The following is a 57,671-nucleotide window of genomic DNA, read 5'->3' as shown; positions in this document are numbered from 1 at the left end:
CGTGTGGGTGGTGCACCACGCGCTCGAAGTGCTGCGTGCGCGCGGCGTGCGCTCGGGCTTCGACTTCCTGACCGAGCCGGCGGGCTTCTCGATCAGCGAAGGCTGGCTCGACTTCGACGCCAGCCAGCCGTTCTGGCGCGCCTTTCTCGCGGGCCTGATCAACACGGTGCGTGCGGCGGTGCCGGCGGCCATATTCGCAGTGGTGCTCGGCACGCTGATCGGCATCGGCCGCCTCGCGCCGCACGTGCTGCTGCGCGGCATCTGCACCGCGTATGTCGAGTTGCTGCGCAACGTGCCGCTGCTGGTGCAATTGCTCATGCTGGCCTTTGCCATGGCCAACCTGCTGCCCGACCCGACGGAGCCCGTGCGCTTGCTGCCGGGCGTGTGGCTCAGCAAGGGCGGGCTCAGCGTGCCCTGGCCGGTGGCGGGCGAGGGCGGTGGCTGGTGGCCGACGCATTTCGAGTGGCCCGAGCGCGGCGCCTTTGGCGTGAGCGGTGGCGCCGCGCTGAGCCCCGAATACGTGACCATCGTGGCGGGCCTGTCTTTCTATTCGGCCGCTTTCGTGGCGGAAATCGTGCGCGCCGGCATCCTGTCGGTCTCGCAGGGACAGGTGCTGGCAGGGCAGGCGCTGGGCCTGTCTTCGGTGCAACAGTTGCGCATCGTCATCCTGCCGCAGGCGCTGCGCGTGATCGTGCCGTCGCTCACCAACCAGCTGCTGAGCCTCGTCAAGAATTCGTCGCTGGCGGTGGCGGTGGGCTATCCCGAACTGGTGTCGGTGGCCAACACCACCATCGGCTCGAATGGCCGCGCCTTCGAGTGCATCGCGATCATCATGGCGGTCTACCTGCTGCTGTCGCTGCTGATTTCCTTCGGCATGAACCGCTACAACGTGCGCGTCGCACTGCGGGGCTGGCGATGAGAAACGTGGCGCAGGGTCCCATCGCGTGGCGCAGCGAACTCTGGGGTTCACCGCTGCGCGCGCTGGCCACCGTGCTGTTGCTCGCGTTGCTGGCGTGGGGCGGGTTCCACGTCGTCGAGTGGGGCGTGGTGCATGCCGTGTTCCGTCCCGATGCCGAAGCCTGCCGCGCGGTTCAGCATGGCGCCTGCTGGGGCGTGGTGGCCGAGAAGTGGCGGCCGATGCTGTTCGGCCGCTTTCCGTACGAAGAGCAATGGCGCCCGGCCATCGCGGTGGTCGTGCTGTCGGCCATCACGATGCTCAGCGCGTGGCCGCGCAGCTGGCGCTGGTGGCTGGTGCCGCTGTGGATCGCGGCGCTGCTGCTGTTCGTCGGGCTGATGCGCGGCGGCGTGCTCGGCCTGAGCCACGTGCCGACCAGCCGCTGGGGTGGCCTGCCGCTCACCATCGGGCTGGCGGTGGTCGGGCTGGCACTGGCCTTTCCGCTGGCGCTGTTGCTGGCACTGGGGCGCCGCTCGGGCTGGCCCGTGGTGCGCACGCTCAGCGCGAGCTACATCGAACTGGTGCGCGGCGTGCCGCTGATCTCGGTGCTGTTCATGGCTTCGTTCCTGTTGCCGCTGTTGTGGCCCGCGGGCTGGCAGCCCGATGTGCTGGTGCGCGTGCTTGGGGGGCTGACGCTGTTCGTGGCGGCGTACCTGGCCGAGATCATCCGGGGCGGCCTGCAGGCGGTGCCGCGCGAGCAGACCGAGGTGGCGATGGCGCTGGGCTTCGGCCGCTGGCCGGTGCAGCGCGACATCGTGCTGCCGCAGGCCCTGCGCCTCGTGGTGCCGGCGCTGACCAACAGCGTGGTCGGCACGTTGAAAGACACCTCGCTGGTCACCGTGGTCGGCCTGTTCGAGCTGACCGGCGCGCTGGGCCTGGCGCTCGGTGGCGATCCGACCTGGCGGCCGTTCTACCTCGAAGGCTACCTGTTCATCGCGGCCGTGTACTGGGTGCTGTGCTTCGGGCTCTCGCGCTACAGCGTGTGGCTCGAAAAACGGCTGTCGGCCGCGCCTTGAGCCTGCCGGTCAAAAGCCTGTTGTACACTCCGGCCCTCATGACGAGCCACAACTTCAACCCCGCATCCGCCGCAGCCTCGATGGCTCGCATGATGCCGCCTGCCTCCGCGCAGGCGATGGTTGTTGCTCGAATGATTACCACCATTACCACCGCGGTCACCTGACACGCGCAGGTGGCCGTTCCGGCAGCCACCTGGTGTATCGCTCTCTCCCCGAACGAATGAACCCAGCTCTGGCAGCTGGGTTTTGTCTTTTTGTCCGGAGAAGTCCATGTACCGCGAACCCGTCGAATCCCTCGAGCCCCTGCACAGCCTGAACACCGATCGGGCGGCCATTCGTCCCCTGCGCGTGGGAATGATCGGCATCGGCACCGTGGGCTCGGGCACCTTCCGCGTGTTGGCCCGCAACCGGGCCGACATCGCGGCCCGTGCAGGCCGTTCCATCGAACTGGTGCTGGTGGCCGCCCGCAACCTGGTGCGTGCCGCCACCATCGTCGGCGACAGCGTGCCGCTGACCGACGACCCATTTCACGTGGCCACGCACCCCGACGTCGACGTGGTGGTCGAAGTGGCTGGCGGCACCGGCCCCGCGCGCGACTGGGTGCTGGCCGCCATTGCGCATGGCAAGCACGTGGTCACGGCCAACAAGGCGCTGCTGGCCGTGCACGGCACCGAAATTTTTGCCGCCGCGCGAGAGAAGGGCGTCGCCGTGGCCTACGAAGGCGCCGTGGCCGTGAGCATTCCCATCATCAAGGCGCTGCGCGAGGGCCTGGCTGCCAACCGCATCGAATGGGTGGCGGGCATCATCAACGGCACCACCAACTTCATTCTCAGCAAGATGCGCGACGAGGGGCTGGACTTCGCAAGCGCGCTCGCGCAGGCCCAGTCGCTCGGCTACGCGGAAGCCGACCCGAGCTTCGACATCGAAGGCATCGACGCCGCTCACAAGCTGACGCTGCTGGCCGCCAATGCCTTCGGCATGCCGCTGCGCTTTGTCGATGCGCAGGTGGAAGGCATCACCGCCCTGCAAGGGCTGGACGTGGCCTGCGCCGAGCAACTGGGCTACCGCATCAAGCTGCTGGGCGTGGCACGCCGCCAGGCCGATGGCGTGGAGCTGCGCGTGCAGCCCGCGCTGGTGCCAGCCGACCACCTCATGGCCCATGTGAACGGCTCGATGAATGCGGTCATGGTCAAGAGCGATGCAGCCGGCCTGACGATGTACTACGGCGCCGGCGCGGGCTCGGAGCAGACGGCCTCGGCGGTCATTGCCGACCTGGTCGACGTGGCGCGGCTCGATGGCGTCCAGGCGGCACAGCACGTGCCGCACCTCGGCGTGCATGCCCACGCGACGAACGCGCTGGCGGTGCTGCCTCGTGCGGCCGTGCACACCTCGCACTACCTGCGCGTGCCGGTCGCAGCCGTCAGCCAGATCCAGGCCGTGACTGCCTGCCTTGCGGAACAGAAGGTGCCCGTACGACAGGTCGCTCTGGCGGCCGATCGGCCCGGAGTGGCGCCTCAAGTGCTGGTGCTGACGGGTCCGGTGCTGCAGGGCACGCTGGACCTGGCGGTGCATGCGTTGCAGTCACGCGCCGAAGTGGCGGGCGCCGTGGTGACACTGCGCGTGGAAGCGCTCGAAGGCTGAGCCTCGGGGCCTGGCGAGTCATGTACATCACCGGTGTGAGCGTGTTCAGAGCACGGGTTGATCGGCCGCACACCAGCCGCGTGCCCAGGTGCGCAGGGCACTGGGTGCTCCCCGCAGCGAAATAAAGGAGGAGCGAAGCGGGGGACATTCGCGGAGGGNNGAGGGGAGCACCCGGTGTCCTGTGCACGCGCCCCGAATGTTCAGAGCCGCCTGCGCGGCATCAGTTCGGCGTAGCCGGTCAGCGGGTCGTGCGTGCGCGTGAACTGCCAGTCGGGCAGCACGGCAATGAGTATCTCGGCCGTGGTGCGCACCGTGCATCCCGGCGCCGCATGCCCGCCGAAGACGCGGCCTTCGGCGTCCGACACGCTCATGTGAATGTGCGAGCCATCGGGTGACAGGCTGCCCGCCAGCGTGAGGATTTCGAGCGCGCCTTCGATGCGCGTCGGCACCTCCGCACCCGCAAACCGCACGCTCGCTCCACTCAGGCTGCCGATGCCCGAGACCACGAACGCGGCCTGCGCACCGGCTTGCTTCAGTGCCGCATCTAGCGACGCGCGCAAATCGTCGCCGGGGTTCAGGCGCAGCACCAGCGTCTGCACGGCCTCAGCTTCCCGACAGCGCCCCGTCCACCACCTGCTGCGCCTCTTCGAGGATGCGCGCCAGGTGGTCCTTGCCCTTGAAGCTCTCGCCGTAGACCTTGTAGATGTTCTCCGTGCCCGAGGGCCGGGCCGCGAACCAGCCGTTCTCGGTCATCACCTTGACACCGCCGATGGCCGCGCCGTTGCCCGGCGCATGGCTCAGCACGTTGACGATCTTTTCGCCCGCGAGTTCGGTCGAGCGGATCTGCTCCGGCGACAGGCTGGACAGCCGCTTTTTCTGCTCGACCGTGGCAGCCGCGTCCACGCGGTCCGACACGGGCTTGCCCAGCGCCTGTGTCAGCTCGGCATAGCGCTCGCCCGGGTCGCGCCCGGTGCGCGCGGCAATCTCGGCCGAGAGCAGGGCGGGCACGATGCCGTCCTTGTCGGTGGTCCAGGCCGTGCCATCCTTGCGCAGGAAGGTCGCGCCCGCGCTTTCCTCGCCGCCGAAGCCCAGCGAGCCGTCGACCAGACCGTCGACGAACCACTTGAAGCCGACCGGCACTTCGTACAGCTTGCGGCCCAGCCGCGCGGTCACGCGGTCGATCATCTGGCTGCTCACCACCGTCTTGCCGACGGCCGCCTGCACTGGCCAATTGGGCCGGTGCGTGTAGAGGTAGTCGACCATCACGGCGAGGTAGCTGTTGGGCTGCATCAGCCCCGCGCTGCGCGTGACGATGCCGTGGCGGTCGTGGTCGGTGTCGCAGGCAAAGGCAATGCCGAAGCGGTCTTTCAGTTCGATCAGCTTGTGCATCGCGTCGGGCGACGACGGGTCCATGCGGATGCGGCCGTCCCAGTCGAGCGACATGAAGCGGAAGGTCGGGTCGACCTCCTGGTTGAGCACGGTGAGGCGCTTGAGCTTGTAGCGCTCGGCAATGGCCGGCCAGTAGTGCACGCCGGCGCCGCCCAGCGGGTCGACGCCCAAGTCGATGTCCACGCCGCGGATCGCGTCCATGTCGAGCACCTGCGCCAGGTCTTCGACGTAGGTGTTCAGGTAGTCGTGCCGGTGTGTCGTCGCGGCCTTGAGCGCCTGCGCGAGCGGCATGCGCTTCACGCCCTCGAGCTTGTTCGCCAGCATCTTGTTGGCGGCGGCCTCGACGGCGGACGTGATGTCGGTGCCGGCCGGTCCCCCGTTCGGCGGGTTGTACTTGAAGCCGCCGCTCTCGGGCGGGTTGTGCGAAGGCGTGATGACGATGCCGTCGGCCAGGCCGGTGGTGCGTCCGCGGTTGTAGACCAGGATCGCGTGCGACACGGCGGGCGTCGGTGTGTACTCGTCGTCCTTCGAGAGCATCAACTGCACGCCGTTGGAGGCCAGCACTTCGACCGCACTGCTGAAGGCCGGTGTGGACAGCGCATGCGTGTCGATGCCCAGGAACAGCGGGCCGTCGATGCCTTGCTGCTTGCGGTAATCGCAAATGGCCTGGCTGATCGCCAACACGTGCCATTCGTTGAAGGCGTCGTCGAACGACGAGCCGCGGTGGCCCGACGTGCCGAAGGCCACGCGCTGGCTCGGCACGGCGGGGTCGGGCCGGCCCGTGTAGTAGGCCGAAATGAGGCGCGGCACATTGACCAGCAGTTCGAGCGGAGCGGGCTGGCCCGCGAGAGGATTGTTTGCTTGGCTCATGTCGAAGGATTCGAAAAGGACGAGAGAGACGAAGGGGAATAAGGGGAAGAAGGAGAAGAAGAAAAATCCAGGTGGGCCAGGTCGCCGATGCGTTCGACGGTGACGTCCGCGGGCGCGTAGGCGGCATTGGCCTGCGCGTCGAGCGCATAGTGCCCTTGCCGCACGAAGACGGTCGTCAGACGGGGCCCCCAGATGGCCTTCATGGCCGCCAGGATGCGCAGCTTGTCGTCGATCATCACGTAGTGCGCGGCGGGGTGGCACTGGGCAATGGTGTCGAGCATCTGCTCCTTGTGCACGTAGATCAGCACGCGGCCCTCGGTGGCGTCCCACAGGCCCGAGCGCTGCACCTTGCGCGGCTGGAACACCACGTCGCCGTCCGACAGGATGACCGTGGGCCCGTGGCGGCGCAGGTGCGCAAGCGCCGCCAGCGCGCCGGGGTACAGCCGGTCGGCAAAGGGGTAGTCGATCAGGAAGCCCGACATCAGCAGCAGCCGCGAATCGCTCATGCCGCGCTGGCTTTCCTCGGCGCGGTAGCGTTGCAGGGCGCCCAGGTAATCGACATAGCCGAGTTCGCCGCGCATTGCCTCCAGGGCCACCCAGTAGCGGCTGGCACTTTCCGCGCCGAAGGCCTGTTCGAGGTGGGCGCGCAGGTCGTCCACGACGCGGTCGTTGTCGAGCAGGGTGTTGTCGACGTCGATCAGGAAAACGGTGTCTGCGGGTTGTGTCATGGTCGGTGGGGGCGCTTCGCATTCAGCATACCCCTCGGATAAGCTTCGTCCCAGTTTCAAGGAGGAAGAAAAGATGCACATGACGATGATGAACGGCCGGGGCCGGCTTTGCCTTGTCGCTCCTGGCTTTGCCCTTGCCCTCGTGTTGGCAGGCTGCCAGGCGCCGCCCAAGGACCGGCCACTGACATCCGAAGTGCCGGAGCCGCCCAGCTTTGCGCCGCCGCCCGAGAGCTGCCAGGCCGCCGCCGTGCGCTTCGGGCTGGGCCTGCGCGTCACGCCGCAGTTGCTGGAGGAAATGCGCCAGCGCGCCGGCGCGAAGGTGGGCCGCACCGTGGCCGCGACAGACACGGCCGACCCGGCGCAAGACACGACGCGGCTCAATGTGCAGGTCGAGCCCAGCGGCCGCATCGTGGGGGCGTATTGCGGCTAGTCGTCCCATTGTTGACGCCATTCAACAATCGCATGCATGCATGAGTGTTGTGTGTAAACCGCGTCTGTAACAAATCCACGTTGCAAGACGCAGAAAACCCAGAATTGGGAGAACAATAGTCCGCGCCGTTTCGGAGCCATTCTTTTTTGTCGACCAAGCAACCTATCGTCTCACTCCCGTCGCACTACGACGGTTCGGCACGTCTTCCGCCGGATGAAGTGCTGCGCCCGTTGATGGCCGACTGGGCCCGCTCGGGCAAGCGCCTGGCGGCCGTCTGCTACCTCGACATCGACCGTTTCCGCGACCTGAACGACCGCCACGGCATGGTGGCCGGCAACGCGGCGCTCGAAGAGGTGGCCCGTCGCATCCAGGCCAACCTGCCGCGCGAAAGCGTGATGGCCCGTGTCGGCGGCGATGAATTCGCGGCCGTGTTCGCCGGCCTTGGCACCTCGCAGTGCGCGCAGGTGCTCGAAAGCATCCAGAACGCGCTGGCCGTGCCCTGGACCTGGCGCGACCAGGTCGTCAGCCTCGATGCAAGCGTGGGCGCCATGCTGCTCGACAGCAACGGCCCGCCGCCCGAAACCGCCTTGCGCCAGGCGCAGCACGCGGCCTTCTTTGCCAAGCGCGCGTCCGACGGCAAAGTGCATTACTTCGACGCTCCGCAAGCGCGTGCCGACGAGCAGGTGGTGCGCGAGCGCCAGCGCATCCAGGAAGGGCTGGTGCAAGACGAGTTTTTCCTGGTCTACCAGCCCAAGGTCGACATGCAGCGCGGCGTGGTGGTCGGCGTCGAGGCGCTGATCCGCTGGCAGCACCCCGAGCGCGGCCTGCTGCCGCCGGTGCAGTTCGTGCCGCTGATCGAAGACGACGCGCTGGTCGAGCAGGTGGGCGACTGGGCCATCGGCACCGCGCTCTGGCAGGCGCACCAGTGGCGCCTGGCCGGCCTGCAGATTTCGGTCAGCGTGAACGTGGCGCCGCGCCACATGATGCGCTGGGACTTCGTCGACCGGCTGGCCAGGCACCTCTCGCAGTTTCCGAAACTGGGCGCGGGCATGCTGGAGCTCGAGCTTCTCGAAACCACGGCCATCAGCCAGTTCGCCAATGTGGCGCTGTTCGTCGAGGCCTGCAAGGCGCTCGGCGTGGGCGTGACCATCGATGACTTCGGCACGGGCTATTCGTCGCTGACCTACCTGCGGCAACTGCCGGTGTCGGCGGTCAAGATCGACCAGTCTTTCGTGCGCGGCATGCTGGACAACGCCCAGGACCGCGCCATCGTGCAGGGCATCCTGGCGCTGCTGCAGGCGCTCGGGCTCACGGCCGTGGCCGAGGGCGTGGAAACGCTGGGCCAGGGCGAGGCGCTGCTCGCCATGGGCTGCACGCTGGCGCAGGGCTACGGCATCGCGATGCCGATGGCCGCCAAGGACGTGCTGAAGTGGGTGGGCGAATTCGAGAAGGCGCCGCTGTGGGGCAACGGCACCGCCGTGGTTCCCGCCGTGGCGACGCCGCCAGCGCCACTGCCGCCGGCGGCATAGGCCAGGACTTCCTTCGAAGGCCTCGCCGCCTGCCGCTACAGCGAGAGCGGCGTCAAGGCAGCAGCATCACAGCAGCGGCGTGTACGGCGACACCATCGGGTTCAGCGTCGTGCCGCTCGGCACGCCCAGGCTGCTCGAGCCACCGAACACATAGCGCAGGTACAGGCTGCCCGTGAACTGGCGGTAGTTCTGCGCGTTGTTCAGCGCGAGCGCGCCGCCCAGGAACATGCGGGGTGCCAGTTGGTACTCGATCACCGCGCCCAGGTTGTAGGCCAGGCCAGTCTTCGAAGTGCGCGGGTACATGTTGTTGTAGACCGCGTTGGTCAGGCCCAGTTGTGCCGCCGTGCTCGCCGCGCCCGATGCCGCGCCGTTGCGCGTCGGGTCGGTCGGGAAGTAGGGCGACTCTTTCTGGGTGAACGACTGCACGCCGAGCGACGCATTCAGGCGCCACGCGAGCCGGTCGGCGCGGCCGGTCCAGTCGACCGGGAACGCCACGCTCACGAAGCTCTGCGGGCTGAAGTAGCCGCCCTGGCCAAAGGTGTAGTAGCTCAGGTTCTTCTCGTAGCCCATCAACCCGATGTTCATGCCCAGCGTGAGCTTGGAACTGGCGCTGTTCACCAGGTGCAGGTAGGCGCCGCCGCCGGTCTCGATGCGCGAGTTGCTGCGCACGTTCTTGCCCGTGATGCCATGCGCCGCAAGGTAGCTGTACACGCCATAGGTGCCGTCGTCGTAGCCGATGTCGCCGCGCGCGCCGGTGGCGACCACGCCGCCCCAGCGTTCGTTGGTGCGCTCGTCCTTCGCGCCCGCGAACGACAGCAGGCTGTCGGTCACCGCGCGGCGCGAGAAATCGGCCTTGTAGTTCCAGCTGTCGCCGAAGCTGCCCTTGAAGGTCGCGTTGCCGACCACGTTGGTGGTGGGAAAGCCCAGCGGGGTTGTACCCAGGCTGGCATCGAAATTCCGGCCTTCGTAGCCCACGCTCAGGCCCACGCCGGAAGCGTTCTGCTGGCCCGGCAGCACACCGTTGCGCAGGCCGTTGATGGCAGCGGCCGGGCCACCGCCGAAGCGGGCGCCCGTCGGGTAGTCGCCGGCGGGCGTGCCGGCGTCGAGCACGGTCGGCGTGACGCCGACGACGATCTTGCCTTCGCCGACCGGAAAGCGCGCCTGGATCGGCAACTGGAAGTCCGTCAACTGGCTCAGCCCGGCCTCGCCCGCGCGGTTGCGGAACACCGTGCCGGCCGTCAGGCTGATGGCGCGCTGCGCTTCCAGCTCCTGCAGCTCCGACACCAGCGGATTGGCCGGCGCGTTGCGCGGGGCCGTGTTCCAGCTCGGCTCGGCGCCGGGGCGCGGCAGCGGTGTGTTGGCCTGGGCATAGGCGGCATTCGCCTGCGGATAGCCCGGTGGCGGGTAGCCAGCTTGCTGCGGATAGCCGGCGGGCTGCGCCTGCGGGATGTACACCGGTGCGGCCTGCTGGCCGCCGGCCACGGGGTACGGCTGCATCGACGGCGCCATGTAGGCCGCGGCCTGGGGCGCGTTGTTGTTGCTGTTGCGTGCCGTGCGCGACGCATTGGCGGCCGTCGCCTTGCGGCCCTTCGCGTTCGACCCAGCGGCCGGCGCGTTCGAGGCCCAGGGCAGGGCGCCCGGCGGATAGGCGACCGGTGCGGCCCCGGCCACAGGGTAGGCCGGATATGCGGGGTTCGCCGGATAAGCCTGGTTCGCCGGGTATGCGGCTGCGGGGTACGCAGGCGCGGCCGGGTAGCTCACCGGCTGCATGCGTGCCTGCGCAAAAGGATTGCCATTGGCCGGCGGGTAGCCCGTGGGAACCGCCGCGCTGGGCGCACCGCCCGTCATGCCGGCAAAGGGGTTGGCGGCGGGCATCTGCTGCGGCATGCCACTCGGCACGGCATTGCCGCCCGTGGCCACCTGCCGGTCGGCTTCCACCGCGGCGCGCAGGTACTGCTCCGCCTTGCGGCTCTCGCCCGCGTTGCGGTACACGCGGCCCGCGGCAGCCAGCACGCGCGACTGGTCGGGCGCCTGCTTCAGCGCGGCCATCACGTAGTTCTCGGCCTCGCCGTGTTCGCGCTGCGCGCTGGCACTGGCGGCGGCGGCCAGCAGGGTGTCGAGGTCGGTCGGGTTGCGCTGCAGGATGCGCTGGTACAGCGCCAGCGCCTGGGCTTCGTCGCGTGCCGCCGAGTACAGGCGGGCCAGCGCGGCCATCGCCTGCGGATCGTTCGGCCGCTCGGCCAGCACCGGCGCCATCGCGTTGTAGGCGGCCTCGAGGTTGCCGGCCTCGCGCAGCGCATCGGTCTGGCGCAGCGCGAAGGCAATGCGCAGGTTGTCGAAGTCGTTGCGCTGGCTGGCGGTCATGTTGACGCCGGCCAGCTGGCGCAGCACGGCCGACAGCTCGATGTCCTGCTTGGTCTTGAGCAGCACCGACGCGTACAGCAGCCGGTCGCCGATGCCCGGGTTGGGCGTGCGTGCCAGCAGTTGGCGGCTCATGGCGAGCGCGCGCGGTGCATCGCCGATCTCGGCATAGGCGCCCGCCAGCTGGCCCCACAGCTCGGCCGGCATGTCGGTGCTCAGCGAAGCCTCGGCCTGCGCCAGCACGCCGCGCGCGGCATCGACCTGGCCTTGCCGCGCGAGCGCCAGCGCGCGTGCGGCCTGCGACTGCGCCCACAGGCGGCGTTGCAGTGCCGCCATGTCGCGCGTGCGCGATCCGGCGGGAATGCGTTCCAGGTACTGGATGCCGCTGGCCGCGTCGCCCGTTTCGGAGGCGAGCAGGGCGCTGGCGTAGAGCGCGTCGGGCATGTCGGGCTGCGACATGAGCAGCCCTTCCATCACGCCGCGCGCCTCGGACACCATGCCCTGCTTGCGGTAGATGTTGGCCAGATCGAGGCGCACCCACGGGCTGTCGGGCGCCGCGAGCATCGCGTCTTCGAGCGTGCGCTGCGCGCCGGCCGCGTCACCGGCATCGGCCTGCTGGCGGGCACGGTTGCGTGCCTGCTCGACCTGCATGTTGCGCAGGCCGCCGAGTTGGGCGGCCTGTTCGGGCGTGAGGCGCTTGGCAAGCTCGGAGGCTTCGTCGGCGCGGCCGGTCTGGCCGTACACCGAGATCAGCCCGCGCAGTGCCTGCGCATTCGACGGCTTGCCTTCGAGCACGCGCTTGTAGCCTTGCTCGGCCTGCGCGTAGTCGCCGGCGGCGGCACGCAGGTCGGCCAAAGCCACTTGCCCCACGGGCTCGCGCGGATCGATGCGCACGGCGCGTTCGTACAGCGATTGCGCACCGCGCAGGTCGTTCTTGCCTTGCGCGGCCCGTGCCTGCCCGACCAGCACCCAGTAGTTGGCGCTTTGCAGTGCCGAGTTCCACTTGCTGGCACCAGCGCGCACCGCGCGTTCCAGCAGTTCCTGTGCTTCGCCGAAGCGCTCCTGGCGCATCCGCACCAGGCCCAGGCCACCCAGGGCCTCGGTGTCGTCGGCTTTGGTGCGCAGGGCGGCCTGGAAGCGCTGCTCGGCGGTGGCCGAGTCGCCACGGTCCAGCGCCCTGAAGCCTTCGCCCGTCGGCACGTCGGGGCCGGAGGCGGCGGCCGTCTTGCCGGTGGTGAGGGTTTCCAGGCGCGCGGCCACGGCGGTGTCGGCGGCGTTGTTGGCCAGGAAGTCCTGGTACAGCGGAATGTCGGGCGCGCGCGCGTCGAGCCAGATCAGCGCCTGTCGCCATGCGGCCCGCGCGGCAGTGGCCACGGCGGGCTGCTTCGACAGGTCGGCCAGTTCGCGGATGCCCGCGCGGCGCGTGGGTTCGCTGTAGGTCTTCTGCTGCGCCAGCGCCAGTCGGTAGCTGGTGTTGTCGGGGTGGTCTTTCACCAGCTGCTCGAGGCCCTTGCGGCCTTCGTCGCCGCCTTGGGGCGTGCTGGCCAGCACCTGGTAATACTCCAGCGCCAGCGCTTCCGGTGGCGGCTTGTTGTCGAACTGGGCGCGGTACAGCTCGACCGCTTCGGCGGCACGGCCGGCGCGCGCGGCGGCGCGGGCGCGCTGCAGCGTGCTGCCTTGCGATGGCTGTTGCGCCTGCTGCTGCAGGCGGGCCAGCCGGCTGTCGTTGGGGTGCGCGGTGCGCAGCCGCGCCACCCAGCTGCGCGCGGGCTCGGCATTGCCGCGCGACAGCTCGACCTGCGCCATGCCGTACATCGCGTCGGCCGATTGCGGATCGACGCGCAGCAGCTTCTTCCAGCTTTCCTCGGCCAGGTCGGCACGGCCCTGGGCCTGCCAGTAGTTGCCTTGCTCGATCAGCGCCGCGCGGGCGTCGGCCTGCGCATGCACCTGTCCGCTGGTGCACAGGGCGGCGAGCATGCCCATGCACGCGAGCCATTGCCGGGAGTGCGACGCGCGGGGCGAAGAGGGCGGACGCTGCGGCTTCAAGCCGGTCGATTGGGACGGCATAGCGTTCTCCATGAGGGTTGCAGCTGGCCGTTGCGGCCGAATTCATAACGGCCGTCGAGCCACGCCTGGCCGAAGATCAGCAGGCACTGTTCGTAGTAGGGCAACGGCGCGGGCGGCGAGGATGCGGGGGGTGTCGTCGAGGTGTCGCCACCGCCGCCCGGCACGCGCGCCACCTGGGTGGCCAGCGCATCGGTGTCGCCCAGTGCCTTCAGGTAAGGCAACAGCGCGCCCGAAAAGCCCACCGGCCCCATGCCGCGAACGGCACCGCTGGCGGTGTCGACCGACTCGGGCACCGGCTGGCGGTCGGCCAGCAGCTGGCGCGGGCCGCGCAGGTTCAGCAGCAGCATCTTGCGGGCCGGGTCCTTGTCGGACAGCATGCCCGCCCAGAGGTAGACGCGGATCGCGTCGTAGCTGCCCGTGGTGCCCTTGAGCGGATCGGCCACGAAGGCGCGCGTGTCCTGCGACCAGGCACACCAGTCGGGCGCAAAGCCGCGCGGCGCCACGGCGCCGAACATGCGCAGCGTGTTGTCGGTCACCTCCTGCCAGGGCCCGGTGGGGTCGGCCTGCTGGAAGTAGCGCAGCAGCTGCAGCGGCATGTAGCTCGGGTTGAGCCGCCACAGCGGCGCGGTGGCGACAGACTTGGGCCAGGGCAGCAGCATGCGGCCGAGCCCGGGCAGCGACACCACTTCGTCGCGCGTCGCCAACGACAGCACGTTGCGCCCGAGCGTGCGGTAGCGGGCGTCGTTCCACAGGCGGCCGGCTTCCATGAGGGCGTAGGCGATCCACAGGTCGGCGTCCGACGCGGGGTTGGGGTCGAGCACGCCCCAGCCGCCGTCGGGCTTGCGGCCCCACTGCCAGGCCGGCAGTTGCTTGGCCAGGCTGCCGCCCGCCAGGTTGGCTTCGGTCCAGGCCAGGATGCGCGCGAACATGTCGCGCTCGTTGTGGACCAGCGCAAAGAACAGCCCGTACGACTGTCCTTCGGAGGTGGACTGCTGCTGCGGCGTGTTGAAGTCGATGACGCGGCCATCAGGCTGGATGTGGCGCGCCGCGAAGGCGGCCCAATCCGTTGCCGGATGGCACTTGGGTTGCGCGGACGCCGCCGCCGCCGCGGCAGCCAGCGCCGACGGCGAGGCCGATGCGGCCCCCGCGATCCGTGGCATGGCCAGCGCGAGCCCGGCCAGCCCGCCGGCGCCCAGCAAGGCGCGCCGGCCAGCCCGCAGGCCGGTTGAAGAGAAGCTCGAAAAAGAAGGTCGCATGGGCAAGTTACTTGGCCTTGACCGACAGGCGGCGGCGCGCCCGCAGTTGGAGGCCCGCATAGGAAATGGCCGCGCCCAGCAGCGCCAGCACCACGATCAGCCCGGCCAGCATCAGCGGGCTGCGCGACAGGTTCCATTGCAGCCAGGCCATCGGCGGCAGGCGGCCGACGTAGTAGGTGTCGCCGCCCAGCACGCTGTTGACCTGCGTGTCGCGCACGAGGGTCATGCTGCCCTGCACGCGCTTGAGCAGGTCGGGCGTCATCAGCGCATTGAGCAGCGCTTCCTTCGAGGCCGGATTGGTAATGGCGGCCACCACGCTGCGGCCGCTGCGCAGCGGCGATTCGAAGCCGGCCAGCGCGGCGTCCTGCCCGTCGCTGCTTACCGCGATCTGCATCGAGCCCGGCAAGTCTTCGCGCTTGCGCGCGCCGATCACGAAGTCGATGGCGTTGTCGATCCAGCTGTTGAGCTTGATCTCGGGTGCGGCGCCGTTGCGCTTGAGCGGCATCTTGTCGGCCCACTGCGTGAACAGCGGCTGGTTCTGCAGGTTGCCGATCACCAGCAGGTCCTTGTCGGCCCACTGCGCCACTTCGGCCGAACGGCCGACCTTCACGCGCAGCGCCGGGTAGCCGGTGGCGTGGCCGATCTGGCCCAGCAGGCCCAGGTAGGTTTCGGTGTCGGTGCCGTCGGCCTGGTCGGGCAGGATGACGGCCGTCTCGGACAGGTCGGCCATGCGCGAGAACGGGAAGCCGCCGTTGGCATAGGCCGCGAGCTCGGGCATGGCGATGAAGTGCGGAAAGCTCGTCAGGTCGATCTTCGACGTGGGGTCGATCGCGCCGCGCACGTTGTCCAGCTGCGGAATGCAGCGCCCGCCGAAGGGCTCGAAGTAGTAGTGCAGCCGCAGCTGGCTGCGCGGGCCCATGGCCAGCGGCGGCAGGATGATTTCCTTGCGCTCGACCAGCGTGCCGTCGGGCATGAGCTTCACCGCCAGCGGGTTCCACCACTTGTCGCCGGCCGGGTTGGCCGAGCGCAGCGGCAGCGCGCCCACGAAGTTGTCGTTGACGTTGACGTTCAGCGTCGACTGGTCGGGCCGCACGCGCGGCGTGTAGCGGTATTGCAGGTCCAGCGGAATGCCGCGGCTGCGCCAGGTGAACAGGTCGGGCGGCAGCTGCAGGTTGACGCGGACCACGTCGGGGTTGTAGCCCGACACCGAGAGGTCGGTGGCCGTCGTCAGCTCGCCCAGTTGCAGCGGGCGGTCGCTCGGCACCCAGCGCGGCGCGTCGTAGGGCTTGCGCGCCGGCGGCTCCTGGAACGCGGTGACCGACGCCAGCGCGCCGGCAAAGGCCTTGCTGTTCAGCGCCAGCGCGGCGGCCGCGGTGCGCAGCTCGTCCGGCGTGCGGCCCATCACCAGCAGCAGCTTGCCGGACGGGTCTTGCGGGTTGTCGACCACGGCGAGCGACGGCCCCTGGATGGCCGGCAGCTGCAGGTTGGGAAGATTCGATTCGGGCGTGGCGAACACCACCGCGTGGCCGGCCGGCAGCTCGCCGCGCGACACCGGGAAGGTGGCGCCGCGGTAGTCGGCCAGCGCGCCGAACCATGACGACACCACGCCGGCCGCTTCGAGCACCGGCGGCGTCTCGGGGCTGCCGAACACGAAGGGAATGCGCGCGCGCCGCACGTCGCGGCGGTCGAAGAAGGGCTGCGGCAGCGCCGCCAGGTCGTTGGTCAGCTTGAGCGGCGACACCGCCAGCTTCAGCGTGCTCGAAGCATCGATGCGCGCCCACAGGCTGGTGTGCGCCGGGTCTTCGCAGTCGCGCGTGTAGTGGCCGATCAGCTCGATGTTGATGCGGTTGAACTCGGTGATCAGGCGCCGGTCGATCGGAATTTCGGCGGTCTGCGGCTTGCCGGCCTCGGCGCGGTTCACCGCCAGGGTAGCGACCAGCACGTCGTTCACCGTCACCTTCAGGTGCGAGAGCTCGGGAATCAGCGAAGGCGAATAGGCGTAGTTCAGCTTGAGCGAAGCGGCCGTGACCAGCTCGTCGGCGCGCACGTTGAACGGAATGCCCACGGTGCCGCTGATGCCGCGCAGCTGCACCGCGTAGTCGATGCCCAGCTGCGTGAGGTTGAGCTCGCGCACCACGCCGGCGGCGGGGGCTTGCGCGGCAGCGGGGGCGGATGCGGCTGGCGCGGGGCTCGCCGCCGGCGCGGGCAGGGCCACGGGCGGGACTGTGCCGATGCGCTGCCGGCGGCCGCCAGCGCGATCGCCAGCACGGCACACGGAAAGGGCACGGCGCGGCGTTGCGCGCGCAGGGGGATCGTCACGTGGATTCCTTCGCTTTGACCGGGCGCAGCCTGGAGGTCGCTGCGCGGTAGTAATGGCTGAACATGTCGCGGAAGCCGGTGCCGCTGATGCTGATGATGTGGCCGAGCACGCGGTGAATGGGCACGCGCGGGTGGTTGCCCCAGCGGGCCGCCCAGATGTCGGCGCGGGCGGTGGTGCACTGAACCAGCGCGCGCTCCTGCGCGAAGCTCATCGGCGCGAAGCGCAGGCCCAGGCGCTTGCCGGTGCTGAAGCGCACCGTGGAGGCGAAGCGCGACTCCTGGTCGTTGCGGTACAGCGCCACCTCGACCGGGGTTTCCAGGTCGAGCTTCATGTCTTGCGGCAGTTCCACGCCCAGGCCACCGCTGGAGAAGTCGAAGGTGTTGCAACGCAGCGAGCGGCCGTCGGCAAAGTACAGCGTGGCCGGCACCGCCAGTTCCACCCGGTGCGAGCCGCGCAGCTGGCGCGACTCGTTGGCGGCCGCCACGCAGGCGCCCAGGATCATCAGGTTGTAGACGGTCCAGGCCAGGTTCAGCCACACGGTGGCGATGTTCTGCGGGTCGACCCAGGTCAGGCGCCAGATGCCCAGGCACACGCCCAGGAAATTGAGCGCCAGCAGCACCAGGCTGGCCTTGGCGATGGTGGTGTCGAAATACTCCTGCTGGATCAGGCCGCCCTTGGCCGTCACGTTGAAGCTGCCCAGCTTGGGGTTGATCAGCGCCACCAGCGTGGGGCGGAAGATGTACCAGGCCAGCACCGCCTCGTACACCTCGTTCCACAGCAGGTAGCGAAAGCGCCCCTGGATGCGGCTGTTGGTCAGGTTGGCATGCAGGATGTGCGGCAGCGCAAAGGCGAAGATCATCGACGCCGAGGCATGAATCACGCTCGCGCCGAAGTACAGGTAGGCCAGCGGCGCCGTCAGGTAGATGAGGCGCGGCAGGCCGTACAGGAAGTGCAGCATCGCGTTGACGTAGCACAGGCGCTGCGCCCAATGCAGGCCACGCCCGAACAGCGGGTTGTCGATGCGGAAGATCTGCGCCATGCCGCGCGCCCAGCGGATGCGCTGGCCCACGTGGCCCGACAGGCTTTCGGTGGCCAGGCCGGCCGCCTGCGGCAGCGCCAGGTAGGCGGTGCTGTAGCCCAGGCGGTGCATCTTCAGCGCGGTGTGGGCGTCTTCGGTCACCGTCTCGACCGCGATGCCGCCGACTTCTTCCACGATGGTCCGGCGCAGCACCGCGCAGGAGCCGCAGAAGAAGGTGGCGTTCCACAGGTCGTTGCCGTCCTGGATCAGGCCGTAGAACAGCTCGCCTTCGTTGGGCACGGTGCCGAAGGTGTCGAGGTTGCGCTCGAAGGGGTCGGCCGAGAAGAAATAGTGGGGCAACTGCACCATGCCCAGCTTGGGGTCGCGCCCGAACCAGCCCATGGCGATCTGCATGAACGAGCGCGTGGGAATGTGGTCGCAGTCGAAGATGGCGACGAACTCGCCGGTGGTGTTCTTCAGCGCGGCATTGATGTTGCCGGCCTTGGCGTGGCGGTTGTTGTCGCGCGTGACGTGGGTCACGCCGATCTCTTCGCAGAACACGCGGAATTCTTCGCGCCGGCCGTCGTCGAGCACGAAGATCTTGATCTTGTCGCGCGGCCAGTCGATCGACTGCGCGGCCAGCACGGTGGACCGCACCACCGACAGCGCCTCGTTGTACGTCGGGATGAACAGGTCGATGGTCGGCCACTCGGCCGGGTCTTCCGGCAGCGGCACCGGCTTGCGTTCCAGCGGCCACGCCGTCTGCACGTAGCCCAGCAGCAGCACCACGAAGGCGTACAGCTCGGCCATGAGCAGGCCGACGCCCAGGACCAGGTCGACCGGGTTGTCCATGACCATGGTCTCGGTCACGCGCCAGTAGGTGTAGCGCGACGACACCACCACCGACAGGAAGATCAGCACCAGGCTGGCAAAGCGCCCGCGCACGCGGTTGGTGAGCAGCGCGACCACGAAGATGCCGACCGACAGCACCAGCTGCTGCTCGAAGGTCATCGGCGTGATGATGATGGCGGGCAGTATGGCCAGCGCCAGTATCCAGCCGATGAAGCGCACGGGCGCCAGCCGCAGGAAGGCGGGCGCCTGTCGCGGCGCCGGCTGGGCGGCGGGTGGCTTGTGCTGTTGGCCGGGGGAAGCGCTGTTCATCGTGTGGATTCCAGGGAGCGCGGTGACAGTGGTGCCTGGGCCGCCGCGGCAATGCGCCCGAGCATCCGCTCGGTGCAGGAAGAAAAGTCTTGCGTGGCCTGGCTCATCGGCGCGTAGCGCTGCACCGGCTCGGCCGAGGCCAGCGCCTCGGGCACGGCCTGGTCCAGGTGCAGCACGCCGAGCAGGTCGCCGCGCAGCCGCGCGCGCAGCACTTCGAAGACGTCATGGTTCAACCGCTTGCCGGGATCGACCTGGTTCACCACGTAGCCGGTGCCCATGTAGTCGGCGCGCGTGCGGCAGTACTTGTCGACCATGCGCTCGATGATCGGCAGCGTGGCGAACGAGCCGGCGTCGGACAGCACCGAGACCACGCTGAAATGCGCCGCGCGCAACGCCTGCTGCATGTAGACCGAAGGGCCGGGTGGGGTGTCGAGCAGCACCAGCGTGTCGGGCGGCAGCGCAAAGCGCGCCAGCGTGTCGCCGAGCCAGCCGGGGTACTGGGCCAGTTGCTGTTCGAAAGCGATCTGGCGCTCGTCGTCCACCGTGCCGAAGGGCAACAGAATGACGCCGCCGTGCGCGGGTTGCATGGCGCGGGCCCAAGGCATCAGGCCGGTGGCGGCCTCGACCAGCCCGCTTTCGCAGGTGTCCGGGTCGTTGGCCAGGTGAAAGCGCAGCGCGTTCTGCGGATCGAGGTCGATGGCCAGTACTTGCCGGCCACGGCGTACCAGCTCGGCGCACAGGTTGGCGGTGATGGTTGTCTTGCCGACACCGCCCTTGGATGAAACGATGGGAACGACGACCATCGTCACGTCGGCCTTCGCCAGCGCGACATGGGGCCCTGCGCGGCGGCCGGCGGCTGCGGTGCGGCCAGCCGGGCGAACAGCTGTTCGAGCGGGGTGGACGCGGAGTGGCGGGTGTCTGCCTGCGCGGGGGCTTGCGGCGCGGGTGCAAAGGCTGGCGCAGGCGGCACTGGTGGGCGCAGCACGGGCTCGACCCTGGCCGGCGGCACGGCCGCGACGGGAGGCAGCGGTGCCACGGTGGGGGCGGGCGCAGGCGCACGCACAGGCGCCGCTGCCGGGGCGATTGCAGGGGCCACAAAGGGCGCCCGCTCGATCTTCTCGCCCGACAGCAGCGGCCACGCCTTCGGCGCTTCGCCCTCGGCTTCCGGTGGCGCGAATTCCTTGTAGGCGTGCGCGTCGCCGCCGAACTTGCGGAACAGGCCGGCGATGTCTTCCGGGGTGTCGTCGTCCTGGCTCATGACAGCGCCTTCGACAGCCGCAGGTCGATGCGGGGGCCGGCCTGCGTGTCGGGCTGCAGCGCCTGCACGCGCAGCGACGACGGCATGTGCTGGGCGTCGAACCAGGCCTGGTACACGCCCTCGAAGAAGCCGACGCTCCAGTTCGTGGCCTCGGGCCCGAAGGCCGTGGCGATGGGGCTGCAGGCGTGGGTGATGAAGACGCTGTCCACGTCTTCGCTCAGCGTGCTGAAGCCCCAGTCGATGCCGTTCCAGCGCGCGTTGAACTGCGCCTGGAGGTCGGCGAGCGTGTCGCACGGCGGATTGGGCATGGCCTGCGCCAGGCGCTGGCCGATGCGAAAAAAGAGCTGGCGGAGGTCTTCGGGCGGCAGGCCGGCGCTCAGTTCAGCCGCCAGGCCGCGATTGAATTCCAGCCATTGCGCAGAGCATGAATTTCTCTCGTAATACTGAATAAACGTCGCGGCTGTGTCCATGTCGGAGCATTCTCTGGGATCGGTTAACTGTTGACAACAAATGTGAACTTTTCGACGCAGCATCGAACCCGAACTGTCTGAAATCGGGGACGGGTCTGCGTGAGGCGCCCACGATCTGTTATCGGCAAGTGCGCGCCGATTCTTCAGTACGGCGTGCGGCGCACACCGGATTCAGCCGCGCCGCGAAAAAATCGCCGGGCTCAGTCTTCGATGCTGTCGGGTGTTTCGGGCTTGCCTGCACCCAGCACGCGGCCCCCGCGCGGCGCATCGGGCGTGCCACGCGAGAACGGCCCGAGCGGTGGCCGGCCCACGCGCACCACGCCCCGGCCGGCCGCCTTCGCGGCGTAGCAGGCGGCATCGGCCGCATCGACCCAGGCATCGACGGTGTCGATGCCCGGCGTCAGGCTGGCCACGCCGATGCTGGCGCCGATGTGCAGGCTGCCCGACAGCCAGGGCAGCGCAATGGCCGAGATCGAGGCCACGATGTCCTCGGCCACGCGCACCGCCGCTTCGTGGCTGCATTGCTCCAGCAGCAGCGCGAACTCGTCGCCGCCGATGCGCGCGGCCAGGTCGCCGGAACGCACGCGCGACATGATGGCCGCCGCCGCCGCGCGCAGCATGGCGTCGCCCGAGAGATGGCCGGCGGTGTCGTTGACCGCCTTGAAGTGGTCCAGGTCGATGAACACCAGCGCCGCGGGCAGCGAGCCGGGCCGGGCGTCGATCAGCCGCTGCGCCTGCTGGTCGAAGCGCTGGCGGTTGGCCAGCCCGGTCAGGCCGTCATGGGCGGCCGACCATTCGAGCGCGCGGCGCGCGTTGCGTTGCTCTTCGATATTGACCAGCGTCCAGATCGAGCCGAAATCGGTGTGCGCGGGGTCGACCGGCCGGCTGCGCAGCCGGGCCCAGAAGCGGGTGGCGTCGCCGCGCAGCATGCGGCACTCGCCCACGTACGAATTGCTGGTGGCAAAGGCTTCCCGTTCCAGCGCGGCCAGGTCGGGCTGGTCGTTCTCGGGTGGCACCACGATCAGGTCGACCGGCTGGCCCAGCAGGTCGTCGGCCGAATAGGCGAGCATGCGGCACAGCTCGTCGCTCACCAGCTCGAAGCGCCGGTCGCGGATGAAGGCAATGCCGATGGGCGCCGCGCGCATCACCGAGCGCAGCTTGCTGATCATTTCGCTGTTCAGCCGTTCGAGCTCGGCGCGCCGGGTGCCGACGTCGCGCAGCACCTTGCCCAGATTGCCGATTTCGCCGTCGGCGACGGGCCAGCCGTCTTCGGCCTTCATGGCGCCGTCGAACATGTGGCGCGCCCGGCGCTCCAGCAAAGTCAGCGGCTGCAGCAGCCACCAGAGAATGAGGAATAGCCCGGCGGACAGCGCCGCGACCAGGCTGCCGGCCCACACCATGGCTTGCTCGCGCGCGGCCTTCACGGGGGCCAGCACTTCGGCTTCGGAGCGCTCGCGCCAGACCACCCAGTCGGGGCCGGGCACGCCCGCAGCGCTGACAATCTCGCGCGCCTGCGGCAGCAGCACGCCCTGCGGCTCGACCGGGCTGCCGCTGGCCTGCCAGGCCTTGAACGCCTGCGCCAGCCGCGGCTCGTCGGCAATCGACTGCAGCAGCTTCTTGCGATTGGGGTGGGCGAGTATCCGGCCCTCGGTGTCGGTGACGACGTTCAGCGCGCTGGCATCTCCGACCTGCGCCTCGACCAGTCCGTCGAGCAGGTCGCGGCTGGACAGCCTCAGCGTGCCGCCCAGCACGCCGTAGACGCCCCCGGCGTTGCGCGCCGGCTGCGTGAAGGCAATGATGGGCTCGCCGGACAGCGGCCCGCGCAGCGCGGTGGACACCATGGGCCGGCCCTCGGCCACCGTGAGGCCGAAGTAGCGCCGGTCGGCGATGTTCAGCGTGGGCCACGACAGGCCTTTGTCGTCGACCACGATGCGCACCTGCCCATCAGGCGTCGCCACGTAGAGGTTGGCGAAGAAAATGCGCATCACCGGCTTGCTCTGCATGAATTCCTTCAGCGCGGCCGGGTTCTTCAGCGTGGGTTCGTCGAGCACCTCGGTCACCGAGGCGAGCACGCGCTGCAGCTGCAGCACGTTGTGGCCCAGCAGGGCCGCGGTGCGCACCGATTCGCTCAATTCGCGCTGGCGCTGCGACTCCAGCAGGTCGTGCTCGGTGCGGCCCACGAGGATGGTCGTGATGAGGCCGATGCCGAGCACCAGCGCCATGATCCCGCCCATCGTGATCCTCGCCTTGAGCGAACCCAGGGCGCTTTCGAGACGTGCCAGCCGGTTGGTGGAGTTCATTCAGGCAGAGGACATTTCCCTGGCCGCGGCCTGGCGGGCGCGCTTGACTTCGTACATCGCGTCGTCGGCCCGCCGCAGCGCTTCCTCGAGGGAGGTGGTGCGCGGATCGACCGCCACCACGCCGACGCTGGCGCCGCCGTACCGCACGACGGCCCGGTTCAGCCGCAGCTCGCTCACCGTGCTGGTGGCCAGGCGCCGCGCGAGCGCCTTCGCCGCGTCGGCCGGGGTTTCGCCGGCCGCATTGCGGGAGGTTTCGGCCAGTGCGGGGCCGGGGCCGATCACCACGAACTCGTCGCCGCCGAAGCGCGCCAGCATGTCGCTGGCACGCAGCGCGCCCGAGAGGCGGTCGGCCATGGCCGAGAGGAATTCGTCACCGGCGTCGTGGCCGTGCGCGTCGTTGATTTTCTTGAAGTCGTCCAGGTCGATGAAGCCGACCAGCACGCCGTGGCCATCGCGCGCGCCCTGCGCCAGCATGCGGTGCAGCGAGTCGATGAGCGAGCGGCGGTTGGCCAGGCCCGTGAGGGCGTCGGTCGATGCGAAGGCGGCCAGCTCGGTATTGGCCTTCTTGAGCTTGACGAACAGCAGTTCGCGCTCGACCTGCTGGCCGATCAGCCGTGCAAAAAGCTGCAGCACCGATTCAGCATGCGACGGCAGCGCAACCCGGCCCGCGCTGGCCCCGCACAGGGTGCCGAAGAGGCCGCCACTGTCGGTCTTCACGGGCGTGCTCACATAGGTCTGGATGCCCAGTTGCCTGGCGGCGTCGGAGTCGCCCCAGCAGGTCGACACGTCGTCGGTGTAGGCGCGGCCTTCTTCGAGCGCGCGCCGGCACAGGGTGTCGGCCCAGGGCACCGTCAGCCCCTCGGGAATGGTCATCTGCCTGACGTTGCGCGCAAAAAGAATGTGCTGCAGGCCTTTGTCCAGGTCGATGGTCGTGAGGTAGGTCGACTCGAGGCCGGTCACCGCCTCGAGCATTTCGAGCATCGGGCGCGTCAGGTCTTCCAGCGTCCTGGCCGAGGAAACCGAGTCGGAGATCTGTTCGATCAAAGAGTCCATGGTCGACATTCTGACGGCGATGGGTTGCAAGGCCGGGTTTGCCCGCGCGATCGCCTTGATGACCCGCGGACCGACTCGGGAATGAAGGCTAGGAGGCCAGGGCTTCCATCAGGTCGGTCTCGATGGCGAGCTGGGTTTTCTGGCCCTGGAGTTCGGGGCCGCTGATCAAGAAGCTGTCTTCCACGCGCTCGCCCAGCGTCGTGACCTTGGCCAGCTGCAGGTTCAGGTGGTGCCGGGCGAGCACTCGGGCCACCGAATACAGCAGGCCGGCGCGGTCGCTGGCCGAGATGCTGAGCACCCAGCGCTGCGCCTTGTCGTCGGGCACCAGGCTGATGCGCGGCTTGATCGGAAAGCTGCGCACCCGGCGCGACACCCGGCCCATGCTGGGCGCGGGCAGGGCGCCGGCCTCGGTGAGCGTCTGGCCCAGGCCCGACTCGACCATGCTGATCAGGTCGCGGTAGTGGTCGGGCAGGAAGGTGGTCACCACCTGGAAGGTGTCGAGCGCGTAGCCGTTGCTGGTGGTGTGCACCTTGGCATCGAGAATGCTGAACGACGACTGGTCGAAGTAGCCGCAGATGCGCGCGAACAGGTCGGGCTGGTCGGGCGTGTACACCACCACCTGCAGGCCTTCGCCCACGGGCGACAGGTGTGCGCGCACGATGGGCGGCGCCTTCGGGTCGATGGGCACGTTCTTCGGCGGCACGAAGCGCGAGAGCTGCTTGGCGTGCCAGGCGATCTCGGTGGCGTCGTGGCGCATGAAGTAGCCCACGTCGAGCGTGTCCCACAGGGCCTTGTGCGCCTCGAAGCGCTGGGCGTGCAGGGCCAGCTGCACCAGCGCCTCGCGCTTGCGCGACTCCACTTCGGCATCGGGGTCGGGCATGCGCCCGCCGAGCGCGCGCAGGGTAAAGCGGTACAGGTCTTCGAGCAGCTTGCCTTTCCATGCATTCCATACGCGCGGCGAGGTGCCTCGGATGTCGGCGATGGTCAGCAAGTACAGGGCCGTGAGGTAGCGCTCGTTGCCCACGCGCCTGGCGAAGGCGCCGATCACCTCGGGGTCGCTCAGGTCCTGCTTCTGCGCGACCTGGCTCATCACCAGGTGTTCGGCCACCAGGAATTCGATGAGCTTCGAGTCTTCCCGCGCAATGCCGTGCTGCTTGCAGAAGCGCTGCACGTCGCGCGCGCCGAGCGTGGAGTGGTCGCCGCCGCGGCCCTTGGCAATGTCGTGGAACAGCGCCGCCACATAAAGAATCCAGGGCTTGTCCCAGCCGGCCGCGAGCTGCGAGCAGAACGGGTACTCGTGCGCATGCTCCGCAATGAAGAAGCGCCGCACGTTGCGCAGCACCATCAGGATGTGCTGGTCGACCGTGTACACATGGAACAGGTCGTGCTGCATCTGCCCCACGATGCTGCGAAACACGCGCAGGTAGCGCCCCAGCACCGAGGTCTGGTTCATCAGCCTGAAGGCATGTGTGATGCCGTAGGGCTGCTGCAGGATCCGCATGAAGGTCTGGTGGTTGACCGGGTCGTTGCGGAACTTGCTGTCCATGACGTGGCGCGCGTTGTACAGCGCGCGCAGCGTGCGCGCCGACAGGCCCTTCACGCCGATGGTCTTCTGGTACAGCAGGAAGGTCTCGAGCACGGCGTGCGGCTCGCGCTCGTACAGGTCGTCGCTGGCAATCTCGATCAGGCCGGCGCGTTCGTAGAAGCGCTCGTTGATGGTTGTGGGCTGCTCGTCGATGGGCTGCAGCCGTTCCGAAATATTCAGCAGCAGGATCTGGTTGAGCTGCGACACCGCCTTGGCGGCCCAGTAGTAGCGGCGCATCAGCGCTTCGCTCGACTTGCGCTGCGATTCGCTCTCGTAGCCGAAGCTGGCGGCCACGGCGGTCTGCAGGTCGAACACCAGGCGGTCTTCGCGCCGGTTGGCAATCACGTGCAGGCGCGCGCGAATCAGCGAGAGCAGGGCCTCGTTGCGCTTGATCTGCTGGGCCTCGAAGGGCGTGGCCAGGCCGTTCTTGGCCAGGTCGTCCCAGCGGCTGCCGAAGCCGGCGGCCTTGCTCATCCACAGGATGGTCTGCAGGTCGCGCAGGCCGCCCGGCGATTCCTTGCAATTGGGTTCGAGCGCGTAGGGCGTGTTGTCGAACTTCTGGTGGCGGTGCCGCATTTCCTGCGACTTGGCCACGAAGAAAGCCTGCGGGTCGATGGCGCGGGTGAAGCGGCGGCGAAAGCCGGTAAAGAGCTTCTTGTCGCCGGCGATCAGCCGGGCTTCGAGCAGCGAGGTCTGGACGGTGACGTCTTTTTCGGCCTCGGCCAGGCATTCTTCGACCGTGCGCACGCTGGAGCCGATTTCGAGCCCGGCGTCCCAGCATTGGCCGATGAAGGCCTCGACGCGGGCCGGATCGACCGCGTTTTCGGCGCCCTCGGGCGGCAGCAGCAGCAGCACGTCGACGTCGGAATACGGGAACAGCTCGCCGCGGCCGTAGCCGCCGACCGCCGCCAGGGCCAGCGCGTCGCCGAAATCGGCTTCCTGCCACAGGGTGCAGAGCGTCTGGTCGGCCAGGGCCGAGAGCTGGCGCAGCACCGTGTGCACGCTGCGCGTGGGGGCGCGCGCAAAGCGCAGGGTGTCGAACAGCGCGAGCTTCTTCGCGCGATAGGCTTCGCGCAGCGTCGCCACGTCGATCTTGGCTGCTTCGATCACGGCCGGGGCGCGCGCTGCCGCGTCAGGTCTTGGTGGCCGTGACGAACGAGGGCAGCGGCGGGCTGCCTGCCGAGAGCGTCAGCACCTCGTAGCCCGTTTCGGTGACCAGCACCGTGTGCTCCCACTGGGCCGACAGCGAATGGTCGCGCGTGACGATGGTCCAGCCGTCGTACTGGCCGCCCTTGAAGTCTTCCTTCACGTCGCGCTTGCCGGCGTTGATCATCGGCTCGATGGTGAAGATCATGCCGGGCTTGAGCTCTTCCATGGTGCCGGGGCGGCCGTAGTGCAGCACCTGGGGTTCTTCATGGAATCGCTGGCCCACGCCGTGGCCGCAGAACTCGCGCACCACCGAGAAGCCCTGGCCTTCGGCGAACTTCTGGATCGCGTGGCCCACGTCGCCCAGGTGGGCGCCGGGGCGCACCTGCAGGATGCCGTGCCACATGGCCTCGAAGGTGATGGAGCACAGGCGCTTGGCCGCGATGGAGGCGTCGCCGATCACGAACATGCGGCTGTTGTCGCCGAACCAGCCGTCCTTGATGACGGTGACGTCGATGTTCATGATGTCGCCCTTCTTCAAGGGCTTGTCATTGGGGATGCCGTGGCACACCACGTGGTTGACCGAGGTGCAGAGCGACTTCGGGAACGGCACGCTGCTGGCGCCCAGGTAGCCCACCGTGGCCGAGGTGGTGCCCTGCGTGACCATGTATTCCGCGGCCAGCCGGTCGATCTCGTTGGTCGTGATGCCGGGCTTGATGAAGGGCGTGAGGTAGTCCAGCACCTCGGACCCGAGGCGGCAGGCGACCCGCATGGCTTCGATGCCCGCGGCGTCTTTGTAAGTAATGCTCATCCCTGAATTATCCCATTCACCAAGCTAAAATTCCGGGTTAACGCGGATGACCCCAGTCAGCGGCCATCCGCCCAGATTTCTTGATTCCCAACGCGGCCCCAGGCCCCCATCGACCGTGACGCAGCCCGCACCTCAAGCCCTTCCCGTCGTAACCATGTTCGAGGGCGGCAGCGCACTCAGCGATTTCCGCGCGCGGCAACTGCTGCCGAAACTGCAGGCCATCGAGCCGCGCATCGAGGGCATTTCGGCCCGTTTCGTGCACCTGGTGGTGACCGACGCGGCGCTCGGCCAGGCCGACCGCGACCGCTTTGCCGCGCTGCTGACCTACGGCGAGCCCTTCGAGGCACCGGCCAAGGCCGCGACCTCGGTGGTCGTCACGCCGCGCCTGGGCACAGTCTCGCCCTGGGCGTCCAAGGCCACCGACATCGCCCACAACTGCGGCCTGGCGCTGCGCCGGGTCGAGCGCGTCACCCAATACCACCTGAAGCTCAAGGCCCCGCTGATCGGCAAGGCGCCCGTGCTCGAAGGCGACGCGCTGGCCGCCGCGGCCGGTCCGCTGCACGACCGCATGACCGAATCGGTGCTGGCCACCGTCGAGCAGGCGGCCAGCCTGTTCAGCGAGCTGCCGGCCCAGCCGATGGCGCAGGTCGACGTGCAGGCCGGTGGTCGCGCGGCGCTGGAAGCCGCCAACACCGGCTTCGGCCTGGCGCTGGCCGAGGACGAAATCGACTACCTGGTAGAAGCCTTCACCCGCCTGGGCCGCAACCCGAGCGACGTCGAGCTGATGATGTTCGCGCAGGCCAACAGCGAGCACTGCCGCCACAAGATCTTCAACGCCAACTTCACCATCGATGGCGTGGCGCAGCCGCAAAGCCTGTTCTCGATGATCCGCCACACCGAGAAGCAGAACCCGCAGCACACGGTGATCGCCTATGCGGACAACGCCTCGGTGATGGAAGGCAACAACATCGAGCGCTTCGTGGCGCGTGCCGGCGGATCGGGCGAGCAGGGCTATCAAAAAGAGAGCGCCCTGAGCCATGTGCTCATGAAGGTCGAGACGCACAACCACCCGACCGCCATTTCGCCGTTCCCGGGCGCCTCGACAGGCGCGGGCGGCGAAATTCGCGACGAAGGCGCCACCGGCCGCGGCTCCAGGCCCAAGGCCGGCCTGACCGGTTTCACCGTGTCGAGGCTGTGGCCTGAAGACGGCCACTACGGCAAGCCCGAGCACATCGCCAGCCCGCTGCAGATCATGACCGAGGGGCCGCTGGGCGGCGCCGCGTTCAACAACGAATTCGGCCGTCCCAACCTGCTGGGCTACTTCCGCGAATACGAGCAGACCGTGTCGAGCGACCTCGACACCGTGCAGCGCGGCTACCACAAGCCCATCATGATCGCGGGCGGCCTCGGCAGCATCGACGCCGCGCAGACCAAGAAGATTTTGTTCCCGGCCGGCTCGCTGCTGATCCAGCTCGGCGGCCCCGGCATGCGCATCGGCATGGGCGGCAGCGCCGCCAGCTCGATGGCGACCGGCGCCAACGCCGCCGAGCTCGACTTCGACTCGGTGCAGCGCGGCAACCCCGAAATCGAACGCCGCGCGCAGGAGGTCATCAACCACTGCTGGCAGCAGGGCGCGGCCAACCCCATCCTCGCCATTCACGACGTGGGCGCGGGCGGCCTGAGCAACGCCTTCCCGGAACTGACCAACGACGCCGGCCGCGGCGCGCGCTTCGACCTGCGCGCGGTGCCGCTCGAAGAGTCGGGCATGGCGCCCAAGGAAATCTGGTGCAACGAAAGCCAGGAGCGCTACGTGCTGGCCATTGCGCCCGAATCGCTCGAACAGTTCAAGGCCTTCTGCGAGCGCGAGCGCTGCCCGTTCTCGGTGGTCGGCGTGGCGACCGAAGAGCGCCAGCTGCTGGTGGCCGACGAAGGCGCGGCCGTGCAGCCCGTCGACATGCCGATGGACGTGCTGCTGGGCAAGCCGCCCAAGATGCACCGCGACGTGAAGACCGTGGCGCGCACCTTCAAGCCGCTCGACCTGACCGGTGTCGACCTGCAAAAGGCCGCCATCGACGTGCTGGCGCACCCGACCGTGGCGTCCAAGCGCTTCCTCATCACCATCGGCGACCGCACCGTGGGCGGCCTGAGCCACCGCGACCAGATGGTCGGCCCGTGGCAGGTGCCCGTGGCCGATTGCGCCGTGACGCTGGCCGACTACAAGGGCTTTGCCGGCGAGGCGATGAGCATGGGCGAGCGCACGCCGCTGGCCGCACTCGACGCGCCGGCCTCGGGCCGCATGGCCGTGGCCGAGGCCATCACCAACCTGCTGGCCGCCCCCATCGAGCTGTCGCGCGTCAAGCTGTCGGCCAACTGGATGGCCGCTTGCGGCGAGCCCGGCGAAGACGCCGCGCTGTACGAAACCGTCAAGGCCGTGGGCCTGGAGCTGTGCCCGGCGCTGGGCGTGTCGATTCCGGTCGGCAAGGATTCGCTGTCGATGCGCACGCAGTGGAAGGACGAGGGCGAAGCCAAGAAGGTCACCTCGCCCGTGAGCCTGATCGTCACCGCCTTCGCCACGCTGGCCGATGTGCGCGGCACGCTCACGCCGCAGCTCGACGCGCAAGAGCCCGACACCACGCTGGTGCTGGTCGACCTGGGCCGCGGCCAGCACCGCATGGCCGGCAGCATCCTTTCGCAGACGCTCAACCAGAGCGGCGACACCGTGCCCGACCTCGACGACCCCGCGCAACTGGTGGCGCTGGTCAATGCCGTGAACGCGCTGCGCGCCGACGGCAAGATCCTCGCGATGCATGACCGCAGCGACGGCGGCCTGTTCGCCACCGCCTGCGAAATGGCTTTTGCCGGCCATGTCGGCGTGGCGCTCAACGTCGACATGCTGGTCACCGAAGGCGACGGCATTTCCGACAGCCGCATGGAAACGGGCGACGCCAAGAACTGGGCGCAGCAGGTCAGCGCGCGGCGCGAAGAGCTCACGCTCAAGGCGCTGTTCAACGAAGAGCTGGGCATGGTGCTGCAGGTGCGCACGGCCGAGCGCAACGACGTGATGCAGGTGCTGCGCGCCCATGGCCTGAGCGCCCACAGCCATTTCGTCGGCAAGACCCGGCCCGCCAGCTCGCCCATGGATGCGGGCAAGGGCAAGCTCGAAGTCTGGCGCGATGCCAAGTCGGTGTTCAGCGCGAGCCTGCACGACCTGCATCAGGTCTGGGATTCGGTCAGCTGGAAGATCGCCCGCGAGCGCGACAACCCGGCTTGCGCCGATGCAGAGCACGCAGCGGCCGGCGAGCCATCGGACCCCGGCATGCATGTATTTCTCCCTCTCCCTCTGGGAGAGGGCAGGGGTGAGGGCAGCAGCATCAACGCCCCCGCCATCCTTCAGAGCCGCCCCAAGGTCGCCATCCTTCGCGAGCAAGGTGTCAACTCGCATGTCGAGATGGCCTACGCCTTCACCGAAGCCGGCTTCGAGGCCTACGACGTCCACATGACCGATCTGCAGGCGGGCAGGGCGGACCTGGCCAACTTCAAGGGCGTGGTCGCCTGCGGCGGCTTCAGCTACGGCGACACGCTGGGCGCCGGCATCGGCTGGGCCCGCAGCATCACCTTCAACCCCAAGCTGGCAGAGCAGTTCAAGGCCTTCTTCGGCCGCGAAGACACCTTCGGCCTGGGCGTGTGCAACGGCTGCCAGATGTTCGCCGAGCTGGCCGACATCATTCCCGGTGCCGAAGCCTGGCCGCGCTTCACCACCAACCAGAGCGAGCGCTTCGAGGCCCGCCTGTCGATGGTCGAAGTGCTCGAGTCGCCCAGCATCTTCTTCGCGGGCATGGCCGGCAACCGCCTGCCGATCGCGGTGGCGCACGGCGAGGGCTACGCCAACTTCAAGCACCGCGGCGACCCCGCCAAGGCCATCGGCGCCATGCGCTTCGTGGACAACCACGGCAAGCCGACCGAGCAGTACCCGTTCAACCCGAACGGCAGCGCCGGCGGCCTGACCTCCGTCACCACGCCCGACGGCCGCTTCACCGCCGTCATGCCGCACCCGGAGCGCGTGTTCCGCAACATCCAGATGAGCTGGACGCCGGGCGACCGCAGCGAGCTGAGCCCGTGGATGCAGATCTGGCGCAACGCGCGCCGCTGGGTGGGCTGATCCCCGTGCAGCCGCTTCGGCGGCGGCAATGAAAAAGCGGCCCGCAGGCCGCTTTTTTCATGGAAGGCAGAAGCCCGAGAAGCCCGAGGCTTACTCGACCTTCGCCTTCGCGCGCAGTTCTTCCTGGTACTTCTGCAGGCGCTGCTGTTGCAACTGCTGCGTGATCTGCGGCTTCACTTCTTCCAGCTTCGGCAGTTGGGCCTGGCGGATGTCGTCGACGCGGATGATGTGATAGCCGAACTGCGTCTTGATGGGGGCAGGGGTGGTCTCGCCCTTCTTGAGCTTGATCATCGCTTCCGAGAACTCGGGCACGAAGCTGGCGGGGTTGGCCCAGTCGAGGTCGCCGCCGTTGGCGCCCGATCCGGGGTCCTTGCTCTGCTTCTTGGCGATGTCTTCGAACTTGCCGCCCTTCTTCAGGTCGGCCAGGATCTTCTTGGCCTGGTCTTCGGTTTCGACCAGGATGTGGCGGGCCTTGTATTCCTTGCCACCGTTGGCCGCGACGAACTTGTCGTACTCGGCCTTCACGTCGGCGTCGGACACCGCGTTGGTCTTGCGGTAGTTGTCGAACAGCGCGCGGATCAGGATGGCCTGGCGGGCCAGTTCGAGCTGGTTCTTGTAGTCGTCGCTGGCGTCCAGGCCCTGCTTTTGCGCTTCCTGCATGAACACTTCGCGTGCCACGATTTCTTCGCGCAGCTGGCTTTGCATTTCAGGCGTCACCGGGCGGCCGGCAGCGGCGAGCTGCTGGGCCAGGACGTCCATGCGGGCCTTGGGCACCGGCTTGCCGTTGACGATGGCGGCGTTCTGCGCCAGGGCCGCCATGGGGATGGCACCGAGCAGCACTGCGGCCGCAACGGCCTGCAAGATTTGTTTTTTCATGGAATGAATATCAAGCTGGGAAGGAAATGCGCGTGTAGGAAAAGGCGCGTGAAAGAAAGCAGGAATAGGGACGAAATGGGGGGAGGAACAGGGTGGCCGGAGTGCCGTCAGGAACGTGGCATGCGACTCATGAACGACCCATGGACGACTCAGAGCACCTCGATGGCGATGGCGTGCAGACCCTGTGCGATAAAAACTTGGAGGGCATCATACACAAGCCGATGCCGCGCCACGCGGGGCTTTCCGGCGAACAGCGGGGAGGCGATGCGCACCCGGAAATGGGTGCCGCGGCCCTCCGCGTTGGCGCCCGCATGGCCGGCGTGGGCGCCGCTCTCGTCGATGACTTCGAGCTGCGTGGGCGCGAGCGCTTCGCGCAAAGCGGCCTCGAGGTCGGCCGCGGTGGGTAACTGTGCGGTGAGTGCGGTGGTGCTGCTCATGCTCATGCCGCGGGCTTGTCGTCGCTCTTGAGGTGCGGCGCGATGTACAGGCCCTGCGCCACCAGGAAGACGATGGGGAACACGTAGCCCCAGAGCTTGAAGTTGACCCAGGCCTCGGTGGTGAAGTACGCCGCCACGTAACCGTTGATGATGGCCATGAACAGGCAATAGCCGATCCACGCCACGTTCAGCCGGCCCCAGATGCGCTCGGGCAGCTCCAGCTGCTGGCCCAGCAGCATCTTCAGGAAGTTCTTCTTCAGCGCCCACAGCGCCACCGCCAGCGCGATGGCCATGGCGCCATAGAGCACCGTCGGCTTCCACTTGATGAAGCGGTCGTCGTGCAGCGCCAGCGTGAGCGTGCCGAACAGCAGGATCAGCACCAGCGTGGCCTTCTGCATCGCCTGCAGCTTGCGTTCCATGGCGTAGATGACCGCCATCTGCACCACGGTGGCGGCCATCAGCACGCCGGTGGCGGTGTAGATGTCGCCCAGCTTGTAGGCGCCGAAGAACAGCAGGATCGGGAAGAAGTCGAGGAGCAGTTTCATTTTTTCTGGAAGTCGAGCGAGGCCGAGTTCATGCAGTAGCGCAGGCCGGTTTCGGTCGGGCCGTCGGGGAACACGTGGCCCAGGTGGGCGCCGCAGTTTGCGCAGACGTTCTCGGTGCGCACCATGCCGTGCGAACGGTCGACGATGTTGCGGATGGCGCCGGGCACGGCTTCTTCCGAGAAGCTGGGCCAGCCGCAGCCGGCGTCGAACTTGGTGCCCGACTCGAACAGCTTGGCGCCGCAGCACACGCAGTGGTAGGTGCCGTCGTCCCAGTGGGCTTCGTACTTGCCGGTGAAGGGGCGCTCGGTGGCGGCGTGGCGCGTCACTTCGAAGGCGGCGGGTTCGGCGCCCTTTTCAGCGAGCAGGGCTTTCCATTCGGCGTCGGTTTTTTGAACGGGTGTGGTCATGATGAGCAGCTGATTTCAATCGTGGACGCCCAGTCGGGCGGGAAGCCGGCATACGCGTCGTCGGTGCCGGGATGTTCTTCAAATGGGGTCTGCAGCAGTGCCAGCAAGGTTGCCACACCGGCCTGGTCTTTTTGCTGACTTGCTTCGATGGCTTGCTGGCCCAGGTGGTTCCGCAGCACGAACTTGGGGTTCGACCTGAGCATCAGGCCGGCCGCTTCGGCACGTGTGCCGATCGCATGGCGCTCTGAAAATAATAGCATCCAGGCGTCGAAGCCCTCGCGGTCCAGGAACAGGTCGCGCACCGGCTCGACGTTGCCATCGGCCATGCCGTGCGAGAGGCGCCGCCAGAAGATCGTGTAGTCGACCTTGCCCGCGGCCAGCAGCTTGAGAACGCCTTCGACCAGCGCGCGGTCGCCTTCGGCCGAATCGGACAGGCCGAGCTTGGCGCGCATGCGGGCCTCGAACTCGGTGGGAAACACGGTCTTGTACGACTCCAGCGCGGCCACGGCAACTTCCTGGTCGCCGATCAGTGGCAGCAGCGCCTGGGCCAGGCAGAACAGGTTCCAGTACGCCACGTTGGGCTGCTGGTTGAAGGCGTAGCGGCCACTGGTGTCGCTGTGGTTGCAGATGTGGCGCGGATCGAAGCCGTCGAGAAACTGGAATGGCCCGTAGTCGATGGTGAGCCCCAGGATGCTCATGTTGTCGGTGTTCATCACGCCGTGGCAAAAGCCCACGGCCTGCCATTGCGCGAGCAGGCCGGCGGTGCGCTCGCTCACGGCTTCCAGGAAGGCGGCGTAGGCATTGCCGTTGAAGCGATCCGTCGTGCGGCAGGCCGGGTAGTAGCGGTCGATGACGTAGTCGGCCAGCGCGCGCAGTTCGTCTTCGCGCTGGTTGGCCGCAAAGTGCTCGAAGTGGCCGAAGCGGATGAAGCTGGGCGCCACGCGCGTCACGACGGCGGCGCTTTCGAGTTCTTCTCGGCGCACGCGGGCATCGGAGCCGGTCACGCACAGCGCACGCGTGGTCGGGATGCCCAGGCCGTGCATGGCCTCGCTGCACAGGAACTCGCGGATGCTGGAGCGCAGCACGGCGCGGCCGTCGCCGCCACGTGAATAGGGCGTGCGGCCCGCGCCTTTCAGTTGCACTTCGAGGCCACCCTCGGTCTCGCCGATCATGATGGCGCGGCCATCGCCCAGCTGGCCGGCCCACACGCCGAACTGGTGGCCGCTGTACACGGTGGCAAAGGGGCGGGTGCCGGCAACCGGCAGGCTGCCGGTCAGCGCGCGCAGTGTGCTGTCGGAGTGCCAGTCCGCGGGCAGGCCCAGCTCGCGCGCGACGGCCTCGCTGCGGCATACCCAGTACGGATCGGGCAGCGGCGTGGGCCGCAACTCGGTCAAAAAGGCGGGGCCCAGGGTTGAAAAGCCGGGTTTCCAGCGCAATCCCAGGTCGGCGACCTCGGTGTCTTCAGCAAGCAAGCTCATGGCCGGATTGTCCGGCACGGCACGAAACCCCTTGCCGGCCGGGCCTTCAGTTCAGAAGGGCACCCGCGGGAACCCGCGCGCCCACCAGCCCGCCTTGCCAGATTCGCGCCCGGTATTGCGCCGGCGGCAGGCCGAACCAGCGCTTGCAGGCCCGAAAGAAATTGCTGGCGTCGACAAAGCCCAGCAGGTCGGCCACGTCGGTCAGCGTGTGGCGTTGCTCGGCCAGGTATTGCTGCGCCAGTTCGCGGCGCGTGCGGTCGAGCAACGACTGGAACGACACCGACTCTTCCTGCAGCCGGCGCTGCAGGGTGCGCTCGGCAATGCCCAGCCCCGCGGCCACGTCTTGCCGGCGCGGCTCGCCCTGTTGCAGCCGGCGCGCGATCTCGGCGCACACCAGGCTGCTGGTGGTGGTCTGGCCGAGCTGGCTCAGCTGGTCTTCGAGCAGGTGCTCGTGCATTTCGGCCAGCACCGGGTGGTGCGTGGGCAGGTGCATCGTCATGTCGGTGGTCGACAGCAGCATGCGGTTGGCCGCGCAGTTGAAGCGGATGTCGCAGCCGAAGGCCTCGCGGTGCGGGCGGTCGTCGGCCGGGGCGGGGTAGACGAACTCGACCATCAGCGGGCGCAGGTCGCGCCGCGCGGCCCAGCGGGCGAAGGTGAACAGCGTCAGCAGCGCGTATTCGACGCGCTGGCGCGGAATCGGCAGGCTGCCGCCGCTGTGTTCCAGCGACATCCAGTGGCCGCGCGGGTCGTCGTTCATCGAGAAGGTGGTGGCGTCAGAGATCACGGCCATGTAGCGCGTGAGGCTGCCCAGGCTGGTCTTCAGGTCGGGGGCACAGGCCATGGCGTGGCCCACGGTGCCCAGGTTGCTGTAGGTGGAGGCCAGGTCGCGGTTCAGGCCCAGCGTGGGCTTGCCGACGCGCGACACGGCAAGCTGCCACAGCATGGTGATCTCGTCGACCGGAAAGCGCGCGTTCTGCTGGTGCAGCGACTCGGCATCGAAGCCGGCGTCGCGCAGCAGCGCGGGCACGTCCAGCCCTTCGGCCTCGAACATGCCGAGCACCCCCTCCAGCCACGCGGCGGAGCTGGTGCGCAGCTCCGGCTGTGGCATGCAGGCCCCCCGGCGCTGCGGACGGCGCATGTGGCGGGGAATTTGTGCTCCTGAAGTCATTGCTTTGGCTCGTTTGTGATAGCGGGGAATGTGGCGCCGGTTTCTAGAATTTTTGTGGGTTCGGCGGGCCGGAGTATGGGTGCCGGATCGCGATGCAGGAATTCCGATTAACCCGGTGTGGAGACAAAAAAAATGAAGAGCACGCAGACATCAGAAAACCAGGGTACGGCCAGCGCAAAGGCAACGAAAAACTCAAGAACGACGAAGGCGGCCGCCGCGGCCATGGCCATGGCCGTGACCGTGACCGCCTGCATGGCCCTGTCGGCCTGCGGCGGCGGATCATCGGGCCCGGGCTTCATCCCGCTGCCCCCGCCGAGCGCGGGCACGCCCCCGCCACCGGCCGATGGCCCCATGGTGCGCCAGACCTCGGCCGGCAAGATCGAGGGCGTGGACGACAGCGCCAACTCGGGCAGCTATTTCTGGAAGGGCGTGCCCTTCGCGAAAGCGCCCGTGGGCGACCTGCGCTGGCGCGCACCGGTGGAGCCCGAGGCCTGGAGCGGCACCCGCAAGGCCGACAAGTTCGGCAATGCCTGCCTGCAGATCGGCCGCATCTACGGACCCGGCGCCAACAACACCTACGACGCGACCATCGGCAGCACGCTGAACACGCCGGTCGGCAGCGAAGACTGCCTGTCGCTGAACATCTGGCGTCCGGCCAACACCGACAAGAACCTGCCGGTGCTGCTGTTCCTGTATGGCGGCAGCAATGTCTCCGGTTACACCGGCGACCCTGTGTACGACGGCGCGAAGCTCGCCAAGGCCACCAACGCCATCGTCGTCACGGCCAACTACCGCCTCGGCATCCTGGGCTACCTGGCCATGCCGCAACTGCGCACCGGCAGCACGGCCGGCGACGACTCGGGCAACTTCACCATGCTCGACAACATGGCGGCGCTGCGCTACATCCAGAAGAACATCGCGGTGTTCGGCGGCGACCCCGGCAACGTCACGCTGTCGGGCCAGTCGGCCGGCGGCACCAACGTGCTGGCGCTGCTTGCCTCGCCGATGGCCAAGGGCCTGTTCCACAAGGCGCTGCCGATCAGCGCGGGACTGTCGCTACAGACCAACCTGGCGGGCGGGTTTCCCACCCTGAACCCCGAGTCGACCGCGCTCACGCAGGGCCAGAACATCCTTAAGACGCTGGTGGTGGTCGATGGCAAGGCATCGAACGCCACCGCCGCGAACTACATCGCCACGCAGGATGCATCGCAGATTGCCGAGTACCTGCGCGGGCAGGACGCGAAGAAGCTGCTGGCCAACGTGGCCGCCGCGGGGCTCAACAGCGCCGGCCCGATTCCCGACGGCAAGGTGCTGCCGGTCGATCCCATCCGCGAGATCGGCGCCGGCAACTACAACAAGGTGCCCGTGCTGCTGGGCTTCACGCGGGACGAGGGCAAGCTCTTTGCGCCGCTGCTCGCGAACCTCGCGCCGGGTGCAAAGCCGGGCTACATCATCAGCGACGCGGCGCGCTTCTCGATGATGATGAGCTTCAAGCCCGACGAGCCCACGCCGCTGACGTTGGACGACATCATCGATCCGTCGTACCTGCCGATCACCGGACCCGCCGGCTTCAATGCGAAGACCGGGCTCATCACGCAGTTGCTGGGCGACCCCAGCCGCGTGAACCTGCTCGACACGCTGAAGCTGCAGCAGCCGAACAGCACCTGGCACTACCGCTTCGACTGGGCGCAGGAGCCCGCGCCTTGGAACGATGTGTACGGCGCCGCGCACGGCTTCGACCTGGGCTTCATGTTCGGCAACTTCGGGCCTTCGCTGTTCTCCAGCGTGGTCAACAGCACCGCCAACAAGCCTGGCCGCGTTGCGCTGTCGAACGCCATGATGGCCAGCATCGGCGCCTTCATGCGCAAGGGCGACCCGAACACGCCCGAACTCGGCGCCACCTGGGCGCCGTGGCCGGCCACGCTGCGCTACGACGCCACGCTCACCGAAGCAAAGATCACCACGACACCCTGAGCCTCCCGGGGCAAGCCCCCGAGCCCTCCGGGCTCGATGACCCGCGCCTGGGCAGCGCATGACTTCAAAACGACAACAGAGACAGACAGATGACGACTTTCAGACTTCGAACCCGCTGGCGCCTTGCAGCTTCCCTCGTGGCCGTGGCGGCAGGCCTGGCCGCATGCGGTGGCGGCTCGTCCGGCGGCGGATTCGCGTTCCCGCCCATTGCCACGCCGGCGCCAGCGCCCGAGGCCCAGCCCGACAAGGGCCCGGTGCGCAAGTGGGGCTACATCACGCTGCCCGACGGCAACAAGATGCGCTACTCGCTGCTGCTGCCCAGCGGCACGGGCAGCTTTCCGCTGCTGGTGGAATACGACGGCTACTCCGCGGGCTCCAACCCGAACGTCGGCCAACTCTGGGTGGCCGAAGGCTATGCGGTCATGGGCATCAACGTGCCGGGCACCGGCTGCTCGACCGGTGAAGACCAGGTCTTCGACGCCAGCACCGGCGCGGCCGGCGCCTTTGCCCTGGAGTGGGCCGGCAAGCAGCCCTGGTCGAACGGCCGGATCGGCATGATCGGCTACTCGTATGCGGGCTACAACCAGCTGTGGGTGGCGGCGCACCGGCCCAAGGGCCTGCTGGCCATCACGCCCAGCAAGAACGTGACCGACCCGTACCGCGACGTGGGCTACCCGGGCGGCATCAAGAACGTCGGCTTTCCGGCGCAGTGGTGGGGCGGCTTCCCGGGCATCTGGAACAGGGCCGCCACCTTCGCGGCCAAGCTCGACGGCGACACCGGGTGCGCCAGCACGGTGGCCGACAACATCGAGAAGATCAAGCGGCCCGACCTCGACCTGACCAAGTGGCTGGAGAACCCGTACGCCGACGGCCTGTACGTCAAGCGCAGCGCGTTCTACGAGACCGGCAAGATCGATATTCCCGCACTGGGCACCCAGTCGTGGCAGGACGAGCAGATCGGCCCGCGCTCGGGCTACTACGAAGACACCATGGCGCCCGAGAAGATGTGGCTGGTCAGCTCCAACGGCGACCACCACACCAACGTCACCTCGGACTACATCGACGCGACGCTCAAGCGCTTCCTGGCCCACTTCGTGAAGGGCGAGGACAACGGCTTCGAGAAGGAGCCGCGCGTGCGCCTGCTGCAGGAAATGCAGCAGACCGACCAGAAGGCCGTCAACGGCGCGGCGAAGATCAAGCAGACCGCCGTGGCCGAGTTCGACCGCCTGCCGGTCAAGGTCCAGCCGATGCGCCTGTGGCTGCAGCCGGGCGGCGAGCTTGCCGCCGCCAAGCCGGTGGTTCCTTTCGCCTTGTCGACCTACCGCTATCCCGCAAAGAGCCCGGTGGTGAACAACCCCGCCGCCGAAGGCTGGCAGGCCGTGGCCGATGCCGAAAAGGACGGCCAGGTCGTCTTCACCACGGCCGCGCTGCCGGACGACCTGAGCTTCTACGGCGAAGGCTCCGCCGACCTGTGGATCAGAGCCACCGCCGCCGACAACGACACCGACCTGCAGGTCACGCTGTCCGAAGTGCGGCCCGACGGCAAGGAGATGTTCGTGCAACGCGGCTGGCTGCGCGCCTCCAAGCGTGCGCTGGACCCCGCCCGCTCATCGGTGTTGCGTCCCTTCGGCGACTTCACCAAGGCCACCGAAGCGCCGCTCGATGCCGGCCAGCCCAACCAGGTGCGCATCGAGATCCAGAAGTTCGCCCACGTGTTCCGTGCCGGCTCCAGCATCCGCGTGACCGTCGATAGCCCGTCGCAGACCGGCTTCTGGATTTTCGGCAACACCACCACGCCGTCGGCCAACATGGTGTGGCACGACGCCACGCATTCATCGAGCATCGTGCTGGGGTACATCCCGTATGCCCATGCGAAGGAGCTGCCGAACTGCGACAAGACGCTGCGCCAACCCTGCCGGGCGAACGTGATTCCGGTGCCCGCGGGCGTCGGACCGGGCGCGCCCACTTGAGCCGCTTCGTTCAATCATGCAGTGCGGGTTTGTGTCATTGTGCAAGTGGCCGAAGCTTGCGTGAATCTGTTGTTTGCAAGCTTTCAAAAGTCATTTCACAAAGGAGTCCGTAGATGCTGGGTTTGATGCAAGACCAACCGCTTTTGATCTCGTCGCTGATCGAGTTCGTCGAGCGCCACAACGGCGACGGCGAGATCGTCTCGCGCCGTGTCGAAGGCGATATTCACCGCACGACATGGGGCGGTATCGCATCGCGTTCCCGGCAGGTGGCCAATGCGCTGGACTGCGAGCAATTGCTGTTCAGCGACCGCGTGGCCACGCTGGCCTGGAACGGCTATCGCCACCTGGAGCTGTATTACGGCGTGAGCGGCAGCGGCCGCGTGCTGCACACCATCAACCCGCGCCTGCACCCCGACCAGATCGCCTGGATCGCCAACCACGCCGAAGACCAGATCCTGTGCTTCGACCTGAGCTTCCTGCCGCTGGTGCAGGCCGTGCACGCGCGCTGCCCCGGCATCCGCAAGTGGGTGGCGCTGTGCGACGCCGACCGGCTGCCGGTCGACAGCGGCGTGCCCAACCTCGTGAGCTATGAAAGCTGGCTCGGCCAGCAGTCGAGCGACTACGACTGGCCCACCTTCGACGAGAACTCGGCATCGAGCATGTGCTACACGAGCGGCACCACGGGCAACCCCAAGGCCGCGCTGTACAGCCACCGCTCGACCATGCTGCACGCCTACGCCGCGGCGCTGCCCGACGTCATGCGCATCTCCGCGCAAGACTCCGTGCTGCCGGTGGTGCCGATGTTCCACGTCAACGCCTGGGGCATTCCGTACTCGGCCGCGCTGGTGGGTTGCAAGCTGGTGTTCCCGGGCCCGTCGCTCGACGGCAAGTCGGTGTACGAGCTGATCGAGTCCGAAGGCGTGACCTTCGCGGCCGGCGTGCCCACCGTCTGGCAGATGATGCTGGGCCACATGCAGACCAACGGCCTGAAGTTCAGCAAGCTGAACCGCACCGTCATCGGCGGCTCGGCCTGCCCGCCGGCCATGATCACGGCGTTCCAGGAGAACTACAACGTCGAGGTGCTGCACGCCTGGGGCATGACCGAGATGAGCCCGCTGGGCACGCTCTGCACGCTCAAGAACAAGCACCTGGCGCTGCCGGCCGATGCGCAGCTGCAGATCCGCATGAAGCAGGGCCGCGCCATCTTCGGCGTCGACATGAAGATCGTCGACGGCGAGGGCAACGAGCTGCCCTGGGACGGCAAGGCCTACGGCGACCTGCTGGTCAAGGGCCCGTGGGTCGTGAAGGAATACTTCAAGGGCGAGGGCGGCGACCCGCTCGTTCCCGATGCGCAGGGCCGGGGCTGGTTCCCGACCGGCGACGTGGCCACCATCGACGCCGACGGCTACCTGCAGATCACCGACCGCAGCAAGGACGTGATCAAGTCCGGCGGCGAATGGATCAGCTCCATCGACATCGAGAACATCGCGGTCGCGCACCCGGCGGTGGCCATGGCCGCCTGCATCGGCGTGTTCCACCCCAAGTGGGACGAGCGCCCGATCATCGCGGTCGTCAAGAAGCCCGGTGCCGAAGTCACGCGCGAGGAACTGCTGAAGTTCTACGAAGGCAAGACCGCCAAGTGGCAGATCCCCGACGACGTGGTGTTCGTCGAGGCCATTCCGCTGGGCGCCACCGGGAAGATTCTCAAGACCCGCCTTCGCGAACTCCTCAAGGACTACAAGCTGCCCACGCTCTGAAAAAGTACGAGCCAAGCCCACCCGCACTGTCGCGCACGCGATAGGAAAGCCGCCCCGGCGGCTTTCCTTCCGGGCATTCCCTGTGCGGCGAAAAAAAGGGCGCTTGTACGCTGGCATCCCGCCTTTCACTCAGGAGACTCTTCATGCAATTTGCTATCAAGTCAGTAGCTGCCTGTGCAATGTTGGTGAGCGTTACGGCCGCCGTCGCCCAAAAGGGCGAGACGGTCAAGATCGCCTGGCTCGATCCGCTGTCGGGCCTGATGGCCGCGGTGGGCACCAACCAGCTCAAGACCACGCAATTCCTTGCTGAAGAGTTCAACAAGAAGAACCTGTCGGGTGTGAAGTTCGAGATCCTTGCGCTCGACAACAAGCTCAGCCCGCAGGAAACCACCGCCGCCCTGCGCTCCGCGCAAGACCAGGGCGCGCGCTACATCATGCAGGGCAACGGTTCCGGCCCCGCGCTGGCCATCATCGACGCCATCGAGAAGAACAACTCGCGCAACCCCGGCAAGGAGTTGCTGTACATGAACTACGCGGCGGTCGACCCCGACCTGACCAACAGCAAGTGCAGCTACTGGCACTTCCGGGTCGACGCCGACACCTCCATGAAGATGGAGGCCCTGACCACCTGGATGAAGGACCAGGCGGACATCAAGAAGGTCTACATCCTCGGCCAGAACTACGCCCACGGCGTGCAGGTGGCCAAGTTCGCCAAGGAAGACCTGAAGGTCAAGCGCCCCGACATCCAGATCGTCGGCGAAGACCTGCATCCGCTGGCCCAGGTGCGCGACTTCTCACCCTACATCGCCAAGATCAAGGCCTCGGGTGCCGACACCGTCATTACCGGCAACTGGGGCTCCGACCTGTCGCTGCTCATCAAGGCCGCCAACGACTCGGGCCTGAACGTCAAGTTCCTGACCTACTACGCACCGGGCGCCGGCACGCCGACCGCCATGGGCGCCACGTCCGACGGCAAGGTCTACACCGTGGCCTATGCCCACTACAACATGGGCGGCGAGATCCAGCGGCTGCTCAACGGCTACAAGAAGAAGATGAACGACGACCTCACGCAGTCGTCCATCTATCACGTGTTCGCGCTGCTCGACGCCGCCTTTGCCCAGACCAAGTCGACCGATCCGGTCAAGGTGGCCGCGGCCCTCGAAGGCATGAAGATCAAGAGCTTCAACGGCGAGGTTGAGATGCGCAAGGCCGACCACCAGCTGCAGCAGGGCCTGTACATCTCGCGCTGGGAAAAAGCCAGCGCCAAGTACCCCTACGACGCCGAGAACACCGGCTACACGAACGTCCCCGTGAAGTATTACGAGTCGTATGTGGCGAGCACGCCCACGACCTGCCAGATGAAGCGCCCCTAGGCGTCTTTGTGAACGCGTTTCCTACCCGCTGGTAGAAGCTATCTACCAACGGGTAGCAAAAGAGAGAAACGCGGTGTCGCCTGCGCGATAGAAACGGCCTTTGCGGCGGCTCCCTTACGGGCATTCCCTGAGGGGAGGGGCTGCGAACGCTTGTACTCTCGTGAGGCGTTTTTGAATCGGTTTGACCAGGAGATATAGATTGAAGTTCGCTCTGAAGATCGTTACCGCAGCCGTCCTCGCGGCAAGCGCCGTTGGCGCGTTCGCCCAGAAGGGTGAGACCGTCAAGATCGCATGGATCGACCCGCTGTCGGGCCTGATGGCCGCGGTCGGCACGAACCAGCTCAAGACCTTCCAGTTCTTTGCCGAAGAATTCAACAAGAAGAATGCGGCCGGCGTGAAGTTCGAGATCATCGGTATCGACAACAAGCTCAGCCCGCAGGAAACCACCAGCGCACTGCGCTCGGCCATGGACCAGGGCGCGCGCTACATCGTGCAGGGCAACGGCTCCGGCCCGGCGCTCGCCATCATCGATGCGCTCGAAAAGAACAACGCGCGCAATCCGGGCAAGGAAGCGCTGTACCTGAACTACGCCGCGGTCGACCCCGAGCTGACCAACGCCAAGTGCAGCTACTGGCAGTTCCGCTTCGACGCCGACACGTCGATGAAGATGGAAGCGCTGACCACCTACATGAAGGACCAGACCGACATCAAGAAGGTCTACCTGCTCAACCAGAACTACGCGCACGGCCAGCAGGTTTCCAAGTACGCCAAGGAAAACCTCAAGTCCAAGCGCCCCGACGTGCAGATCGTCGGCGACGACCTGCACCCGCTCGCGCAGGTGCGCGACTTCGCGCCCTACATCGCCAAGATCAAGGCATCGGGCGCGGACACCGTCATTACCGGCAACTGGGGCTCCGACCTCGCGCTGCTCATCAAGGCGGCCAACGACTCGGGCCTGAACGTCAAGTTCTATACCTACTACGCAGTGACCAGCGGCACGCCGACCGCCATGGGCGCGGCGTCCGACGGCAAGGTGTACCAGGTCGGCTATGCCCACTACAACATGGGCGGCGACATGCAGAAGTACGCCAACGACTTCAAGAAGAAGTTCAACGACGACATCTACACCACCGATGCCTACACCGTGTTCCAGGCCCTGACCGAAGCCTTCGTCAAGACCAAGTCGACCGACGTGGTCAAGGTGGCCGCGGCGCTGGAAGGCATGAAGTTCAAGAGCTTCAACGGCGACGTCGAACTGCGCAAGGCCGACCACCAGCTGCAGCAGGGCCTGTATATCGCCCGCTGGGAAAAGGCCAGTGCCAAGTATCCGTACAGCCCGGAAAACACCGGCTACACGCTGGCACCGGTGAAGTACTACGACGCCTATGTGGCCAGCACGCCCACCACGTGCCAGATGAAGCGTCCCTCGTAAATCCGGGAACGCGCCAAAGCGGTCGAGGCCCGACTTCAACACTCGGGCCTTTTTCTTTTTTCAACTGACACGAAAGACCGATGAACGTCGAATTCTTCGTCATCTCGCTGCTCAACGGCGTCAGCTACGGCTTGCTGTTGTTCATGCTGAGCTCGGGCCTCACGCTGATCTTCAGCATGATGGGTGTGCTCAATTTCGCGCACGCCAGCTTCTACATGCTGGGTGCCTATTTCGCCTACACGCTGTCGGGCATCCTGGGGTTCTGGCCGGCGCTCTTCATTGCGCCGCTGCTGGTGTTCGCCCTGGGGGCGGCCTTCGAGCGCTACTGCCTGCGCCGCGTGCACAAGTTCGGCCACGTGCCCGAGCTGCTGGTGACGTTCGGCCTTTCCTACCTGATTCTTGAAATCGTCCAGCTGGTCTGGGGCCGCTCCACGGTGCCGTACGGCCTGCCGACGGCACTGCAGGGCCCGCTGTTCACGCTGTACGGAACGCAGTTCCCCAAGTCGCGCTCGTTCATCATGCTGGTGGCGGTGCTGATGCTCATCTCGGTGTGGCTGCTGCTCACGCGCACGCGCATCGGCCTGGTCATCCAGGCGGCGCTGAAGCACCCCGACATGGTCGAGGCGCTGGGCCACAACGTGCCGCGCGTCTTCATGCTGGTGTTCGGCGGCGGTGCCGCGCTTGCCGGCCTGGCGGGCGTGGTCGGCGGCAACACCTACGTCACCGAGCCGGCCATGGCGGGTTCGGTCGGCTCCATCATCTTCGTGGTGGTGGTGGTCGGTGGCATGGGCTCGCTGGCCGGCGCCTTCCTGTCGTCGCTGATCATCGGCGTGGTGCAGACCTTTGCCGTGGCCATGGACCAGTCGCTCGCGACCGGCCTGCAGGCCCTGGGCATGGCGGTGACCGAGCAGACCTTCGGCTACGAGCTGCTCAAGCTCACGATCTCGCAGGTGGCGCCCATTCTTCCGTACCTGTTCCTGGTGCTGATCCTCATCTTCAGGCCCAAGGGTCTTCTCGGAACCCGGGAGGACTGACGCCATGACCACCGCAACCCAATCGACACCCACGCGGTACTACCGCTTCAAGCCCCTGAACATCGGGCGCATCCTGATCTGGTCGATGTTCGCCTTGCTGCTGATCGTCGCCCCGATGATCTTCACCAGCAGCCTGGCGCTGACCATGCTGTCGCAGATCGGCTACCTCATCATCATCTGCCTGAGCTACAACATCCTGCTGGGTCAGGGCGGCATGCTCAGCTTCGGGCACGCGGTGTACGTGGGCCTGGGCTCGTTCATCGCCATCCACGCGATGAACCTGGCCAGCGCCGGCAAGCTGCCGATTCCGCTGGTGCTGATCCCGCTGGTGGGCGGCCTTGGCGGCATGTTCTTCGCCGTGCTGTTCGGCTACGTGTCGACCAAGAAGTCGGGCACCACCTTCGCGATGATCACGCTCGGCCTGGGCGAGCTGGTGGCCGCGATGGCGCTGATGTTCCCCAGCTTCTTCGGCGGCGAAGGCGGCATCACGTCCAACCGCGTGTACGGCGCATCGTTCTTCGGCATCAACTTCGGGCCGCAGAACCAGGTGTATTACCTGATCGCGGTGTACTGCTTCATCTGCACCGGCCTGATGTTCGCCTTCACCGGCACGCCGCTGGGCCGCATGCTGAATGCGGTGCGCGACAACCCGGAACGGGTGGAGTTCATTGGCTACAACACGCAGCGCGTGCGCTACTTCGCCTTCATCATCGCGGGCTTCTTCGCGGGCATCGGCGGCGGCCTGGCGGCCATCAACTTCGAGATCGTCAACGCGGCCGACAGCCTGAACGGGCTGCGCTCGGGCAGCTACCTGCTGTTCACCTTCCTGGGCGGCGCCACCTTCTTCTTCGGGCCGATCATCGGCGCGGCACTGCTGGTGTTCGCGCTGGTGCTGCTGTCCGAACTCAGCAAGGCCTGGCTGCTGTACGTGGGCCTGGTGTTCCTGCTGATGGTGATGTTCGCGCCGGGCGGCGTGGCCAGCCTGATCATGATGAACGTGCGCGTGGCGCTGTTCGGAAAAATCAAGCGCTTCTACCTGCTCTACGTGGGCCTGTTCATCGGCGCGGCCATCATGCTGGCGGGCGCGGCGGCCATCGTCGAGATGATCTATCACATGCAGCTGAACGCGGCGCTCGGCCCGACGGTGCCGTTCGCGGGCCTGACGCTCGACACCTCGTCGGCCACCAGCTGGGTCATTGCCTGCGCGTTGCTGGCCGTGGGCCTGGGCGTTTTCGAAGTCGTGCGCCGGCGCTTTGCCCGCGTCTGGGGCCAGGCACAAGAAGAAATTGAAGCCGAAATGAAGCGACGGGAGACGGCATGACCTATTCACTCGAACTCAAGGACCTGCGAAAGAGCTTTGGCAAGACCGACATCATCCGTGGTGTCGACCTGGCGGTGAACGCGGGCGAGCGCATCGCCATCATCGGGCCGAACGGCGCGGGCAAGTCCACGCTGTTCAACCTGATCAGCGGGCGCCTGGCCCCCAGCAGCGGCGAAGTGCTGCTGAACGGCCAGCGCATCGACGGCATGAAGCCGTACGAGATCAACCGCCTGGGCCTGTCGCGCAGCTTCCAGATCACCAACATCTTCCCGAAGCTGACGGTCTTCGAGAACCTGCGCTGCGGCGTGCTGTGGAGCCTGGGCTACAAGTACACCTTCCTGCGCTTTCTCTCGAACCTGGACGACGCCAACGAGCGCACCGAAGAGCTGGTTCGCCAGATCGGGCTGGAGCGCAAGCGCGACGTGCACGCGGTCAACCTCACGTACGCCGAACAGCGTGCGCTGGAAATCGGCGTGACCATCGCGGGCGGTGCCAACGTCATCCTGCTGGACGAGCCCACGGCGGGCATGAGCAAGACCGAGACCTCGCACTTCATCTCGCTCATCAAGCACGTCACGGTCGGCAAGACACTGCTCACGGTCGAGCACGACATGGGCGTGGTCTTCGGGCTGGCCGACAAGATCGCGGTGGTGGTGTATGGCGAGGTCATCGCCTTCGACACGCCGGCCGCGGTGCGTGCGAATGCGCGCGTGCAGGAGGCCTACCTGGGCTCCTCGGTAGCCGACGCACAGGGAGCAGGACACTGACATGCTGAAGCTTCAAGACATCCACGCCTACTACGGCAAGAGCCATGTGCTGCATGGCGTTTCCTTCGACGTGAACCCTGGCGAAATCGTGGCGCTGCTGGGCCGCAACGGCTCGGGCCGCTCCACCACCGCCAAGGCCATCATGGGCCTGGTGCATGCCGAGGGCAGACTGCACTGGAAGGGGCAGGACATCCTGCGCCGCAAGGCCTATGAGATCGCGCACTGCGGCATCGGCTACGTGCCGGAGAACCGCGACATCTTCCCCAAGCTCACGGTGCACCAGAACCTGCTGCTGGGGCAAAAGGGCAACGGCAAGGGAAGCCGCTGGCAGTTCGACGACATGTATGCCATGTTCCCGCGCCTGAAGGAGCGCCAGCACACCGAAGCCGGCGTGCTGTCGGGTGGCGAGCAGCAGATGCTCACGCTGTGCCGCACGCTCATGGGCGACCCCGACCTGATCATCATCGACGAGCCGACCGAGGGCCTTGCGCCCAAGATCGTCGAGCTGGTGGGGCAGTACCTACGCACGCTCAAGGACAAGGGCATCTCGGTGCTGCTGATCGAGCAGAAGCTCACCATCGCCATGCAGATTTCCGATCGCGCGCTGGTCATGGGCCATGGCAGCATCGTGTTCGACGGCACGCCCGACAGCCTGCGTGCCGACGCCACCACCCGCAAGGAGTGGCTGGAGGTTTGATCCCCGCGGAATCCGGGCCACGCCCCGGATTCCCTCTTGTCTCGGCAGCGACTGCGTGCCATTGTTGCGTCGCGACAAACGCCTAAAATCCCCGAAAAAGAACACTCGTGCTTTTTCTTCTTTTTCTTCACACACCAAGGAACGCAGCATGACGGCTGAATACAAAGTGCTCGGCGATGTCGCCGTGATCACACTGACCAACCCTCCGGTCAACGGTCTCGGTTTCTCGACCCGCATCGGCATCACCGATGGCCTGGCCAAGGCCAATGCCGACGACGCCGTCGAGGCCATCGTCATCACCGGCGCCGGCAAGGCGTTTTCCGGCGGTGCGGACATCAAGGAATTCGGCACGCCCAAGGCGCTGCAGGAGCCCAACCTGCTGAGCGTGATCCTCGCGCTCGAAGCCTCGCCCAAGCCCATCGTCGCTGCCATCCACTCGGTGTGCATGGGCGGCGGCCTCGAGCTGGCGCTGGGCTGCCACTACCGCGTGGCCGCACCCGGCACCGCCATGGCGCTGCCCGAAGTCAAGCTGGGCCTGCTGCCCGGCGCCGGCGGCACGCAGCGCCTGCCGCGCGTGCTCGGCGTGGAAACCGCACTGAACATGATCGTCAGCGGCGAAGCCGTCAAGAGCGAAGTGCTGGCCAGCCTGCCGGGCCAGAAGCTGTTCGACAAGCTGGCCGCATCGCCCGAATCGGTGTTCGACGAAGCCGTGGCCTTTGCCAAGAGCGTCGCCGGCAAGACCGGTGAAGCGCTGCCGCTGGTGCGCAACCTGCCGTGCAAGCACCCGCAAGGCGATGCTTACTTCCAGTTCACCAAGAACATGGTCGGCGGCATGTCGAAGAACTACCCGGCGCCGCTGAAGTGCATCGACGCAGTGCAGGCCGCGACCAAGATGAAGTTCGACGACGGCATGGCCGAAGAACGCCGCCTGTTCACCGCGCTGATGTTCACGCCCGAATCGCTGGCGCTGCGCCACCTGTTCATGGCCGAGCGCGCCGCGAGCAAGATTCCCGACGTGCCCGAAGACACGCCCAAGCGCGACATCAAGGCCGTGGGCGTCATCGGCGCCGGCACCATGGGCGGCGGCATCTCGATGAACTTCCTGAACGCGGGCATCCCCGTCAAGATTCTCGAGATGAAGCAGGAAGCGCTCGACCGCGGCGTGGCCACCATCAAGAAGAACTACGAAGCCCAGGTCAAGAAGGGCAAGCTCAAGCAGGACAAGTACGAGCAGCGCATGGCGCTGCTGAGCACCACGCTGAGCTACGACGACCTGAAAGACGCCGACCTGATCATCGAAGCCGTGTTCGAGGAAATCGGTGTCAAGGAAAAGGTCTTCAAGGAACTCGACCGCGTCGCTAAGAAGGGCGCCATCCTGGCCTCGAACACCTCGACGCTCGACGTCGACAAGATCGCATCGTTCACCGAGCGTCCGCAAGACGTGGTCGGCATGCACTTCTTCAGCCCGGCCAACGTGATGAAGCTGCTCGAAGTGGTGCGCGGCAAGGCCACCGCCAAGGACGTGCTCGCCACGGTCATGGCCATCGGCAAGAAGATCAAGAAGACCTCGGTGGTCTCGGGCGTGTGCGACGGCTTCATCGGCAACCGCATGATCGAGCAGTACTCGCGCCAGGCAGGCTTCCTGCTGGACGAAGGCGCGCTGCCGCAGCAGGTCGACAAGGCCATCGAGAAGTTCGGCTTTGCCATGGGCCCGTTCCGCATGGGCGACCTGGCGGGCAACGACATCGGCTGGGCCATTCGCAAGCGCCGCGCCACCGAGCGCGCCGACATGAAGTACAGCCGCACGGCCGACAAGCTCTGCGAGCTGGGCCGCTTCGGCCAGAAGACCGGGGCAGGGTGGTACGACTACCAGGCCGGCAAGCGCGATGCCATTCCGTCGGACCTCGTCAACAAGATGATCGAAGACCACCGCAAGGAGCTGGGCATCACGCCGCGCAAGATTTCCGACGAAGAAATCGTGCAACGCCTGGTGTATGCCCTCGTCAACGAAGGCGCGCACATCCTGGAAGACGGCATTGCCTCCAAGTCGGGCGACATCGACATGGTGTACCTCACCGGCTACGGCTTCCCGATCTGGCGCGGCGGCCCGATGCACTACGCGTCGCAAGTCGGCCTGTACAACGTGGCCGAGTCGATGAAGCGCTTTGCCAAGAACCCGCGCGACGACGCCGAGTTCTGGCAGCCCGCGCCGCTGATCCAGAAGCTGGTCGCCGAAGGCAAGCAGTTCAGCTGATCCAGGAGCACTGACCGCCCATGTTGAAACGCATCTTCCTCGGGCTGCTGCTGGCAATCGTCTTGCTGGTGGCCGCCGTGGCGGTCAAGACCTGGACCACGCCATCGCAGCAACTGGCGGTGGCGCCAGCCCCCAAGCTGAACGTCGACTTGCAGGCAGCCGCCCAGCGGCTGTCCACGGCAATCACGTTCCGCACCGTTTCCAGCCTTGACGACTCGGCCGCCAACCTGGCCGAGTTCGACAAGCTGCACGCTTACCTGGCGCAGCAATTCCCCAAGGTCCACGCCACCCTGAAGAAGGAAGTGGTCGGCCAGAAGGCGCTGCTCTACACATGGACCGGCACCGACCCGTCCGCCAAGCCCATCGCGCTGATGGCGCACCAGGACATGGTGCCCATTGCCCCCGGCACCGAAAAGGCCTGGACCGTCGACCCCTTCGCCGGCGAGATCAAGGACGGCTTCGTGTGGGGCCGCGGCACGCTCGACAACAAGAGCAATCTTTTCGCGCAGATGGAGGCCATCGAGCTTCTCATCGGCAGCGGCTTCAAGCCCAGGCAGACCGTCTACCTGGTGATGGGCGACGACGAAGAAGTCAGCGGCCTGCGCGGCGCGCTGCCCATTGCCGAGCTGCTCAAGTCGCGCAACGTGCGCCTGGACTGGGTGCTCGACGAAGGCCTGCTGGTGCTCGACGGCGTGCTGCCCGGCCTGTCGAAGCCGGCGGCGCTCATCGGCCTGGCCGAGAAGGGCTACGGCACTTTCTTCCTGTCGCTCGACACCGCCCCCGGCCATTCGTCGATGCCGCCGCAGCACAGCGCCATCGGCAGCATGAGCGCGGCGCTGGCACGGCTCGAAGCCAACCCGATGCCCGGCGGCATCAAGGGCGTGGCCGGCCAGATGTTCGGTGCGCTCGCGCCCGAAATGAGCGGCGTCAACCGCGTGATGCTGTCCAACCTGTGGCTCACCGAGGCATTGGTGCGCGGCCAGCTCGAGAAGAGCCCGAGCAGCAACGCCATGCTGCGCACCACCACCGCGCTGACCATCGTGCGCGCCGGCAACAAGGACAACGTGCTGCCCGGCCGCGCCGAGGCCGCCGTCAATTTCCGCATCCTGCCGGGCGACACCATCGCGAGCGTCGAGGCGCACCTGCGCAAGACGCTGGCCAACGACGACATCAAGATCAAGCAGTACCCCGGCAACTCGGAGCCGTCGCCCGTGTCGCCGACCGACAGCACCGGCTACCGCGCCATCCAGCAGGCCGTGCGCCAGAGCTTCCCCGACGCGGTGGTGGCCCCCGGCCTCATGACCGCCGCCACCGACTCGCGCCACTTCAGCCTGGTGAGCGACGCCGTCTTCCGCTTCTCGCCGTTCCGCGTGAAGGGCGAAGACCTGGCGCGCTTTCACGGCAACAACGAACGCCTGGCCATCTCCAACTACGGCGAGATGATCGGCTTCTATCACCAGCTCCTGAGCAACACCAACGCTGCTCCGGCGCAATGACGACCACCACCTCTTTTCCCTTCCATCTTCAAAGGACCTCACCATGACCAGCGCCGTCATTGTTTCCACCGCCCGCACGCCGCTCGCGAAGAGCTGGAAGGGTGCCTTCAACATGACGCACGGCGCCACGCTCGGCGGCCACGCGGTGCAGCACGCCATTGCCCGCGCCGGCATCGAAGCCGCCGCGGTGGATGACGTCATCATGGGTTGCGCCACGCCTGAAGGCGCCACCGGCTCCAACATCGCACGCCAGATCGCGCTGCGCGCCGGCTGCCCGGTCACCACCTCGGGCATGACCATCAACCGTTTCTGCTCCTCGGGCCTGCAGACCATCGCCACCGCCGCGCAACGCATCATCGCGGGCGAAGGCGAGGTGTACGTGGCCGGCGGCGTCGAGAGCATCTCGTGCGTGCAGAACGAAGCCAACAAGCACATGCTGGCCGACCCCTGGCTGGTGAAGCACAAGCCAGAGATCTACTGGAACATGCTGCAGACCGCCGAGCAGGTCGCCAAGCGCTACAACATCGGCCGCGACGCCATGGACGAGTACGGCGCAGCCAGCCAGCAGAAGGCCACCGCCGCGCTGGAAGCCGGCCGCTTCAAGGACGAGATTGCCCCCATCACGGTACTGGCCGGCGTGGCCGACCCGGTGCTGGGCCTGCGCACCAAGGAAGTCACCATCGAGAACGATGAAGGCATCCGCGCCGGCACCACCAAGGAAGGCATCAGCGGCATTCGCCCGGCGCTGCCCGGCGGCCTGATCTCGGCCGGCAACGCCAGCCAGTTCTCCGACGGCGGCGGCGCCTGCGTGCTGGTCGACGAAAAGTACGCCGAGCAGAAGGGCCTGAAGCCCCTCGGCCGTTTCCTCGGCTTTGCCGTGGCCGGCTGCGAGCCCGACGAAATGGGCATCGGCCCGGTCTTCGCCATTCCCAAGGTGCTCAAGCGCCTGGGCCTCACGGTCAATGACATCGACCTGTGGGAACTGAACGAAGCCTTCGCCGTGCAGGTCATCTACTGCCGCGACAAGCTCGGCATTCCGGCCGACCGCCTGAACGTGGACGGCGGCGCCATCGCCGTGGGCCACCCCTACGGCGTGAGCGGCCAGCGCCTGACGGGCCACGCGCTCATCGAAGGCAAGCGCCGCGGCGCCAAGAAGGTGCTGGTGACGATGTGCATCGGCGGCGGCATGGGCGCCGCGGGCGTCTTCGAGGTCTTGTAACCATGGCCGGCTTGGGCCATGACCAGGGGGTCTCGCCCGAAGCCGTGCTGGCATACGGGCGCGGCGTTCTTGCCGCACAGCCGTTCAGTGCGCTGATCGGCGCCGAGCTGCACGCGCTCGCGCCGGGCCAGGCCGAGCTTCAGTTGCCGCTGTCCGCGCAACTGAAGCAGCAGAACGGTTTCGCCCATGGCGGCATCGTGAGCTACATGGCCGACAACGCCTTGACCTTTGCCGGCGGTGCCGCATTGCGCGTGCCGGTGGTGACTTCCGAATTCAAGATCAACTATGTGCGGCCGGCACTCGGCCAGCGCCTGGTTGCGCGCGCCAGGGCCGTGCACACCGGCAAATCGCAATCCGTTTGCACCTGCGAAGTGTTCGTGGTGAATGACGGCGTCGAAAAGCTCTGCGCGCTGGCGCAGGGCACCATCGCGACGCTGCCAGAGCCAAAGAAATAGACAGACGACCGAAGAGACGACCCATCATGAGCCTGCGTTCCACCCTCGATTTTCTCTTGTACGACTGGCTCGACGCCGAAGCCCTGAACCAGCGCGAACGCTTTGCCGACCACTCGCGCGAAACCTTCGACGCGGTGCTCGACACCTGCGAACGCATTGCGCGTGAGAAGTACGCGCCGTTCAACCGCACGGTCGATACGCAGGAGCCGCATTTCGACGGCGAGAAAGTCATCTTGCCGCAGGCCACGCACGACGCGCACAAGGCCTTCGTGGAGTCGGGAATGATGAGCGCCGCGCAAGACTACGACATCGGCGGCATGCAGCTGCCGTACACGCTCTCGGCTGCCGCCAACAGCTTCTTCGCGATGGCCTCGGTGAGCATCGGCGCGAACATGCTCACCAGCGGCAACGCCAACCTGCTGATGGTGCACGGCACCGACATGCAGAAAGAGGTGTTCGCCAAGAACGAATTCTCGGGCCGCTGGGCCGGCACCATGTGCCTGTCGGAGCCGCAGGCCGGATCGTCGCTGAGCGACGTCGCCACGCGCGCCGTACCCGATGGCGCCGACTACCAGGACGACCCACTGGGCCCGCGCTACAGGCTCACGGGCAACAAGATGTGGATCTCGGCCGGCGACCACGAACTGACCGAGAACATCGTGCACATCGTGCTGGCCAAGATCCCCGACGAAAACGGCAAGCTGGTGCCGGGCACGCGCGGTATTTCGCTGTTCATCGTGCCCAAGCGCATGGTGAATACGCAGGGCGAGCTGACCGGCGAACGCAACGACGTGGCGCTGGCTGGCCTGAACCACAAGCTGGGCTGGCGCGGCACCACCAACACGCTGCTGAACTTCGGCGAGGGCAAGTACCCGGTCGGCGGCAAGGCCGGTGCCGTGGGCTACCTGGTCGGCGCGCCCGGCAAGGGCCTGCACTGCATGTTCCACATGATGAACGAGGCACGCATCGGCGTCGGCACGGCCGCCACCATGCTCGGCATGGCGGGCTACCACGCCTCGCTCGAATACGCCAAGAGCCGTCCGCAGGGCCGGCTGGTGAAGAAGCCCGAAGCGGCCGGCGCCGCCGTCGCCAAGGACTCGGCAGCGCCGCAGGTGCGCATCATCGAGCACGCCGACGTGCGCCGCATGCTGCTCGCGCAGAAGGCGTACTGCGAAGGCGCGCTGGCGCTGGAGCTGTACTGCGCCCGGCTGGTGGACGAGCAGAAGACCGGCGACGCGCAAGCCGCCGACGACGCGCGCCTGCTGCTCGAAGTGCTCACGCCCATCGCCAAGAGCTGGCCCAGCGAGTGGTGCCTGGAGGCCAACTCGCTGGCCATCCAGGTGCATGGCGGCTACGGCTACACGCGCGATTTTCCGGTGGAGCAGTACTGGCGCGACAACCGCCTGAACATGATCCACGAGGGCACGCACGGCATCCAGGCGGCCGACCTGCTGGGCCGCAAGGTGCTGATGGAAAAGGGCCGCGGCCTGCAGCTGCTGGCCGGGCGCATGACCGACACCATCGGCCGTGCCGCCAAGGTGCCGGCGCTGGCGGCGCACGCCAAGGCGCTGGGCGCCGCGCTGCAGCGCATCGGCAGCGCCACCGAAGCCGCCTGGTCCACCGGCGACCCGGCCGACGCGCTGGCCAATGCCGTGCCGTACATGCAGGCCTTCGGCCACACCGTGCTGGCCTGGATCTGGCTGGACGTGGCCCGTCGCGCGCTGGAAACGGACGCGGAAAAGGCGAGGGCGGTAACAGCTGGCAAGATTGGCGCCACGGACTACTTCTTCCACTACGAGCTGCCGAAAATCGGTGCCTGGCTCAACGTGGTCGAGAGCCGCGACCCAACCTGTACCGCTTTGCCCGAGGACGCTTTCTGACAATGGCCAACGCCACACCCGACAACACCCCGAACCCCGTCAAGCCACCGAAGCCGCATGCCCGGCTCGAGAAGTGGATCTGGATACTGATCTACGGCGGCCTGTTCACCGTGATCCTGGGCATTTCCACCGGCCGCACCGACCCGGCGCTGGGCTGGTCGATGGCCGTGCCCGGCGGCCTCGTCACCGCCGTGGGCCTGGTGCTCATCTACGTGCGCTCGCGCCTCAACGACAAGTAGACAAGACAGACAAGAAGGACCGCCATGCTCAAGCACATCGTGATGTGGAAGTTCAAGGAACACGCCGAAGGCGCCGACAAGGCGACCAACCTGCTCAAGGCCAAGGCCTTGCTCGACGCCTGCGCCAAGCTGTCGCCCGGCACGCACCGCTTCGAGGTGGTCATTGCCCAGCCCGGCCTGGAAGCCACCTACGACCTGATCCTGAATTCGGAATTCACCGACGCCGCCGCGCTCGCGGCCTATGCGGACCATCCGCAGCACGTGGCGCTGAAGCCCTTCATCGGCGCGGTGCGTGAAGCGCGCCAGTGCATGGACTACGTGATCTGAATCCGAGCCAGACAGGCATACAGACATCCAACCCCGGAGACATCCCATGACCCCTCGCACCACCAAACAACTGTTCGATCTCACGGGCAAGACGGCCCTCATCACCGGCGGTTCGCGCGGCCTGGGCCTGCAGATGGCCCATGCGCTCGGCGAAGCCGGCGCGAAGATCATGCTGAGCTCGCGCAAGGCGGACGACCTGGAGCAGGCGGCCGCCGAGCTTCAGTCGGCCGGCATCGACGCACGCTGGATCGCCGCCGACTGCTCGAAGGAAGAAGACACGCGCCGCCTGGCCGACGAAACGCTGGAGCGCATGGGTGCGGTGGACATCCTGATCAACAACGCCGGCGCGAGCTGGGGTTCGCCGGCCGAGAAGCACCCGGTGGAAGCCTGGGACAAGGTGATGAACCTGAATGTGCGCGGCTATTTCATCCTGTCGCAGCAGATCGCGAACGGCTACATGATCCCGAAGAAGACGGGCCGGATCATCAACATCGCGTCGATCGCGGGGCTGAACGGCAACGGCCCGGAGATGCAGACGCTGGCCTACAACACGTCGAAGACGGCGGTGATCGGCTTCACGAAGACGCTGGCGGCGGAGTGGGGCAAGTACGGGATCAACGTGAACGCGATCTGCCCGGGCTTCTTCATGACGAAGATGGCGGCGGGGCTGATCAAGTCGCTGGGCGAGGACAAGATGGCAGCTGCCGCGCCGTTGGGCCGCCTTGGTGACGAAGAAGACCTGAAGGGCATCACGCTGCTGTACGCGAGTGACGCTGGCAAGCACATCACTGGGCAGTGGCTGGCTGTCGACGGCGGTGTCAGCGTGGTGCTTGGGGCCTGAGACAGTTTTTCGCCCTGAACTCTGTTGTTCAGGGCGACGCTCACGCCGACGGTGTGCTCTGCTCCGCGAATGTCCCCCGCTTCGCTCCTCCTTTATTTCGCTGCGCGGAGCACCCGATGCCAGTCGCACGAGGGCGCTGCTCTCGCATTGGCCGATCAACGACCGCTCTGAAGGCGCTCGCGCCGATGGTGTGCTCTGCGC

44 protein-coding genes (1 of these 44 running past the window's edge) are annotated in these 57,671 nt (G+C 67.3%); 24 read left to right on the top strand and 20 right to left on the bottom strand.

Features of this window, described 5'->3' with window-relative positions:
* The 4 genes from DBV14_RS15585 to DBV14_RS15575 all read left to right on the top strand — a co-directional run.
* Positions 1-919 carry the 3' portion of an amino acid ABC transporter permease gene (locus tag DBV14_RS15585; protein ID WP_124460062.1) on the top strand. Its footprint begins 83 nt before the window's first position, so the window shows 919 of its 1,002 coding nt (coding positions 84-1,002); its start codon lies beyond the left edge, outside the window; the stop codon is at positions 917-919.
* Positions 916-1,971, top strand: a complete 1,056-nt coding sequence (locus tag DBV14_RS15580; protein ID WP_124460061.1) for an amino acid ABC transporter permease — start codon at positions 916-918, stop codon at positions 1,969-1,971. The genes DBV14_RS15585 and DBV14_RS15580 overlap by 4 nt, the downstream gene beginning before the upstream one ends.
* A complete protein-coding gene (locus DBV14_RS33445) occupies positions 1,968-2,135 on the top strand; it encodes a hypothetical protein (RefSeq protein WP_185546028.1) in 168 nt (55 codons plus the stop codon). Before DBV14_RS15580 ends, DBV14_RS33445 begins: the two co-directional genes overlap by 4 nt.
* Before the next feature lie 106 nt (positions 2,136-2,241).
* Positions 2,242-3,612: a homoserine dehydrogenase gene (locus tag DBV14_RS15575; protein ID WP_124460060.1), complete on the top strand. Its 1,371-nt coding sequence runs from the start codon at positions 2,242-2,244 to the stop codon at positions 3,610-3,612.
* A gap of 200 nt (positions 3,613-3,812) precedes the next feature.
* On the opposite strand, the gene DBV14_RS15570 is transcribed toward DBV14_RS15575, so the two are convergent.
* From DBV14_RS15570 to DBV14_RS15560, 3 genes are read right to left on the bottom strand one after another with little or no spacing between them, the layout of a single operon-like run.
* Positions 3,813-4,211 carry a PPC domain-containing DNA-binding protein gene (locus DBV14_RS15570; RefSeq protein ID WP_124460059.1) on the bottom strand — a complete coding sequence of 133 codons (399 nt, stop codon included), beginning with the start codon at positions 4,209-4,211 and terminating at the stop codon, positions 3,813-3,815.
* A gap of 4 nt (positions 4,212-4,215) precedes the next feature.
* Complete coding sequence (gene pgm, locus DBV14_RS15565) at positions 4,216-5,871, bottom strand: phosphoglucomutase (alpha-D-glucose-1,6-bisphosphate-dependent) (protein ID WP_124460058.1); 1,656 nt, start codon at positions 5,869-5,871, stop codon at positions 4,216-4,218.
* Entirely contained in the window at positions 5,868-6,599 is a 732-nt protein-coding gene (locus tag DBV14_RS15560) for an HAD family hydrolase (RefSeq protein ID WP_124460057.1), read from the bottom strand. The genes pgm and DBV14_RS15560 overlap by 4 nt, the downstream gene beginning before the upstream one ends.
* A gap of 73 nt (positions 6,600-6,672) precedes the next feature.
* Between DBV14_RS15560 and DBV14_RS15555 the strand changes: the two genes are divergently transcribed.
* Together DBV14_RS15555 and DBV14_RS15550 are read left to right on the top strand one after the other, a co-directional pair.
* The gene (locus DBV14_RS15555; protein WP_260397055.1) at positions 6,673-7,029 is read left to right on the top strand and encodes a hypothetical protein; all 357 of its coding nucleotides are present in this window, start codon (positions 6,673-6,675) and stop codon (positions 7,027-7,029) included.
* Positions 7,030-7,262: 233 nt separating this feature from the next.
* The gene (locus DBV14_RS15550) at positions 7,263-8,558 is read left to right on the top strand and encodes a bifunctional diguanylate cyclase/phosphodiesterase (RefSeq protein WP_260397054.1); all 1,296 of its coding nucleotides are present in this window, start codon (positions 7,263-7,265) and stop codon (positions 8,556-8,558) included.
* Between the two features lie 66 nt (positions 8,559-8,624).
* Here the strand turns inward: DBV14_RS15550 and DBV14_RS15545 are convergent, their stop codons facing one another.
* The 11 genes from DBV14_RS15545 to map form a co-directional block, all read right to left on the bottom strand.
* The gene (locus DBV14_RS15545; RefSeq protein WP_124460055.1) at positions 8,625-12,986 is read right to left on the bottom strand and encodes a cellulose biosynthesis protein BcsC; all 4,362 of its coding nucleotides are present in this window, start codon (positions 12,984-12,986) and stop codon (positions 8,625-8,627) included.
* Positions 12,962-14,242, bottom strand: a complete 1,281-nt coding sequence (gene bcsZ, locus DBV14_RS15540; protein WP_124460054.1) for a cellulose synthase complex periplasmic endoglucanase BcsZ — start codon at positions 14,240-14,242, stop codon at positions 12,962-12,964. Before bcsZ ends, DBV14_RS15545 begins: the two co-directional genes overlap by 25 nt.
* A gap of 7 nt (positions 14,243-14,249) precedes the next feature.
* Complete coding sequence (gene bcsB / locus DBV14_RS15535) at positions 14,250-16,457, bottom strand: cellulose biosynthesis cyclic di-GMP-binding regulatory protein BcsB (protein ID WP_260397053.1); 2,208 nt, start codon at positions 16,455-16,457, stop codon at positions 14,250-14,252.
* A 100-nt stretch (positions 16,458-16,557) separates the two neighbouring features.
* Positions 16,558-18,741, bottom strand: coding sequence for a UDP-forming cellulose synthase catalytic subunit (gene bcsA / locus DBV14_RS15530; protein ID WP_124460052.1), 2,184 nt, complete (start codon positions 18,739-18,741; stop codon positions 16,558-16,560).
* A complete protein-coding gene (gene bcsQ, locus DBV14_RS15525) occupies positions 18,738-19,544 on the bottom strand; it encodes a cellulose biosynthesis protein BcsQ (protein ID WP_185546029.1) in 807 nt (268 codons plus the stop codon). The genes bcsA and bcsQ overlap by 4 nt, the downstream gene beginning before the upstream one ends.
* Positions 19,545-19,546: 2 nt before the next feature.
* Entirely contained in the window at positions 19,547-19,999 is a 453-nt protein-coding gene (bcsR, locus tag DBV14_RS15520) for a BcsR/BcsP family cellulose biosynthesis protein (protein WP_124460050.1), read from the bottom strand.
* Complete coding sequence (gene bcsD / locus DBV14_RS15515) at positions 19,996-20,469, bottom strand: cellulose biosynthesis protein BcsD (RefSeq protein ID WP_124460049.1); 474 nt, start codon at positions 20,467-20,469, stop codon at positions 19,996-19,998. Before bcsD ends, bcsR begins: the two co-directional genes overlap by 4 nt.
* A 200-nt stretch (positions 20,470-20,669) precedes the next feature.
* Positions 20,670-22,769, bottom strand: coding sequence for a diguanylate cyclase (locus DBV14_RS15510; RefSeq protein ID WP_124460048.1), 2,100 nt, complete (start codon positions 22,767-22,769; stop codon positions 20,670-20,672).
* A complete protein-coding gene (locus DBV14_RS15505; protein WP_124460047.1) occupies positions 22,770-23,822 on the bottom strand; it encodes a sensor domain-containing diguanylate cyclase in 1,053 nt (350 codons plus the stop codon). It lies immediately after the preceding gene.
* 88 nt (positions 23,823-23,910) lie between these two features.
* Positions 23,911-26,517 (bottom strand): [protein-PII] uridylyltransferase, encoded by a 2,607-nt coding sequence (locus DBV14_RS15500; protein WP_124460046.1) that lies wholly within the window; start codon positions 26,515-26,517, stop codon positions 23,911-23,913.
* A gap of 22 nt (positions 26,518-26,539) precedes the next feature.
* Entirely contained in the window at positions 26,540-27,364 is an 825-nt protein-coding gene (gene map / locus DBV14_RS15495) for a type I methionyl aminopeptidase (protein ID WP_124460045.1), read from the bottom strand.
* A gap of 154 nt (positions 27,365-27,518) precedes the next feature.
* Between map and purL the strand changes: the two genes are divergently transcribed.
* Complete coding sequence (purL, locus tag DBV14_RS15490; protein WP_124460079.1) at positions 27,519-31,523, top strand: phosphoribosylformylglycinamidine synthase; 4,005 nt, start codon at positions 27,519-27,521, stop codon at positions 31,521-31,523.
* A gap of 90 nt (positions 31,524-31,613) precedes the next feature.
* Here purL and DBV14_RS15485 read toward each other — a convergent pair whose 3' ends face one another.
* From DBV14_RS15485 to DBV14_RS15460, 6 genes are all read right to left on the bottom strand, one after another.
* Positions 31,614-32,399 carry a peptidylprolyl isomerase gene (locus DBV14_RS15485; RefSeq protein ID WP_124460044.1) on the bottom strand — a complete coding sequence of 262 codons (786 nt, stop codon included), beginning with the start codon at positions 32,397-32,399 and terminating at the stop codon, positions 31,614-31,616.
* A 149-nt stretch (positions 32,400-32,548) separates the two neighbouring features.
* Positions 32,549-32,836, bottom strand: a complete 288-nt coding sequence (locus tag DBV14_RS15480) for a BolA family transcriptional regulator (RefSeq protein WP_124460043.1) — start codon at positions 32,834-32,836, stop codon at positions 32,549-32,551.
* 2 nt (positions 32,837-32,838) lie between these two features.
* Positions 32,839-33,381 (bottom strand): septation protein A, encoded by a 543-nt coding sequence (locus DBV14_RS15475; protein WP_124460042.1) that lies wholly within the window; start codon positions 33,379-33,381, stop codon positions 32,839-32,841.
* The gene (msrB, locus tag DBV14_RS15470) at positions 33,378-33,788 is read right to left on the bottom strand and encodes a peptide-methionine (R)-S-oxide reductase MsrB (protein WP_124460041.1); all 411 of its coding nucleotides are present in this window, start codon (positions 33,786-33,788) and stop codon (positions 33,378-33,380) included. The genes DBV14_RS15475 and msrB overlap by 4 nt, the downstream gene beginning before the upstream one ends.
* Positions 33,785-35,266 (bottom strand): YdiU family protein, encoded by a 1,482-nt coding sequence (locus tag DBV14_RS15465; RefSeq protein WP_124460040.1) that lies wholly within the window; start codon positions 35,264-35,266, stop codon positions 33,785-33,787. The genes msrB and DBV14_RS15465 overlap by 4 nt, the downstream gene beginning before the upstream one ends.
* A gap of 46 nt (positions 35,267-35,312) precedes the next feature.
* Positions 35,313-36,374, bottom strand: coding sequence for an AraC family transcriptional regulator (locus DBV14_RS15460; protein ID WP_185546027.1), 1,062 nt, complete (start codon positions 36,372-36,374; stop codon positions 35,313-35,315).
* Positions 36,375-36,566: 192 nt separating this feature from the next.
* On the opposite strand from DBV14_RS15460, the gene DBV14_RS15455 reads away from it, so the two are divergent.
* From DBV14_RS15455 to DBV14_RS15375, 17 genes are all read left to right on the top strand, one after another.
* On the top strand, positions 36,567-38,408 hold the full coding sequence (locus DBV14_RS15455) for a carboxylesterase/lipase family protein (protein ID WP_260397052.1): 1,842 nt from the start codon (positions 36,567-36,569) through the stop codon (positions 38,406-38,408).
* An 89-nt stretch (positions 38,409-38,497) separates the two neighbouring features.
* A complete protein-coding gene (locus tag DBV14_RS15450) occupies positions 38,498-40,378 on the top strand; it encodes a CocE/NonD family hydrolase (RefSeq protein ID WP_124460039.1) in 1,881 nt (626 codons plus the stop codon).
* 113 nt (positions 40,379-40,491) lie between these two features.
* Positions 40,492-42,135 carry a 3-(methylthio)propionyl-CoA ligase gene (locus DBV14_RS15445; RefSeq protein WP_124460038.1) on the top strand — a complete coding sequence of 548 codons (1,644 nt, stop codon included), beginning with the start codon at positions 40,492-40,494 and terminating at the stop codon, positions 42,133-42,135.
* Positions 42,136-42,278: 143 nt separating this feature from the next.
* Positions 42,279-43,508: a branched-chain amino acid ABC transporter substrate-binding protein gene (locus DBV14_RS15440; RefSeq protein WP_124460037.1), complete on the top strand. Its 1,230-nt coding sequence runs from the start codon at positions 42,279-42,281 to the stop codon at positions 43,506-43,508.
* 199 nt (positions 43,509-43,707) lie between these two features.
* A complete protein-coding gene (locus tag DBV14_RS15435) occupies positions 43,708-44,940 on the top strand; it encodes a branched-chain amino acid ABC transporter substrate-binding protein (RefSeq protein ID WP_124460036.1) in 1,233 nt (410 codons plus the stop codon).
* 80 nt (positions 44,941-45,020) lie between these two features.
* Positions 45,021-45,974 carry a branched-chain amino acid ABC transporter permease gene (locus DBV14_RS15430; RefSeq protein ID WP_124460035.1) on the top strand — a complete coding sequence of 318 codons (954 nt, stop codon included), beginning with the start codon at positions 45,021-45,023 and terminating at the stop codon, positions 45,972-45,974.
* A 4-nt stretch (positions 45,975-45,978) separates the two neighbouring features.
* Positions 45,979-47,295, top strand: coding sequence for a branched-chain amino acid ABC transporter permease (locus tag DBV14_RS15425; protein ID WP_124460034.1), 1,317 nt, complete (start codon positions 45,979-45,981; stop codon positions 47,293-47,295).
* Complete coding sequence (locus DBV14_RS15420) at positions 47,292-48,062, top strand: ABC transporter ATP-binding protein (RefSeq protein ID WP_124460033.1); 771 nt, start codon at positions 47,292-47,294, stop codon at positions 48,060-48,062. The genes DBV14_RS15425 and DBV14_RS15420 overlap by 4 nt, the downstream gene beginning before the upstream one ends.
* Position 48,063: 1 nt before the next feature.
* Positions 48,064-48,759 carry an ABC transporter ATP-binding protein gene (locus tag DBV14_RS15415; RefSeq protein WP_124460032.1) on the top strand — a complete coding sequence of 232 codons (696 nt, stop codon included), beginning with the start codon at positions 48,064-48,066 and terminating at the stop codon, positions 48,757-48,759.
* A gap of 148 nt (positions 48,760-48,907) precedes the next feature.
* Positions 48,908-51,013: a 3-hydroxyacyl-CoA dehydrogenase NAD-binding domain-containing protein gene (locus DBV14_RS15410; protein ID WP_124460031.1), complete on the top strand. Its 2,106-nt coding sequence runs from the start codon at positions 48,908-48,910 to the stop codon at positions 51,011-51,013.
* A 20-nt stretch (positions 51,014-51,033) separates the two neighbouring features.
* Positions 51,034-52,509 carry a M20 family peptidase gene (locus tag DBV14_RS15405; RefSeq protein WP_124460030.1) on the top strand — a complete coding sequence of 492 codons (1,476 nt, stop codon included), beginning with the start codon at positions 51,034-51,036 and terminating at the stop codon, positions 52,507-52,509.
* 43 nt (positions 52,510-52,552) lie between these two features.
* Positions 52,553-53,728 (top strand): acetyl-CoA C-acyltransferase, encoded by a 1,176-nt coding sequence (locus DBV14_RS15400; protein ID WP_124460029.1) that lies wholly within the window; start codon positions 52,553-52,555, stop codon positions 53,726-53,728.
* A 2-nt stretch (positions 53,729-53,730) separates the two neighbouring features.
* On the top strand, positions 53,731-54,183 hold the full coding sequence (locus DBV14_RS15395; RefSeq protein WP_124460028.1) for a PaaI family thioesterase: 453 nt from the start codon (positions 53,731-53,733) through the stop codon (positions 54,181-54,183).
* A gap of 26 nt (positions 54,184-54,209) precedes the next feature.
* Positions 54,210-56,063: an acyl-CoA dehydrogenase gene (locus DBV14_RS15390; RefSeq protein ID WP_124460027.1), complete on the top strand. Its 1,854-nt coding sequence runs from the start codon at positions 54,210-54,212 to the stop codon at positions 56,061-56,063.
* 2 nt (positions 56,064-56,065) lie between these two features.
* On the top strand, positions 56,066-56,302 hold the full coding sequence (locus tag DBV14_RS15385) for a hypothetical protein (protein ID WP_124460026.1): 237 nt from the start codon (positions 56,066-56,068) through the stop codon (positions 56,300-56,302).
* Between the two features lie 24 nt (positions 56,303-56,326).
* Positions 56,327-56,629: a Dabb family protein gene (locus tag DBV14_RS15380; RefSeq protein ID WP_124460025.1), complete on the top strand. Its 303-nt coding sequence runs from the start codon at positions 56,327-56,329 to the stop codon at positions 56,627-56,629.
* A gap of 46 nt (positions 56,630-56,675) precedes the next feature.
* A complete protein-coding gene (locus DBV14_RS15375) occupies positions 56,676-57,470 on the top strand; it encodes an SDR family oxidoreductase (protein ID WP_124460024.1) in 795 nt (264 codons plus the stop codon).
* Positions 57,471-57,671: the final 201 nt, after the last annotated feature.

Source organism: Variovorax sp. KBW07, from assembly GCF_003852515.1.
In the GTDB taxonomy this organism is placed as follows: Bacteria; Pseudomonadota; Gammaproteobacteria; order Burkholderiales; family Burkholderiaceae_C; genus Variovorax.
The sequence above is the reverse complement of the archived record's forward strand: the minus strand, read 5'-3'. Positions and strand labels throughout refer to the sequence as shown.

Bases quoted from the DNA above. Each gene is read 5' to 3' on its own strand.
- DBV14_RS15415 (WP_124460032.1), top strand. From the start codon at position 48,064: ATGCTGAAGCTTCAAGACATCCACGCCTACTACGGCAAGAGCCATGTG.
- DBV14_RS15460 (WP_185546027.1), bottom strand. From the start codon at position 36,374: ATGCCACAGCCGGAGCTGCGCACCAGCTCCGCCGCGTGGCTGGAGGGG.
- DBV14_RS15465 (WP_124460040.1), bottom strand. From the start codon at position 35,266: ATGAGCTTGCTTGCTGAAGACACCGAGGTCGCCGACCTGGGATTGCGC.
- pgm (WP_124460058.1), bottom strand. From the start codon at position 5,871: ATGAGCCAAGCAAACAATCCTCTCGCGGGCCAGCCCGCTCCGCTCGAA.
- map (WP_124460045.1), bottom strand. From the start codon at position 27,364: ATGAGCATTACTTACAAAGACGCCGCGGGCATCGAAGCCATGCGGGTC.
- bcsR (WP_124460050.1), bottom strand. From the start codon at position 19,999: ATGAGCCAGGACGACGACACCCCGGAAGACATCGCCGGCCTGTTCCGC.
- DBV14_RS15405 (WP_124460030.1), top strand. From the start codon at position 51,034: ATGTTGAAACGCATCTTCCTCGGGCTGCTGCTGGCAATCGTCTTGCTG.
- purL (WP_124460079.1), top strand. From the start codon at position 27,519: ATGTTCGAGGGCGGCAGCGCACTCAGCGATTTCCGCGCGCGGCAACTG.
- DBV14_RS15485 (WP_124460044.1), bottom strand. From the start codon at position 32,399: ATGAAAAAACAAATCTTGCAGGCCGTTGCGGCCGCAGTGCTGCTCGGT.
- DBV14_RS15455 (WP_260397052.1), top strand. From the start codon at position 36,567: ATGAAGAGCACGCAGACATCAGAAAACCAGGGTACGGCCAGCGCAAAG.
- DBV14_RS15430 (WP_124460035.1), top strand. From the start codon at position 45,021: ATGAACGTCGAATTCTTCGTCATCTCGCTGCTCAACGGCGTCAGCTAC.
- DBV14_RS15445 (WP_124460038.1), top strand. From the start codon at position 40,492: ATGCTGGGTTTGATGCAAGACCAACCGCTTTTGATCTCGTCGCTGATC.
- DBV14_RS15510 (WP_124460048.1), bottom strand. From the start codon at position 22,769: ATGAACTCCACCAACCGGCTGGCACGTCTCGAAAGCGCCCTGGGTTCG.
- DBV14_RS15380 (WP_124460025.1), top strand. From the start codon at position 56,327: ATGCTCAAGCACATCGTGATGTGGAAGTTCAAGGAACACGCCGAAGGC.
- DBV14_RS15550 (WP_260397054.1), top strand. From the start codon at position 7,263: ATGGCCGACTGGGCCCGCTCGGGCAAGCGCCTGGCGGCCGTCTGCTAC.
- DBV14_RS15575 (WP_124460060.1), top strand. From the start codon at position 2,242: ATGTACCGCGAACCCGTCGAATCCCTCGAGCCCCTGCACAGCCTGAAC.
- bcsD (WP_124460049.1), bottom strand. From the start codon at position 20,469: ATGGACACAGCCGCGACGTTTATTCAGTATTACGAGAGAAATTCATGC.
- DBV14_RS15440 (WP_124460037.1), top strand. From the start codon at position 42,279: ATGCAATTTGCTATCAAGTCAGTAGCTGCCTGTGCAATGTTGGTGAGC.
- msrB (WP_124460041.1), bottom strand. From the start codon at position 33,788: ATGACCACACCCGTTCAAAAAACCGACGCCGAATGGAAAGCCCTGCTC.
- DBV14_RS15375 (WP_124460024.1), top strand. From the start codon at position 56,676: ATGACCCCTCGCACCACCAAACAACTGTTCGATCTCACGGGCAAGACG.
- DBV14_RS15420 (WP_124460033.1), top strand. From the start codon at position 47,292: ATGACCTATTCACTCGAACTCAAGGACCTGCGAAAGAGCTTTGGCAAG.
- DBV14_RS15385 (WP_124460026.1), top strand. From the start codon at position 56,066: ATGGCCAACGCCACACCCGACAACACCCCGAACCCCGTCAAGCCACCG.
- DBV14_RS15580 (WP_124460061.1), top strand. From the start codon at position 916: ATGAGAAACGTGGCGCAGGGTCCCATCGCGTGGCGCAGCGAACTCTGG.
- DBV14_RS15410 (WP_124460031.1), top strand. From the start codon at position 48,908: ATGACGGCTGAATACAAAGTGCTCGGCGATGTCGCCGTGATCACACTG.
- DBV14_RS15505 (WP_124460047.1), bottom strand. From the start codon at position 23,822: ATGGACTCTTTGATCGAACAGATCTCCGACTCGGTTTCCTCGGCCAGG.
- DBV14_RS15425 (WP_124460034.1), top strand. From the start codon at position 45,979: ATGACCACCGCAACCCAATCGACACCCACGCGGTACTACCGCTTCAAG.
- bcsA (WP_124460052.1), bottom strand. From the start codon at position 18,741: ATGAACAGCGCTTCCCCCGGCCAACAGCACAAGCCACCCGCCGCCCAG.
- DBV14_RS15450 (WP_124460039.1), top strand. From the start codon at position 38,498: ATGACGACTTTCAGACTTCGAACCCGCTGGCGCCTTGCAGCTTCCCTC.
- bcsZ (WP_124460054.1), bottom strand. From the start codon at position 14,242: ATGCGACCTTCTTTTTCGAGCTTCTCTTCAACCGGCCTGCGGGCTGGC.
- DBV14_RS15395 (WP_124460028.1), top strand. From the start codon at position 53,731: ATGGCCGGCTTGGGCCATGACCAGGGGGTCTCGCCCGAAGCCGTGCTG.
- DBV14_RS15555 (WP_260397055.1), top strand. From the start codon at position 6,673: ATGCACATGACGATGATGAACGGCCGGGGCCGGCTTTGCCTTGTCGCT.
- DBV14_RS15480 (WP_124460043.1), bottom strand. From the start codon at position 32,836: ATGAGCAGCACCACCGCACTCACCGCACAGTTACCCACCGCGGCCGAC.
- DBV14_RS15560 (WP_124460057.1), bottom strand. From the start codon at position 6,599: ATGACACAACCCGCAGACACCGTTTTCCTGATCGACGTCGACAACACC.
- bcsQ (WP_185546029.1), bottom strand. From the start codon at position 19,544: ATGGTCGTCGTTCCCATCGTTTCATCCAAGGGCGGTGTCGGCAAGACA.
- DBV14_RS15390 (WP_124460027.1), top strand. From the start codon at position 54,210: ATGAGCCTGCGTTCCACCCTCGATTTTCTCTTGTACGACTGGCTCGAC.
- DBV14_RS15475 (WP_124460042.1), bottom strand. From the start codon at position 33,381: ATGAAACTGCTCCTCGACTTCTTCCCGATCCTGCTGTTCTTCGGCGCC.
- DBV14_RS15400 (WP_124460029.1), top strand. From the start codon at position 52,553: ATGACCAGCGCCGTCATTGTTTCCACCGCCCGCACGCCGCTCGCGAAG.
- DBV14_RS15545 (WP_124460055.1), bottom strand. From the start codon at position 12,986: ATGCCGTCCCAATCGACCGGCTTGAAGCCGCAGCGTCCGCCCTCTTCG.